Source organism: Variovorax sp. 3319, assembly GCF_031456585.1.
GTDB classification, from domain to species: domain Bacteria; phylum Pseudomonadota; class Gammaproteobacteria; order Burkholderiales; family Burkholderiaceae_C; genus Variovorax; species Variovorax paradoxus_P.
The window spans coordinates 1-54,688 of record NZ_JAVDUZ010000007.1; the positions used below are offsets into that span (position 1 = coordinate 1).

The 54,688-nt window shown below is 65.4% G+C and carries 57 protein-coding genes (1 of these 57 cut by a window edge); 31 read left to right on the plus strand and 26 right to left on the minus strand.

Annotated elements, in window-relative coordinates; translation table 11 throughout:
- The 8 genes from J2X67_RS15055 to J2X67_RS15090 form a co-directional block, all read left to right on the plus strand.
- The coding region (locus tag J2X67_RS15055; RefSeq protein WP_309954099.1) for a dihydrodipicolinate synthase family protein at positions 1-411 on the plus strand (411 nt) is incomplete at its 5' end.
- Between the two features lie 38 nt (positions 412-449).
- Complete coding sequence (locus tag J2X67_RS15060) at positions 450-1,592, plus strand: branched-chain amino acid ABC transporter substrate-binding protein (protein ID WP_309954100.1); 1,143 nt, start codon at positions 450-452, stop codon at positions 1,590-1,592.
- A 13-nt stretch (positions 1,593-1,605) separates the two neighbouring features.
- Positions 1,606-2,541: a 4-hydroxyproline epimerase gene (locus J2X67_RS15065; RefSeq protein ID WP_309954101.1), complete on the plus strand. Its 936-nt coding sequence runs from the start codon at positions 1,606-1,608 to the stop codon at positions 2,539-2,541.
- 11 nt (positions 2,542-2,552) lie between these two features.
- On the plus strand, positions 2,553-3,659 hold the full coding sequence (locus J2X67_RS15070) for an FAD-dependent oxidoreductase (RefSeq protein ID WP_309954102.1): 1,107 nt from the start codon (positions 2,553-2,555) through the stop codon (positions 3,657-3,659).
- Positions 3,656-3,904 carry a (2Fe-2S)-binding protein gene (locus J2X67_RS15075; RefSeq protein WP_309954103.1) on the plus strand — a complete coding sequence of 83 codons (249 nt, stop codon included), beginning with the start codon at positions 3,656-3,658 and terminating at the stop codon, positions 3,902-3,904. Before J2X67_RS15070 ends, J2X67_RS15075 begins: the two co-directional genes overlap by 4 nt.
- Positions 3,901-5,196 (plus strand): FAD/NAD(P)-binding oxidoreductase, encoded by a 1,296-nt coding sequence (locus J2X67_RS15080; protein WP_309954104.1) that lies wholly within the window; start codon positions 3,901-3,903, stop codon positions 5,194-5,196. The genes J2X67_RS15075 and J2X67_RS15080 overlap by 4 nt, the downstream gene beginning before the upstream one ends.
- 29 nt (positions 5,197-5,225) lie before the next feature.
- Entirely contained in the window at positions 5,226-5,894 is a 669-nt protein-coding gene (locus J2X67_RS15085) for a GntR family transcriptional regulator (protein ID WP_309954105.1), read from the plus strand.
- Between the two features lie 72 nt (positions 5,895-5,966).
- A complete protein-coding gene (locus J2X67_RS15090; protein WP_309954106.1) occupies positions 5,967-6,899 on the plus strand; it encodes a fatty acid desaturase family protein in 933 nt (310 codons plus the stop codon).
- Here J2X67_RS15090 and J2X67_RS15095 read toward each other — a convergent pair.
- From J2X67_RS15095 to J2X67_RS15120, 6 genes are all read right to left on the minus strand, one after another.
- Positions 6,896-7,216 carry a hypothetical protein gene (locus J2X67_RS15095; RefSeq protein WP_309954107.1) on the minus strand — a complete coding sequence of 107 codons (321 nt, stop codon included), beginning with the start codon at positions 7,214-7,216 and terminating at the stop codon, positions 6,896-6,898. The genes J2X67_RS15090 and J2X67_RS15095 overlap by 4 nt on opposite strands.
- A gap of 93 nt (positions 7,217-7,309) precedes the next feature.
- Entirely contained in the window at positions 7,310-7,480 is a 171-nt protein-coding gene (locus J2X67_RS15100; RefSeq protein ID WP_164547821.1) for a hypothetical protein, read from the minus strand.
- Positions 7,481-7,579: 99 nt separating this feature from the next.
- A complete protein-coding gene (gene dbpA, locus J2X67_RS15105) occupies positions 7,580-9,022 on the minus strand; it encodes an ATP-dependent RNA helicase DbpA (protein ID WP_309954108.1) in 1,443 nt (480 codons plus the stop codon).
- 82 nt (positions 9,023-9,104) lie between these two features.
- Positions 9,105-9,377, minus strand: coding sequence for a translation initiation factor IF-1 (infA, locus tag J2X67_RS15110; RefSeq protein WP_015867950.1), 273 nt, complete (start codon positions 9,375-9,377; stop codon positions 9,105-9,107).
- 58 nt (positions 9,378-9,435) lie between these two features.
- Positions 9,436-9,702 (minus strand): hypothetical protein, encoded by a 267-nt coding sequence (locus J2X67_RS15115; protein ID WP_309954109.1) that lies wholly within the window; start codon positions 9,700-9,702, stop codon positions 9,436-9,438.
- Between the two features lie 389 nt (positions 9,703-10,091).
- On the minus strand, positions 10,092-11,348 hold the full coding sequence (locus tag J2X67_RS15120; RefSeq protein WP_309954110.1) for an MFS transporter: 1,257 nt from the start codon (positions 11,346-11,348) through the stop codon (positions 10,092-10,094).
- Between the two features lie 83 nt (positions 11,349-11,431).
- Here J2X67_RS15120 and J2X67_RS15125 point away from each other — a divergent pair, with 83 nt between their 5' ends.
- Positions 11,432-12,895: a PLP-dependent aminotransferase family protein gene (locus tag J2X67_RS15125; protein WP_309954111.1), complete on the plus strand. Its 1,464-nt coding sequence runs from the start codon at positions 11,432-11,434 to the stop codon at positions 12,893-12,895.
- 15 nt (positions 12,896-12,910) lie between these two features.
- On the opposite strand, the gene J2X67_RS15130 is transcribed toward J2X67_RS15125, so the two are convergent.
- Positions 12,911-13,966 carry a sugar phosphate isomerase/epimerase gene (locus tag J2X67_RS15130; RefSeq protein WP_309954112.1) on the minus strand — a complete coding sequence of 352 codons (1,056 nt, stop codon included), beginning with the start codon at positions 13,964-13,966 and terminating at the stop codon, positions 12,911-12,913.
- Positions 13,967-14,092: 126 nt separating this feature from the next.
- On the opposite strand from J2X67_RS15130, the gene J2X67_RS15135 reads away from it, so the two are divergent.
- Positions 14,093-14,980 carry a type 1 glutamine amidotransferase gene (locus J2X67_RS15135; RefSeq protein WP_309954113.1) on the plus strand — a complete coding sequence of 296 codons (888 nt, stop codon included), beginning with the start codon at positions 14,093-14,095 and terminating at the stop codon, positions 14,978-14,980.
- 12 nt (positions 14,981-14,992) lie between these two features.
- On the opposite strand, the gene J2X67_RS15140 is transcribed toward J2X67_RS15135, so the two are convergent.
- From J2X67_RS15140 to J2X67_RS15150, 3 genes are all read right to left on the minus strand, one after another.
- The gene (locus J2X67_RS15140) at positions 14,993-15,172 is read right to left on the minus strand and encodes a hypothetical protein (protein WP_309954114.1); all 180 of its coding nucleotides are present in this window, start codon (positions 15,170-15,172) and stop codon (positions 14,993-14,995) included.
- A 96-nt stretch (positions 15,173-15,268) separates the two neighbouring features.
- Complete coding sequence (locus J2X67_RS15145; protein ID WP_309954115.1) at positions 15,269-16,147, minus strand: N-formylglutamate amidohydrolase; 879 nt, start codon at positions 16,145-16,147, stop codon at positions 15,269-15,271.
- Between the two features lie 12 nt (positions 16,148-16,159).
- The gene (locus J2X67_RS15150) at positions 16,160-17,125 is read right to left on the minus strand and encodes a tripartite tricarboxylate transporter substrate binding protein BugE (RefSeq protein WP_309954116.1); all 966 of its coding nucleotides are present in this window, start codon (positions 17,123-17,125) and stop codon (positions 16,160-16,162) included.
- A gap of 112 nt (positions 17,126-17,237) precedes the next feature.
- On the opposite strand from J2X67_RS15150, the gene J2X67_RS15155 reads away from it, so the two are divergent.
- Entirely contained in the window at positions 17,238-18,161 is a 924-nt protein-coding gene (locus tag J2X67_RS15155) for a LysR substrate-binding domain-containing protein (RefSeq protein ID WP_309954117.1), read from the plus strand.
- Between the two features lie 16 nt (positions 18,162-18,177).
- On the opposite strand, the gene J2X67_RS15160 is transcribed toward J2X67_RS15155, so the two are convergent.
- A complete protein-coding gene (locus J2X67_RS15160; RefSeq protein ID WP_309954118.1) occupies positions 18,178-19,173 on the minus strand; it encodes a tripartite tricarboxylate transporter substrate binding protein in 996 nt (331 codons plus the stop codon).
- Complete coding sequence (locus J2X67_RS15165; RefSeq protein WP_309954119.1) at positions 19,170-22,112, minus strand: DNA topoisomerase III; 2,943 nt, start codon at positions 22,110-22,112, stop codon at positions 19,170-19,172. Before J2X67_RS15165 ends, J2X67_RS15160 begins: the two co-directional genes overlap by 4 nt.
- A 183-nt stretch (positions 22,113-22,295) precedes the next feature.
- Here J2X67_RS15165 and J2X67_RS15170 point away from each other — a divergent pair, with 183 nt between their 5' ends.
- The 3 genes from J2X67_RS15170 to J2X67_RS15180 are packed head-to-tail and all read left to right on the plus strand — an operon-like array spanning position 22,296 to position 23,982.
- Positions 22,296-22,937, plus strand: a complete 642-nt coding sequence (locus J2X67_RS15170) for an SET domain-containing protein-lysine N-methyltransferase (protein WP_309954120.1) — start codon at positions 22,296-22,298, stop codon at positions 22,935-22,937.
- 2 nt (positions 22,938-22,939) lie between these two features.
- A complete protein-coding gene (locus J2X67_RS15175; protein WP_309954121.1) occupies positions 22,940-23,764 on the plus strand; it encodes a biotin--[acetyl-CoA-carboxylase] ligase in 825 nt (274 codons plus the stop codon).
- A gap of 8 nt (positions 23,765-23,772) precedes the next feature.
- On the plus strand, positions 23,773-23,982 hold the full coding sequence (locus J2X67_RS15180) for a sporulation protein (RefSeq protein ID WP_309954122.1): 210 nt from the start codon (positions 23,773-23,775) through the stop codon (positions 23,980-23,982).
- A 12-nt stretch (positions 23,983-23,994) separates the two neighbouring features.
- Here J2X67_RS15180 and J2X67_RS15185 read toward each other — a convergent pair whose 3' ends face one another.
- From J2X67_RS15185 to J2X67_RS15195, 3 genes are all read right to left on the minus strand, one after another.
- Positions 23,995-25,440 (minus strand): sensor histidine kinase N-terminal domain-containing protein, encoded by a 1,446-nt coding sequence (locus J2X67_RS15185; RefSeq protein ID WP_309954123.1) that lies wholly within the window; start codon positions 25,438-25,440, stop codon positions 23,995-23,997.
- Between the two features lie 40 nt (positions 25,441-25,480).
- The gene (locus J2X67_RS15190) at positions 25,481-26,155 is read right to left on the minus strand and encodes a response regulator transcription factor (RefSeq protein ID WP_157616436.1); all 675 of its coding nucleotides are present in this window, start codon (positions 26,153-26,155) and stop codon (positions 25,481-25,483) included.
- Positions 26,156-26,221: 66 nt separating this feature from the next.
- Positions 26,222-26,707: a helix-turn-helix domain-containing protein gene (locus J2X67_RS15195; RefSeq protein WP_309954124.1), complete on the minus strand. Its 486-nt coding sequence runs from the start codon at positions 26,705-26,707 to the stop codon at positions 26,222-26,224.
- Positions 26,708-26,853: 146 nt separating this feature from the next.
- On the opposite strand from J2X67_RS15195, the gene recA reads away from it, so the two are divergent.
- The 4 genes from recA (at position 26,854) to J2X67_RS15215 (ending at position 29,747) form a co-directional block, all read left to right on the plus strand.
- A complete protein-coding gene (gene recA, locus J2X67_RS15200) occupies positions 26,854-27,972 on the plus strand; it encodes a recombinase RecA (RefSeq protein WP_309954125.1) in 1,119 nt (372 codons plus the stop codon).
- A gap of 45 nt (positions 27,973-28,017) precedes the next feature.
- Positions 28,018-28,485 carry a recombination regulator RecX gene (gene recX, locus J2X67_RS15205; RefSeq protein WP_309954126.1) on the plus strand — a complete coding sequence of 156 codons (468 nt, stop codon included), beginning with the start codon at positions 28,018-28,020 and terminating at the stop codon, positions 28,483-28,485.
- Entirely contained in the window at positions 28,460-28,897 is a 438-nt protein-coding gene (locus J2X67_RS15210) for an SRPBCC family protein (protein WP_309954127.1), read from the plus strand. Before recX ends, J2X67_RS15210 begins: the two co-directional genes overlap by 26 nt.
- Positions 28,898-29,015: 118 nt before the next feature.
- Positions 29,016-29,747, plus strand: a complete 732-nt coding sequence (locus tag J2X67_RS15215; RefSeq protein ID WP_309954128.1) for a hypothetical protein — start codon at positions 29,016-29,018, stop codon at positions 29,745-29,747.
- Positions 29,748-29,768: 21 nt separating this feature from the next.
- On the opposite strand, the gene argC is transcribed toward J2X67_RS15215, so the two are convergent.
- Entirely contained in the window at positions 29,769-30,692 is a 924-nt protein-coding gene (argC, locus tag J2X67_RS15220; RefSeq protein WP_309954129.1) for an N-acetyl-gamma-glutamyl-phosphate reductase, read from the minus strand.
- Positions 30,693-30,898: 206 nt separating this feature from the next.
- On the opposite strand from argC, the gene sucC reads away from it, so the two are divergent.
- From sucC to J2X67_RS15265, 9 genes are all read left to right on the plus strand, one after another.
- On the plus strand, positions 30,899-32,065 hold the full coding sequence (gene sucC, locus J2X67_RS15225; RefSeq protein WP_309954130.1) for an ADP-forming succinate--CoA ligase subunit beta: 1,167 nt from the start codon (positions 30,899-30,901) through the stop codon (positions 32,063-32,065).
- A 10-nt stretch (positions 32,066-32,075) separates the two neighbouring features.
- Positions 32,076-32,969: a succinate--CoA ligase subunit alpha gene (gene sucD / locus J2X67_RS15230; RefSeq protein ID WP_007828710.1), complete on the plus strand. Its 894-nt coding sequence runs from the start codon at positions 32,076-32,078 to the stop codon at positions 32,967-32,969.
- 98 nt (positions 32,970-33,067) lie between these two features.
- The gene (locus J2X67_RS15235) at positions 33,068-33,754 is read left to right on the plus strand and encodes a TerC family protein (protein WP_309954131.1); all 687 of its coding nucleotides are present in this window, start codon (positions 33,068-33,070) and stop codon (positions 33,752-33,754) included.
- A gap of 25 nt (positions 33,755-33,779) precedes the next feature.
- The gene (locus J2X67_RS15240; RefSeq protein WP_309954132.1) at positions 33,780-34,586 is read left to right on the plus strand and encodes a Stp1/IreP family PP2C-type Ser/Thr phosphatase; all 807 of its coding nucleotides are present in this window, start codon (positions 33,780-33,782) and stop codon (positions 34,584-34,586) included.
- Between the two features lie 70 nt (positions 34,587-34,656).
- The gene (locus J2X67_RS15245) at positions 34,657-35,307 is read left to right on the plus strand and encodes an FHA domain-containing protein (RefSeq protein WP_309954133.1); all 651 of its coding nucleotides are present in this window, start codon (positions 34,657-34,659) and stop codon (positions 35,305-35,307) included.
- A gap of 27 nt (positions 35,308-35,334) precedes the next feature.
- On the plus strand, positions 35,335-37,596 hold the full coding sequence (locus J2X67_RS15250; protein ID WP_309954134.1) for an adenylate/guanylate cyclase domain-containing protein: 2,262 nt from the start codon (positions 35,335-35,337) through the stop codon (positions 37,594-37,596).
- A 29-nt stretch (positions 37,597-37,625) separates the two neighbouring features.
- Positions 37,626-38,429: a 3',5'-cyclic-nucleotide phosphodiesterase gene (locus tag J2X67_RS15255; protein ID WP_309954135.1), complete on the plus strand. Its 804-nt coding sequence runs from the start codon at positions 37,626-37,628 to the stop codon at positions 38,427-38,429.
- Between the two features lie 201 nt (positions 38,430-38,630).
- Positions 38,631-39,146, plus strand: a complete 516-nt coding sequence (locus tag J2X67_RS15260) for a pilin (RefSeq protein WP_309954136.1) — start codon at positions 38,631-38,633, stop codon at positions 39,144-39,146.
- A 124-nt stretch (positions 39,147-39,270) separates the two neighbouring features.
- Positions 39,271-39,966, plus strand: a complete 696-nt coding sequence (locus J2X67_RS15265) for a pilin (protein ID WP_309954137.1) — start codon at positions 39,271-39,273, stop codon at positions 39,964-39,966.
- Positions 39,967-40,288: 322 nt separating this feature from the next.
- Here the strand turns inward: J2X67_RS15265 and J2X67_RS15270 are convergent, their stop codons facing one another.
- The 6 genes from J2X67_RS15270 to J2X67_RS15295 are packed head-to-tail and all read right to left on the minus strand — an operon-like array spanning position 40,289 to position 47,891.
- Complete coding sequence (locus J2X67_RS15270; RefSeq protein WP_309954138.1) at positions 40,289-44,494, minus strand: PilC/PilY family type IV pilus protein; 4,206 nt, start codon at positions 44,492-44,494, stop codon at positions 40,289-40,291.
- Between the two features lie 14 nt (positions 44,495-44,508).
- On the minus strand, positions 44,509-45,153 hold the full coding sequence (locus tag J2X67_RS15275; RefSeq protein ID WP_309954139.1) for a hypothetical protein: 645 nt from the start codon (positions 45,151-45,153) through the stop codon (positions 44,509-44,511).
- Positions 45,150-46,379, minus strand: coding sequence for a PilW family protein (locus J2X67_RS15280; RefSeq protein ID WP_309954140.1), 1,230 nt, complete (start codon positions 46,377-46,379; stop codon positions 45,150-45,152). Before J2X67_RS15280 ends, J2X67_RS15275 begins: the two co-directional genes overlap by 4 nt.
- Positions 46,376-46,783, minus strand: coding sequence for a type IV pilus modification protein PilV (gene pilV, locus J2X67_RS15285; RefSeq protein ID WP_309954141.1), 408 nt, complete (start codon positions 46,781-46,783; stop codon positions 46,376-46,378). Before pilV ends, J2X67_RS15280 begins: the two co-directional genes overlap by 4 nt.
- Positions 46,780-47,385, minus strand: a complete 606-nt coding sequence (locus tag J2X67_RS15290; protein WP_309954433.1) for a GspH/FimT family pseudopilin — start codon at positions 47,383-47,385, stop codon at positions 46,780-46,782. The genes pilV and J2X67_RS15290 overlap by 4 nt, the downstream gene beginning before the upstream one ends.
- Positions 47,385-47,891 carry a type IV pilin protein gene (locus J2X67_RS15295; protein ID WP_309954142.1) on the minus strand — a complete coding sequence of 169 codons (507 nt, stop codon included), beginning with the start codon at positions 47,889-47,891 and terminating at the stop codon, positions 47,385-47,387. Before J2X67_RS15295 ends, J2X67_RS15290 begins: the two co-directional genes overlap by 1 nt.
- A 203-nt stretch (positions 47,892-48,094) precedes the next feature.
- Here J2X67_RS15295 and J2X67_RS15300 point away from each other — a divergent pair, with 203 nt between their 5' ends.
- Positions 48,095-49,777, plus strand: coding sequence for a Wzy polymerase domain-containing protein (locus J2X67_RS15300; protein WP_309954143.1), 1,683 nt, complete (start codon positions 48,095-48,097; stop codon positions 49,775-49,777).
- A 4-nt stretch (positions 49,778-49,781) separates the two neighbouring features.
- Here J2X67_RS15300 and moaC read toward each other — a convergent pair whose 3' ends face one another.
- Entirely contained in the window at positions 49,782-50,264 is a 483-nt protein-coding gene (gene moaC / locus J2X67_RS15305) for a cyclic pyranopterin monophosphate synthase MoaC (protein ID WP_307580509.1), read from the minus strand.
- 54 nt (positions 50,265-50,318) lie between these two features.
- On the opposite strand from moaC, the gene J2X67_RS15310 reads away from it, so the two are divergent.
- Positions 50,319-51,884 (plus strand): M48 family metalloprotease, encoded by a 1,566-nt coding sequence (locus J2X67_RS15310; protein ID WP_309954144.1) that lies wholly within the window; start codon positions 50,319-50,321, stop codon positions 51,882-51,884.
- 42 nt (positions 51,885-51,926) lie between these two features.
- On the opposite strand, the gene J2X67_RS15315 is transcribed toward J2X67_RS15310, so the two are convergent.
- From J2X67_RS15315 to J2X67_RS15325, 3 genes are all read right to left on the minus strand, one after another.
- Positions 51,927-52,280 carry a phage holin family protein gene (locus tag J2X67_RS15315; protein ID WP_281148808.1) on the minus strand — a complete coding sequence of 118 codons (354 nt, stop codon included), beginning with the start codon at positions 52,278-52,280 and terminating at the stop codon, positions 51,927-51,929.
- Between the two features lie 96 nt (positions 52,281-52,376).
- Positions 52,377-52,841 carry a hypothetical protein gene (locus J2X67_RS15320; protein WP_309954145.1) on the minus strand — a complete coding sequence of 155 codons (465 nt, stop codon included), beginning with the start codon at positions 52,839-52,841 and terminating at the stop codon, positions 52,377-52,379.
- Between the two features lie 84 nt (positions 52,842-52,925).
- Positions 52,926-53,669 carry a TerC family protein gene (locus J2X67_RS15325; protein ID WP_309954146.1) on the minus strand — a complete coding sequence of 248 codons (744 nt, stop codon included), beginning with the start codon at positions 53,667-53,669 and terminating at the stop codon, positions 52,926-52,928.
- Positions 53,670-54,133: 464 nt separating this feature from the next.
- Here J2X67_RS15325 and J2X67_RS15330 point away from each other — a divergent pair, with 464 nt between their 5' ends.
- Entirely contained in the window at positions 54,134-54,601 is a 468-nt protein-coding gene (locus J2X67_RS15330) for a DUF3717 domain-containing protein (RefSeq protein WP_309954147.1), read from the plus strand.
- A 13-nt stretch (positions 54,602-54,614) separates the two neighbouring features.
- Positions 54,615-54,688, plus strand: the 5' end (the start) of a protein-coding gene (locus J2X67_RS15335; protein WP_309954148.1) for a putative signal transducing protein. The gene runs 232 nt beyond the window's last position; 74 of the gene's 306 nt are visible here — the first part of the coding sequence; the start codon lies at positions 54,615-54,617; the stop codon falls past the right edge of the window.

Consider the following 54,688-nt stretch of genomic DNA (forward strand, 5'->3'; position numbering starts at 1 on the left):
GACAACATCCGCCGCATCACGGACCTGCGCAACACGGTGGGCGACCGCTACCAGCTGTTCCTGGGGGTGGACGACCTGGCGTACGAGGGGCTGGCTCTGGGCTGCGACGGGTTGCTGGCGGGGGTGGGCTGTGCGTTCCCGCGCGAGACGGTGGCGCTTTATGAGTTGATGAAGGCGGGCAAGTTTGCCGAGGCGCTGAAGCTGTACCAGTGGATGACGCCGATGCTGCACCTGGATGTGTCGACCAAGCTGGTGCAGAACCTGAAGCTGATCGATGCGCTGGTGGGGGTGGGCAGCGAGCACATGCGCCGCCCGCGCCTGCCGCTGGTGGGCGAGGAGCGCGCGGCCGTGGAGGCGATCGTGAAGAAGGCGCTGGCCACCAGGCCTGTGCAGTACCAGTCGGTTATGTAATAACCGCTCTTTTCATTGTTCCCAACCTAGGAAGAAGCATGAAGACAAAAGTAGGCATGGTCCCTTTCATCGGCCTCGTGGGCCTTGCTGCCCTCACCATCGCAGGCCACGCCAGCGCGCAAGAGCAGGTAGTGAAGATCGGCCACAGCGGTCCGCTCTCGGGCCCCAATGCATTCGCGGGCAAGGACAATGAAAACGGTGTGCGCCTTGCCATCGAGGAACTCAACGCGAAGAAGATCACGGCTGGCGGCAAGACGCTGAAGTTCGAACTGGTGTCCGAAGACGACCAGTGCGACGCCAAGAGCGGCGTGAGCGTTGCGCAAAAGCTCGTGGACGACGGCGTCAAATACGTCATGGGGCCGTACTGCTCGGGCGTAGCCATTCCGGCATCGCGCATCTACGCCGACGGGGGCACCATGGTTTCCACCGTGGGCACCAACCCGAAGGTCACGCAGGGCGGCTACAAGAACCTGTACCGCATCATCGCAAGCGACAACCAGATCGGCTCGAGCATGGCCGTGTATGCGGCCAAGGTGCTCAAGGTCACCAAGGTGGGCGTCATCGACGACCGCACCGCTTTCGGCCAGGGCCTTGCGGAAGAGTTCACCAAGGAGGCGAAGAAGCAGGGCCTCACCATCGTCGGCCAGGAGTTCACCACCGACAAGGCCGTGGACTTCACCGCCATCCTCACCAACATGAAGGCCAAGGCGCCCGAAGCCATCTTCTTCGGCGGCTATGCGCCTCAGGCCGCGCCCATGGCGCGCCAGATGAAGCAGCTCGCCGTGCCCGGCAAGCTGCTGGGCGGCGACACGGTGTGCAGCCCGGCCACCGGCAAGCTCGGCGGCGATGCGGTCAACGACCTGGTGTTCTGCGCGCAGGGCGGCTCCATTCTCGAAAAGGCGCAGAGCGGCCCGGCGTTCAAGGCCAAGTTCAAGAAGCGCTTCAATGTCGATGCGGATGCCTATGCGGCTTCTTACTACGACCAGATGATGTTCATCGGCGAATCGATGCAAAAGGCCAACTCCATCGACCCCGACAAGGTGGGCGCCGAGCTGTACAAGACCACCTACAAGGGCGTGGCCGCAACTTACAGCTATGACGACAAGGGCAACATGAAGCAGGCGCCGGTGACGGTGTTCACCTTCAAGAACGCAGCGCCCGTTGCGCTTGCCAGCTATTGAGCCGAAGGAACACATGCAGCGCATCCAGATCGTCGATTCGCACACGGGCGGCGAGCCCACGCGCCTGGTCATCGGCGGGTTCCCCGACCTGGGCACCGGCAGCATGGCCGAGCGCCGCTCGTTGCTGGCCGAGCGGCACGACAACTGGCGCACCGCCACCGTGATCGAGCCGCGCGGCAGCGACGTCGTGGTGGGTGCGCTGCTGTGCGAGCCGGTTTCCAAGGATGCCGCGGCGGGCGTGATCTTCTTCAACAACACCGGCTACCTCGGCATGTGCGGCCACGGCACCATCGGGCTGGTGGCAAGCCTCGCGCACATGGGGCGCATCGGCGTGGGCGAACACCGCATCGAAACGCCGGTGGGCACCGTCACGACCACGCTGCATGACGATGGCTCGGTGAGCGTGCGCAACGTACCGGCGTATCGGCACCTGCATCAAGTAGCCGTGGAGCTGCCGGGCCACGGCACCGTTCGGGGCGACGTCGCCTGGGGCGGCAACTGGTTTTTCCTGGTGAGCGACCACGGCCAGCGCGTGGCCAGCGACAACCTCGCCGCGCTCACCGGCTACACCGAGGCACTTCGCAAGGCGCTCGCGGCGCAGGGCATCACGGGCGCAGAAGGCGCCGAGATCGACCACATCGAACTTTTCGCTGATGACGGGGAGGGCGCTGACAGCCGCAATTTCGTGCTCTGCCCCGGCAACGCCTACGACCGCTCGCCATGCGGCACCGGCACCAGCGCCAAGATCGCCTGCCTTGCGGCCGACGGCAAACTCGCACCGGGCGCAGTGTGGACACAGGCCAGCGTGATCGGCAGCCGCTTCGAAGCCAGCTACGCGGTGGAAGACGGCAAGGTCATTCCAACCTTGCGGGGCCGTGCGCACATCAGCGCCGAAGCCACATTGCTGATCGACGACAACGATCCGTTCGGGTGGGGCATCCGGCTCTGACGCCCCGCTGCATGGACGCGGACGTCATCGTCATCGGGGCCGGCATCGTCGGCGCCGCCTGCGCCCATGCACTGGCGCAGGCGGGCCGGCGGGTGCTGGTGCTCGACGCACACATCGGCGGGGCCACCGGCGCTGGCATGGGGCACCTGGTCGTCATGGACGACAACCCGGCCGAGCTTGCACTGAGCAGCCATTCGACCGCGCAGTGGCGGGCCCTCGCGCCGCGCATGAGTGAAGACTGCGCGTACAGCGCCTGCGGCACCCTCTGGATTGCTGCAAACGAAGAAGAAATGGCCGAGGCTGAACGCAAGCAGCAGAGGTTGCGCGCGCACGGCATCGAAAGCCGTCTGCTGGGCAAGGCCGAGCTGGCGCGTGCCGAGCCTGCGTTGCGCAACGGGCTCGCTGGTGCGCTGCTGGTGCCCGGCGACGGCATCCTGTATGCGCCTAGCGCAGCACGCTGGCTGCTGGGGCAGGGCGGAGATTCCGTGCGTACCGAACATGTGAAGGTCGACGCCATCGAAGACGACGGCACGCTGCGGCTGGCAGATGGCAGCCGCCGCACTGCGTCGCAGATCGTGCTCGCCAATGGCATCGAGGCCACCACGCTGTGCCCTGAGCTGCCTATCCGTCCCAAGAAGGGCCACTTGCTGATTACCGACCGCTATCCGGGCACCGTGCATCACCAGCTCGTCGAGCTCGGCTACGTCACAAGCGCGCATCACAGCGAAGGCGACTCGGTCGCGTTCAACGTGCAGCCGCGGCCTACGGGGCAACTGCTGATCGGCTCCTCACGCCAGTTCGACACCATCGACCCGCCCGTCGAAGCACCCATGCTCGCGCGCATGCTGCAGCGCACGCTCGACTACCTGCCTGGCCTTGCGAACCTCACCGCCGTGCGCTCCTGGACAGGTATGCGCGCCGCCACGCCCGACGGGTTGCCGCTGCTCGGCAAGCATCCATGGCGCGAGAAGCTCTGGCTCGCGGTCGGCCACGAAGGCCTGGGCGTGACCACCGCGCCGGGCAGTGCGCATCTGCTCGCGGCGCTGATGACTGGCCTTGCCCCTGAGTTCGATGCAGCGCCTTACGCGCCGCGCGGCCTGGCGGAGCGGCTCACATGAGCAGCGAAATATCGCTCCGCATCGATGGCGGCGTCGTCCGCGTGAAAGCGGGCAGCTCGGTGGCTGCGGCGCTGCGCGTTGCCGGCGGCATGGGCATTGCGCGAAGCTCCGTCTCAGGCCAAGCGCGCGCCCCGTTCTGCGGCATGGGCGTGTGCCAGGAATGCCGGGTGCGGGTCGATGGACGGCGCATGCTCGCATGCCAGACGGTCTGCGCCGAAGGCATGCAGGTGGAGACCACGGCATGACGGCCATGACGCTGGAGCATTGCGACCTGTTGATCGTCGGCGCGGGCCCGGCGGGCATGGCCGCGGCGGTGGCGGCTGCGCCCAGTGGCGCATCGATCGTCGTGATAGACGACAACCCCGCGCCCGGCGGGCAGATCTGGCGCGATGGCCCTGGCACCACATTGCCACCCGCCGCACGCAAGTGGCGCGAGGCACTCGAGCGCCACGCCAACATCCGCGTTTGCAGCGGCACGCGCGTGGTCGCTGTGCCCGCGCCCAACGAACTGCTGCTCGAAGACGTGGTGCGCGGCTGGCGCGTGCAATGGAAGAAGCTGGTTCTGTGTACCGGCGCACGCGAATTGCTGCTGCCTTTTTCTGGCTGGACATTGCCGGGCGTCACCGGCGCGGGCGGCTTGCAGGCGCTCATCAAGGCGGGCTTGCGCGTGGAGGGCGAACGCATCGTCATCGCGGGCAGCGGGCCTTTGCTGCTCGCGGCTGCGGCCACTGCGCGCGCTGCGGGCGCGAAGGTCGTGCGCATTGCCGAGCAGGCCTCGTTCGCAGCGGTGGCGGGCTTTGCGGTCAATCTGCTGCGTTGGCCTGGCAAGGCTGCCCAGGCTGCGACGCTAGGCAATGCGCGATACCGCACTTCGTCGCGCATCGTCTCCGTTGAAGGCAACGGCCAAGTCGAATCGGTCCGGGTTCGGCAGGGGGAGCGCGATGTTCGAATCGAATGCGAGCGCGTGGCTTGCGGCTTTGGCCTTACGCCCAACACGCAGCTAGGCCAGATGCTCGGCTGCGCTCTCACGCCTGAAGACGGCGGTGCGCGGGCACTCGCGGTCGATGCATGGCAGCGCACCAGCGTGCCAGGCGTCTATGCGGCCGGCGAGTGCACCGGCTTCGGCGGCAGCGAACGTGCCCTTGCGCAGGGCAGCATTGCAGGTCTCGCCGCGGTCAGCAACGAACGCGACGCAAAGCCGCATGTGGCCGATCGCGCCCGCTGGAACGCCTTTGCCGCGCAGTTGCATCGAAGCTTTGCGCTTGCCCCGGACATCCGCCAGATGCCGCAGCCCGACACCCTGGTGTGCCGCTGCGAAGACGTGCCGCTTTCCGCGCTTGCCGGCTGCACCGGCTGGACCGACGCCAAGCTGCATCGCCGCTGCGGCATGGGCGCGTGCCAGGGCCGCGTATGCGGCGATGCGGCGCAGTTCCTCTTCGGCTGGACCCCGCCTGCTCCCCGGCCGCCGCTCTTTCCGGCGCGCATTGCAACCCTGGCAGGCCTTGCGGCCCACGGCAACGATGTGGACCGAAAATGAAACCGAAGCAGCTTCATAAGAAAAAAACCATGGCCACTCCGAAGACCTTGCCCCGCCCCCAGCCCAAGCGACGGGCCGCCGACCTTGCCTACGACGCGATCGAAACGCTGCTTTCCACCATGCAGCTGGAGCCCGGCAGCCAGGTGGTCGAGGCCGACCTGGCCGAGCGCACCGGCCTTGGCCGCACGCCAGTACGAGAGGCGTTGATGCGCATGGTGTCCATCGGCCTCATCGTGCAGCAGCCGCGCCGCGGCCTGCTGGTGTCGACCATCGATCTGGCCGACCATCTCGACGTGATCCAGACCCGCCGTGTGCTCGAGCTGCTGATTGCAGCCTGCTCTGCGCGCCGCGCCACCGCGCTGCAGCGCAAGGAAATCGTGCGCTGCGCTGAGGTGATGGTCGAGGCCGCCCATCGCGGCGACCTGAATGACTACATGAAGGCCGATCGCGCGCTCGATCTCGTCAATCACCAGGCGAGCCACAACGATTCGGCGGTAAAGGCGGTGATCCCGCTCATCGTGCAGTGCCGGCGCTTCTGGTACGCCTACCAGCATGAAGGCGAGATCGTCGAAGGTGCCAATGCGCACCTCGAACTGGCACAGGGCATTGCCACGGGCAATGAGGCCGCGGCCGTGGCGGGTGCCAACCGGCTCATGGACTACCTCGAGCTTTTCGCCCGCAAGATCATCGACAAGTAAGCCGAAGAGCCACGCGGCCAATACCGGGGAACTACGCGTGATCTGCCGGGCCCTGCGGCGCATACTGGCCCGATGGCCGTCGCACCCCGCGCCCAACCCGAAGACTTCTTCACCGCCGAAGAGTGGCGGTCGCTCACCAGCCGTTCGTCATGGAAGGGACTGTGGCTGGTTGCGCATTGCTGGGGCGTGATTGGCGCCGCGATGCTCGTGGGCATCGCCTGGCCGTGGACCGTGCCGTTCATCGTGCCCATCGTCGGCGCGCGGCAGCTGGGGCTTTTTATCCTCATGCACGACGCCGCGCATGCGGGCGTGCACCGCAACCGCAAGGTCAACGACTGGGTCGCATACTGGCTGTGCTCGCATACGCTGCGCGACTATCGGCCGTACCACCTGCAGCACCACCGCTTCGTGCAGCAGACCGAAGACCCGGACTTGGTGTTGTCTGCGCCGTTTCCGATCACGCGCGCATCGATGTGGCGCAAGGTGGTGCGCGACCTGAGCGGGCAGACCTTCTACAAGCAGCGCTTCGGCCATATTGCCGAAGGCCTCCGAAGCCGCGCGCCGGGTGAATCGGCACTCAAGGTGTTCGGGCGCGAGCTCGCGAAGGATCGGCGCTTTTTGCTTGGCAACGGAGTCGGTCTGCTGGCCTTCGCGCTGGCAGGCTACGGGTGGGCATGGCTGCTGATGTGGCTGCTGCCCATGGCCACCTGGCTGCCGCTCGTGAGCCGCGTGCGCAACATTGCCGAGCATGCGCTGGTGGCGCAGAACGAGGCCGACCCGCTGCGCCAGGCGCGCACCACGCACGCCGGATGGCTCGAACGCGCGCTGGTGGCGCCGTATTGGGTCAACTACCACTGCGAGCACCACATGTTCACGGGCCTGCCCTGCTGGAGCTTGCCCCAGGCGCACCAGCTGCTGCGGCAACGTGGCGCCACCGCGCGCATGGAAGTGCAGCCCGGCTACCTGAGCCTGCTGAGGCGTGCGGCCCCGGCGCAGCCTGCCTAGCTGCCGTTTTCTTCAGGCCCGGGGCTTGGCCAGCCCAGCAATTCGGCCAGGCGCTGCACGATCCAGTCGGCCTCCGCGGGCGATACGCCACCTTCGGGCATGGCCAGCCCGGCATGGATGCGCCGGAGGATCTCGCTTTCGACCGGCACCTCGGTGTGGTGCTGGATTTGCGCGTGGCCCACGAGGTGGTTGGCCAGGTCTTCGCAGATCTCGTAGCGCTCGCGCACGACTCCGATGGGCTCCAGCAGGCGCTTGCGCGCGTCGCTGTACACCGCGAAGAACGAGGGCGGAATGAAGATCTGGTTCTCGTCGGACATCGCGCGTGGATCTTGGGCCAGGGCTGCCCCAATGACAAAACGCGCCCGGGGGCGCGTTCGTCGTGGCTCTTGCGAGCCGGCGGGGCTACTGGATCAGCCGCCCTTCTTTGCGCGCTTGCCGGGGTTCTTCTTGCTGCGCGTTGCGGTGCCGCGTTCCAGGCTGACCTTCTGGCCGCCACCGGACTTGGGCAGGGCGTAGCCGGGCAGGGGCGTCGGCTTCGGGGTGGCAACGCGGTCGGCTTCGGTACGAATTTTCTTGGGCATGAAAAGCTCGGGTAAAAAAGTAATGTTCGAGGGCCAATTAGGCCACAGCGGGGATTTTGCCTGCCAGAAGCCGAAGCAACGGGCATGACAGGGTTTCTTTCAGAGTTCGAGCAGGCGCACTTTCACGCTCTTGCCCTTCACGCGGCCGCTGGAGAGCTTGCGCGCAGCCTCGGCCGCAATGCCACGCTCCACGGCCACATAGGTCGAGAACTCGTTGACGTTGATCTTGCCGACTTGGTCCTTGGTGTAGCCGCAGTCGCCGGTGAGCGCGCCCAGCACGTCGCCGGCGCGGATCTTTTCTTTTCGGCCGCCCACGATCTGCAGCGTGGCCATCGGCGGGCGCATCGGCTCGCCCTTGCCGGGCGTGAGTTCGGCCAGGTCGTGCCATTCGGATTCGCGGCCCTGCAACTGCTCGATTTTGCCGACGCTGCCCATCTCATCCATGCTGGCCAGGTTCAGGGCCAGGCCCTCGGCGCCGCCCTGCTGGCCTACGCGGCCGGTGCGGCCGACGCGGTGGATGTGAATTTCGGAGTCGGGCGTCACGTCGACGTTGATCACCGCTTCGAGCTGCGCAATATCGAGCCCGCGCGCGGCCACGTCGGTGGCCACCAATACCGAGCAGCTGCGGTTGGCAAACTGCACCAGCACCTGGTCGCGCTCGCGCTGCTCCAGCTCGCCGAACAGCGCCAGCGCACTGAAGCCCTGCGCCTGCAGCACCTCGACGAGGTCGCGGCACTGCTGCTTGGTGTTGCAGAAGGCCAGCGTGCTCACGGGGCGGAAATGGTCGAGCAGCATGCTCACGGCGTGCAGCCGTTCGCTTTCTTTCACCTGGTACCAGCGCTGGCGGATCTTGCTGCCTTCGTGCTGCGCCTGCACCGTGATCTGCTCGGGGCTCTTCATGAACTGCTGCGCGAGCTTGCCAATGCCTTCGGGGTAGGTGGCCGAAAACAGCAGCGTCTGGCGCTCCTTGGGGCATTGGCGGGCCACCTTCACGATGTCGTCGAAGAAGCCCATGTCGAGCATGCGGTCCGCTTCGTCGAGCACCAGGGTGTTGAGCGCCTCGAGGTTCAGGTTCTCGCGCTCCAGATGGTCCATGATGCGGCCCGGCGTGCCCACCACGATGTGCGCGCCGTGCTCCAGGCTGGCAATTTGCCCGCGCAGCGCAACGCCGCCGCAGAGCGTGACCACCTTGATGTTTTCTTCGGCGCGGGCAAGGCGGCGGATTTCGGTCGTGACCTGGTCGGCCAGCTCGCGCGTGGGGCACAGCACCATCGCCTGGATGGCAAAGCGGCGCGGGTTGAGGTTGGAGAGCAGCGCCAGTGCAAAGGCGGCGGTTTTGCCGCTGCCCGTTTTGGCCTGCGCGATCAGGTCCTTGCCGAGCAATGCAGGCGGCAGCGCGGCGGCCTGGATGGCCGTCATCTGCGTGTAGCCGAGCTGCGTGAGGTTGGCCAGCATCTGGGGCGAGAGCGCCAGCGTGGCAAAGCCGTGGTCGGCCTGGGCCTGGGCTGGGGAGCCGTCGGCTGTGGAATTGGTCGTGGTCATCGTTCGGCAGCCGGACCCGGAAAAACAAAGGCCTTGCCAGCACCCTTTGCGGGGTGCCGCAAGGCCCTTCGTCCGTCGCGGATCAGCGGCGAGGTGCGTTGTTGTTGCCGGAGTTCGTCGGCGGGGGGCCGCGGCGCTCCAGGTGGCGGAAGGTGATACGGCCCTTGGTCAGGTCGTAGGGCGAGAGCTCGAGCGACACCTTGTCACCCGCCAGGATGCGGATGTGGTGCTTGCGCATCTTGCCGCCGCTGTAGGCGATCAGCTGATGGCCGTTGTCGAGCGTCACGCGGTAGCGCGAGTCGGGCAGGACTTCGGTCACTGCGCCGTTCATTTCGATCAGTTCTTCCTTGGGCATGTGTGATTACCTCTGACTCGTTCGATGTGTGTTGGATATGAAGATGGGCGTAATTGTTTCAGCCTGCGCACGAAAGCGCGAGCGGGGCGGTGCTGCGCGGGCTGCTGCTTTCGCGCACCCAGCAAAGGCCCTGGTCGACGGCATAGCGCACCGCGGCGGCATGGCTGGCAAAGCGCGGCGTGAAACGCATCACGCGGTCGTGCATGCCGCTGCCACGGCCGGAGCGGATCGAGACGGAGGCGGCGTACTTGCCGTCGTCCTGGTGGCGAATGAGCGGGGAAACAAGGTACTTGCCCACCGCGATACTGTGTTGAATGATGTCCATGAAGCCTTGGCACCCTGCGCGAAAGTTGTGCGCAAAATGCCGAAAAAATAATTGAAAACGGGCGTGGGCCGGCCAGAACGGCGCGGCGGACGCGCTATTCGCTTCAACAAGAACGAAGGCAGTGGTGGCAATCATGGGCGCCCGGTCTGGCGCTCCAACACACTGTGAAGCCGGCTTGAAAGAAAGAGGCCTGAAAAATCCAAGGGACGTTGCAGGTCAGCCGGCGGAGTGACGAAAAGTGCTTCGTCGTGGTATCGAAACGAACCCGACATTATAGCCCGCAGGGCATGACAGTTGCTTGTCTTAAAAACAACGATTGGGTGAATTGGCTGTCAGGGCCCGTCACGCGGGCACTCAGTGCTACTAAAAATATAGCTGACGGCGGAGATTCAGATGGCCAGCGGTGCAGTTGCGGTCAAAAGGGCGGCTCGCGCACTGCGTGCGGCGTGCCAGATCAGTCCCAATCCCGCGAGCTGGCAGGCCGCGCCAACCCAGCCGATTGCGCCTACGCCCACCCAGTCGATCGCTGCCCCGCCCAATGCCGACCCCGCCGCAATGCCAAGGTAGACCGCCGATGCGTTGAGCGACAGCGTCATCGGTGCGCGTTCCGGTGCAAGTCGAATAAGCCGCACCGCCTGTGCGGGTCCAAACCCCCAGCCCGCAAAGCCCCAGAGCGTCGACAGGCCCACGATCAGCGGCAGGGCGAGGCCGCGCGGCAGCATTTGTGCCGACAGCGAGAGCCCTCCCAGGATCACCACCAGCATCAGCGCAAAGCCCTGCGCCACGCGGTCCGCGCCAAAGCGGTCCGTCGCCCAGCCGCCCGCCGCGGTGCCTAGGGCGGCCGCCACGCCAATGGTGCAGAACACCGCGCCTACTCCTTCAGGCCCGAAGCCCAGCGTGCCGGAAAGGAACAGCGCGATGTACGTGTAGAAGCTGAACCCGCCCGTGGCCCAGAGCACGGTGGTGAGCAACGCCGGCAGCACGCCAGGTTCGCGTGCCACCGCAAAAGACGAAGTACGCGCTGCAGCCGCAGGCACAACCGCCGCGCCGGCCAACGGACGCGGCAATCCCATCGCCAGGCCCACGGCCGCCAGCGTTGCCACCGCTGCAATCAGCAGGTAGGCCATGCGCCAGCCGCCCCAGCCCGAGATCCAGGCGCCCAGCGGCACGCCGAGCGCCACTGCCACGGTGCCGCCGCCTGCCACGATGGCGAGCGCCCGGCCGCGCAGCGCGGGCGAGACCATCGATGCGGCCACCGCGCTCGCGGTCGGCAGGAACACGCCGGCCACCAGCCCCAGCGCGACGCGCGCCAGTGCCAGTTGGGCAAAGCCCTGCGCCATTGCCGCCGCCAGCGCAAGGCCCGAGAAGACAGCAAGGCTGGCGACAAGGAGGAGCCGGCGCCCGAAGCGGGCACATACCGCAGCCATCACCGGCGAGCCGATGGCATAGCTCAGCGCAAACAGCAGCACGAGTTGTCCAGCGCGCGTGGCGCTGACCTGCAGGTCGGTCGCCAACATCGGCAACAGGCCGGCAACCATGAAGCTCTCGGTGCCGATGGCGAACGCGCCGAGTGCGAGCCAAGCCAGGCCCAGGGGAAGGCGTTCCGCAGGTTGCGATGCCGGTGCGTTGATGGAGGCGGTATGCATGGCAGGAACTCCGTCGAGCGTTTCGAGGCATCCAGAATAGGCTTGCGATTGGCTCTTCAAAAGAACCACAATCGGCGAAGTCCATGGAGCCACTTTTCGAACTCGCCATCCGCCTGCCCGGCACCGGCTCGCGTGAACTGCTGCGCGAACTGCACCGGCAACTGCGCGCCGCCATCCTGGATGGCCGGCTGCAGCCCGGCGCGCGCCTGCCCGCCACGCGCACGCTGGCACAGCGCCTGGGCGTGTCGCGCAACACAATGCTTGCGGCCTACGACCTGTTGCTGAGTGAGGGCTACCTGCTGGCGCGCCCCGGCGCCGGTACCTATGTGGCCGACACCGTGGCCGTGCCGCAATCGCGCCGCGGCCGCGCCTTAAAGGGCGGGGCCGTCCGGCGCGATGCACGGCTGGTGCCGCTCGGCGTGCCCGGCGCCGATCTCGCACCCACGCTGCAGCCATCGCCCGCGCGCGACGACTTTCGCGTGGGGCTGCCCGACATCAGCGCTTTTCCGTTCGATATCTGGCGCCGCCTGTCCGACCGCGCCCTGCGTCGCATTGCGCGAGGGCCGGCGGACTACGCCGATCCGCAGGGCCAGTCCGCGCTGCGCGAAGCCATCGCCAGCCACGTGTCGTTCACGCGCGCGGTCGGCTGCACCGCCGAAGACATCGTGGTCACGGCCGGCGCACAGCAGGCATTCGGGTTGCTCGCGCGCATTCTCGTGGTGCCGGGGCGCACGGTGGTCGCCGTGGAGCAGCTCTTCTATCCGTCGCTGCGCGAGGCCATGACTGCGGCGGGCGCGAAGGTGGTTCCCGTGCCGACCGACGCGGAAGGCTTGTGCGTGGACCAACTGCCGCCCGAGGCGCGCGTGATCTGCGTGACGCCTTCGCACCAGTTTCCCACCGGCGTTGCGATGTCGCCCCAGCGGCGCGCGGCGCTGCTGGCCTTCGCGCAGGCGCGCAACGCCGTCGTTATCGAAGACGACTACGACAGCGAATTCCGCTTTGCCGGCCGCCCGCTCGATGCGCTGCAGACGCTCGACCGCGCCGAGTCGGTCTGCTACGTGGGCACTTTCTCCAAGAGCCTCTTTCCCGCGCTGCGGCTCGGCTTTGTGGTGGCACCGCCGTGGGCGCGCGCGGCGCTGGTGCGGGCGCGCGAGCTGGCCGACTGGCACGGTCCGGTGCTCGGGCAGGAGGCGCTTGCCGCGTTCATTGCCGAAGGGCACCTTGCACGCCACATCCGCAAGATGCGCAAGATCTACGGCGCGCGGCGCACAGCGTTGCTCGAGGCGCTGGCGCGGCACGGGGCAGGGCGGCTCGATGCGATTCCCTCGGATGCCGGGCTGCACCTGTCGGCCTGGCTGCGCACCGGCATGCGCGCCGATGCGGTGGTCGAGCGCGCCGCCGCAGCCGGAATCACCCTGCCGCCGCTGTCGCGCTTCGCTTGGGACCCGCTGGCGCCAGGCGTGCCCAACGGTCTGGCGTTCGGCTACGGCCTCATCGGCGAATCGCAGATCGACGGGGCGGTTCGGCGCCTTGTGGATCTGCTCTGAGAGCCCATCAGCGCATCAACCGATTCCGAGCATCCGCTTGTTCGCGGCCACGTCCACCCCGCCGGCAGCGAAGTCGTCGAAGGCCCGCTCGGCCACGCGAATGATGTGGTCGGCAATGAAGGCCGCGCCCTCGCGCGCGCCGTCCTCGGGATGCTTGATGCAGCATTCCCATTCGAGCACCGCCCAGCCCGGAAAGTCGTACTGCGCCATCTTCGAGAAGATGGCGCCGAAGTCGACCTGCCCGTCGCCCAGCGAGCGGAAGCGCCCGGCCCGGTTGATCCAGCTCTGGAAGCCGCCGTACACGCCTTGCTTGCCGGTCGGGTTGAACTCGGCATCCTTCACGTGAAAGATCTTGATGCGCTCGTGATAGTGGTCGATGTACGCCAGGTAATCGAGCTGTTGCAGCATGAAGTGGCTCGGGTCGTACAGCAGGCAGGCGCGCGGATGGTTGTTCACGCGCTCCAAGAACATCTCGTAGCTCACCCCGTCGTGCAGGTCTTCGCCGGGATGGATTTCATAGCCCACGTCCACGCCCGCTGCATCGAACGCGTCGAGGATCGGCCGCCAGCGGCGCGCGAGTTCGTCGAAGGCTTCCTCGATGAGCCCTGGCGGACGCGGCGGCCATGAGTAGAGGTAAGGCCAGGCCAGCGCACCCGAGAAGGTGGCGTGCGCCGTGAGGCCGAGATTGGCCGAGGCCTTGGCCGCGAAGTGCAGTTGCTCCACGGCCCACTGCTGGCGCCGCACCGGGTCGCCACGCACCTCGGGCGCCGCAAAGCCGTCAAAGCCCGCGTCGTAGGCCGGATGCACCGCAACCAGCTGGCCTTGCAGATGGGTCGACAGTTCGGTGATCTCGACGCCGTGCGCGGCGAGCGCGCCCTTTACCTCGTCGCAGTAGGTCTTGCTCTCGGCGGCTTTCTTCAAATCGAACAGGCGCGCGTCCCAGCTCGGTATTTGCACGCCCTTGTAGCCAAGGCCGGCGGCCCAGCCGGCAATGGCGTCGAGCGAGTTGAACGGGGCTTGGTCTCCCGCGAACTGGGCCAGAAAAATGGCCGGGCCCTTGATCGTCTTCATGCTTGTCTTCCTTCTTGGTCGTGGCGGCGTTGAAAGCATACTTGGCGTGTCGTCCGACCCCGTGCGAGAGGCCAAAGCGCCAAAATGGACTTTCCTTTTCGCACAGCACCTGCTGCCAGCATCGCGATGCCACAACCCGTCTCCGCCCGGCTGAAGATCGGCCTGTCTGCCTGCTTTTCCCACGCGGACCCGGCGCGCTCGCTGTTCACCAACAAGACGCTCCAGTACGTCGAGCAGTCGATCGCGCACTGGCTCATGTCGGCCGGCGCCATGGTGGTCATGGTGCCTTGCCCCACGGGCGAAACCGCACGCGGCGACACCAAGCTGTCGCACTACGCCGAATGGCTCGATGGTGTGGTGATGCACGGCGGCGCCGACGTATGGCCCGGCAGCTACGGCGAGGTGCCGCTCAAGGACGCGTGGGTGGGCGACCGCATTCGCGACCTGTACGACCTGGCGCTGGTCGAAGCCTTCGAGCAGGCCGGCAAGCCCATCTTCGGTGTGTGCCGCGGGCTGCAGCTGATCAACGTTGCTTTCGGCGGCACGCTGTACCAGGACATCGAGGCCCAGCACCATCACCCTGAAGCCGTGCGGCACCGCGACCCCGTCACCTACGACCAGAATTTTCACCAGATCGAAATCGTGGACGGCACCCGCTTGTCCAAGCTCTATCCCGAGGTAAAGACTGCGCGGGTCAACAGCATTCACCACCAGGGGGTGAAAGACCTCGCACCGGGTTTCGAGATCGAGGCCTGGAGCCTGCCCGACCGCGTGCCAGAGGCCATCCGGCGGCGCCCCGAGCGCGGCCGCAGCTACATAGCGGCCACGCAGTGGCACCCCGAGTTCCACAAGTACGGCAGCACCGAGACGGTCGACGACACGCCCATCCTGCATGACTTTCTGTGGGCCTGCGCCACTGCGAAGGTGGCGCCCCGCACCACGCCGAATGCAGGGCCCGGGCGCATTCGCGACCGCGCGGCGCGGGTGCTGCGCCAGGCGCTGCTGCGCCGCTGAACCTTCCGGCGGCTAGCGCCGGTCAGACCGGTTGGTGCTGCCGCTGGCGCCGGCATCGATGGTGCCGAACACCGTTACGCCGCTGCCCGACGACGAGGTGGCGCGGTCACCGCCGCTTGCCGACCCGGTACCGGCGCAGCCCGCCAGGGCGCCCACTGCAATGGCAAGAACAGCTGCAATGATTGGCTTCACGCAATCTCCAGGATGTTTGACTTGCAGCCACTATAGGACCGGGAAGGCCCGAGGCTCGCCTGCGGGCTGTAACAACACGCACGCGCGCCAAGGCGTTCAGCCCTTGCGCGGATCGGTGGCCAGCAGCATCTCGACCAGCGACCGCAGGTGCTCCTGCAGCCGCGCCGCACCCGCTTCGTCGAGCGCCAGCGTGGCCTCGTCCATGTAGAGCTTGCGATTGATCTCGACCTGGATGCTGTGCCGGTTTTCAGCCGGCCGGCCGTGGCGGCGAACCAGTTCCACGCCCTTGTAGGGGTGGTTGTAGTCCACGCTGTAGCCGTGGGCGCGCAGATGCTCGCAGATCTTTTGCGAAAGCGCCGGGTCGGCGGTGCTGCCATCGCGGTCGCCAATGACGAAGTCCGCGTGCGCGAGCCCCGGAAAATCCGTGGCATGGCTGCCTGCGATTGCCGGCATGGAATGGCAGTTGATATGAATGCTGTAGCCGTGCCGCACGTGCGCAGCCTCGACCGCCTCGGCCACCGCCGCGTGGTACGGCCGCCAGCAGTTGTCGATGCGCCCGCGCACCTCGTCCACTGCAAGCAGCCGGTCGTAGATGGGCAGGCCTTCGTCGGTGAGCTTCCAGATCAGGCCCTTGCCGAGCCGAACCTTGGAAAGCACGCGCGGGTCGTCCGAAAGCGGCTCGGTCCAGGGGCCATCGAGCAGCGTGGTGTCCAGCTCCGTGGTGTCGCGGTTGGCGTCCAGGTAGCTGCGCGGAAAGTGCGCCTCTATCCAGGCCGCGCCCATGGCGGGCGCAAACGCGTAAAGCTTCTCGACGTGCGTGTCCTCGGCCCGGCGCAGCGTGGCCAGGTCGCACGCAGGCCGGAAGTCCTCGGGGTAGACGGTCCCGCTGTGCGGCGAATCGAGCACCAGCGGCGTGCGCCCGGCAACGCTCGTCACCTGGGCGCGGGTTTGGATCAGTTTCAAGACTGGGTGCATAGGCAAATCAGGTCAGTCCAATCGGATGCGGGCAAACGCGGCAACCTTCTTCATCTTCTCGATCTCGCTGTCGATCTGCTTGGCGAACTCCGCGGGCGTGGTGCCCGAGGCGTAGAGCCCCTGCAGCGCCAGCCGCTCGCGCACCGTGGCGTCCTTCAGTGCGGTGGCCACGGCCTGCTGCATGCGCAGCGCAATGTCGGCCGGCGTGCCGGCGGGCGCCACCAGCCCGAACCACGAGGGATCGTTGTTGGCCGGATAGCCCAGTTCGCGATACGTCGGCACCTCGGGCAACACGTCGAGCCGGCTGCTCCACGACACCGCCAGTGCCTTCAGCTTGCCCGCCTTCACATGCGGCAGCGACGAAGCCACCTGGTCGAAATACACCGGCACTTCGCCCGCGAGCACGTCATTGATGGCCGGGCCCGCACCGCGATAGGGGATGTGCACCATCGAGGTTCCGGTGCTGCTCTTGAAGAGCTCGCCCCACATGTGCCCGATGGTGCCGTTGCCCGGCGATGCGTAAGACACCTTGCCGGGGTTCGCCTTCAGGTACTTCACCAGCTCGGCGAAGCTCTTCACCGGCAGCACCTGCGGGTTGATGACCACGACGCCCGGCGCCTTCACCAGCTCGGTCACCGCGACAAAGCCCTTGATCGGGTCGTAGGGGAGCTTCTGGTAGACGGCCGGATTCACGCCGTGGGTGGAGAGGGTGGCCACGCCGAAGGCAAGGCCGTCCGGCGCCGCGCGGGCCACTTCGGCCATGCCGATGGAGCCGCCGGCCCCAGCGCGGTTGTCGATGACCACGGGCTGCTGGAGGATCTTGGCCAGCGGCTCCGAGAGCACGCGCGCGGTGATGTCGGTGGCGCCGCCGGGCGGGAAGGGCACGATCATGCGGATCGGCTTGCCTTGCTGGGCAAAGGATATTCCTGGAGCGACAGAAACGGCAGCCAGGGCGGAAAGAAGATGACGACGTTGCATGGGGTCTATTCCAATGAGACAGAGGGTAATGAGCAAAAGTTGCTGCGTTACTTAAAGCAAAGGATATACCCGCTAACATTCTGATTTGGAATGTTTTAATGGGCTTCCAGCCATGTCGCTCCGCCGCCTCAACCCGCCCCTGAACCTGCTGCGCGCCTTCTCTACCGTGGTGCGCTTTGGCGGCGTGTCGCGCGCCGCGGAAGCGCTGCACCTGACGCAGGGCGCTGTCAGCAAGCAGGTGCAGGAGCTTGAGCGCTGGATTGGCGTTCCCCTGTTCGAGCGCAGCCGCAAGCGCCTGGCGCTCACGCCAGCGGGCGAGCGCTACGAGAAGTCGGTGCGCGCCGTGCTCGCGCAGCTTGAGGCCGCCACGCTGGAGCTCATTACCAGCGGCGACGGCGGCGGCGCGCTGCACCTGTCCACGCTACCCACCTTCGGCGCCAAGTGGCTGATTCCGCGCCTGCCCGACTTTCAGCGCAGCCATCCGCAGATCACCCTGCATTTCGTGCCCTACACCCACGGCTACGACTTCGAGCGGCCCGAGCTCGACTGCGCCATCCTCTTTGGCGACGGCCACTGGCCCGGGGCTCGCTCGCACTACCTTGCGGGGCAGGACGTGGCGCTCATCGCGCCGCGTGCCGGCCAGGCCGAGGTGGCCATTCGCACGCCGCAAGACGTGGCGCGCTGCACGCTGCTGCGCCACGTGACCGTGCCGCAATCGTGGCTGCAATGGAGCGAGGCGCACGGCGTGCGCGGACTCGATCCGCTGGCCGGCCCGCAGTTCGACCAGTTCCAGACCATGATCCGCGCGGTGATGGTGGGCATGGGCGTGGCCCTGGTGCCACGTTGCCTGGTGCAGGACGAAATTGCCTCCGGCCTCGTGGACGAGCCGCTCCCTGGCGGCGGCTACCGCGGCAACGAGGGCTACTGGTTCTGCTACCCCGAGGGCCGGGGCCAGCTGGCCACGCTCGACCATTTCCGCCGCTGGCTGCTGGCGGAGGTCGATCGCAACGCGGAAACGCCGCCGGCCCTCACCTGACCGGCGCGGCGTTTATCTATTCAGGCTTGGCGCCCGATGCTTTCACTGCGCCGCCCCAGCGCTGGATCTCGCTTGCCACGAATCGGTCGAACTCCGGGCCCGTGGTGGGCGTGGGCTCGGAGCCCCGCTCGCGTATGAAGCGCGCCATTTGCTCGCTCTTCAGGATGTCGGTCACTTCCTGGCTCAAACGCGCCGTGATCTCGGGCGGGGTGCCGCGCGGCGCCATCAGCCCGAGCCAGCCCACGGCTTCGAAGTCTTTCGTTCCCGACACGCCGCTTTCGCGCACGGTGGGCACATCGGGCAGTTGCGAGGTGCGCCTGGCCGATGTCACCGCCAGCGCAATCGCCCGGCCCGACTTGATGTGCGGCAGCGCGGCCGTCACGGAGTCGACCATCAGCGGCACCTGGTTGCCAAGAAAATCCGCCTGTGCCGGGCCGCTGCCGCGGTAGGGAATGTGGGTAATGAAGACGCGCGCCGCCGACTTGAACATTTCGCCCGACAGGTGCTGCGTGCCGCCGATGCCGGCGCTCGCGTAGCTCAGCTTGCCGGGCTCGGCCCTGGCGCGTGCGGCCAGGTCGGCCATGCTGCGAATGCCGCTTTCGGGCGTGGCCAGGAACACCAGCGGCACCGTGGCGATGAGCGAGATGCCCACCAGGTCCTTGCGCGGGTCGAAGCCCGGCTTGGCGTAGAGCGTCTGGTTCACCGCCATCGCGCTTCCGGCCACCACCAGCGTGTAGCCGTCGGCCGGCGAGCGCACCACGAACTCGGTGCCGATGTTGCTGCCGGCGCCGGCCTTGTTGTCGACGATCACCGGCTGGCCCAGCCGCTTGCCGAGCTGCTCGGCAAGTGCGCGCGCGAAGATGTCGGTGGCCTGTCCGGGCGGGAAGGGCACCACCAGCTTCACGGGCCTGTCAGGCCACGCGGCGGCCTGCGCCAGGCCGCACGTGCCGGCAAACAATACCGCGGCACCGGCCACCAGGCCGGCGGCGAAACGCCTGCGCTGCGCCTTCATGGTGCCGACAGGTGTTTGCCCACGATGCCCGCCAGTTCGAACATCGTGACCTGGTCCTTGCCGAACACCGGCTTCAGCTTGGCGTCGGCATTGATCGCGCGCTTGTTGGTCGCGTCCTGCAAGCCGTTGGCCTTGATGTAGTCCCACAGCTTCTTGATGACTTCGGTGCGCGCCACCGGCTCGGCACCGATCACGGCGGCCAGCGAGTCGCTCGGCTTCAGGCCCGCGCCGGGCTTGCGCGGCGCGGCGGCCTTCTTCGCGGCCGGTGCTTTCTTGGCGGCAGGGGCCTTCTTGCCCGCCACCTTCTTGGCTGCGGCCGTCTTGCCCGCGGGGGCCGCCTTGCCGAAGGTCTTGCGCGGCGGGAACTTGCTGCCGCCTTCGCGCGGGGCGAATTCGAAGGTCACCTTGCCTTCTTCGGCGTTCCAGGTCAGGAAGGCCTTGAAGGCGCGGCGGGTGCGCATGCTCACGAACTTGTCGAGCAGGTCGGTCTTGCCGGTGGCAAGCAGCTTCTCCATCTGTGCGCGCTCCACAGGCTGCTGCAGGATGATCTTGCCGGTCTTGAAGGTGCAGCTCGGCGTTGGCTGCGCGTTGGTGGGCACCGATTTTTCGCAGACGTAGTTGCTGCCGTGCTCGAACACCGGCGCGCCGCACATGGGGCAGGGCCCCACGGTGTCCTGCTCGCTGAAGTCGACGATCTCGCCGGTGTCGGCGTTCTTGTCGTCGCCAAAGTCGAACTCGAGCTTCCAGTTCTTCGCTTCGTCGTCGAACTTCAGCACGATCTCCGACGTGAAGGGCCAGCCGGCCTTGGAGCGGAAGCCTTCCAGCGGGCCGATGTGCTTGTCGCGCAGCAGCGCCTCGGCCTCTGCTACTTCGAAGGTGCGGCCAGCCGGCGACTTGCCGAACGAGAAGCCGCAGGGCTCTTGTCCGGCCTTGCCGGTGCAGCTGTAGCGGCGGTAGTTTTCCTTCACCACGCCGCCGCAGTTGGGGCAGGGCGTGGCCAGCGTGGCGTAGTCGCCGGGCACGGTGTCGCGGTCATATTCCTTGGCCTTCTTGACGATGTGCTGCGTCATCTCGGCAATTTCGCGCATGAAGGCATCGCGGCTGAGCGCGCCTTTTTCCATTTGCGCGAGCTTGTATTCCCACTCGCCCGTGAGCTCGGCCTTGGAGAGTTCTTCAACGCCCAGGCCGCGCAGGAGCGTCATCAGCTGGAAGGCCTTGGCTGTGGGAATCAGCTCGCGGCCTTCGCGCAGCATGTACTTTTCGGCGATCAGGCCTTCGATGGTGGCTGCGCGCGTGGCTGGCGTGCCCAGGCCCTTTTCCTGCATGGCCTCGCGCAGTTCGTCGTCGTCGATGGTCTTGCCGGCGCCTTCCATTGCGCCCAGCAGCGTGGCTTCCGAATAGCGCGCCGGTGGCCGGGTCTTCAGCGCCTTCAGGTCGGCCGATTCGGTCTTTACCGTTTCGCCGGGCTTCACCACCACCAGGTTCTTGCCGTCCTTCTCGTCATCGTCGTTGATGGCTTCCTTGCCCCAGATGGCGAGCCAGCCCGGCTTCACCAGCACCTTGCCGTCGCTGCGGAACGGGTACTTCTTGCCACCGGCTTCCACGGTGCTGATGCGCGTGGTCACCTGGAATTCGGCGCTCGGGAAGAACACCGACATGAACCGGCGCACCACGAAGTCGTAGAGCTTCTGCTCGGCGTCCGAAAGTCCGCTGGGCGCCTGCAGCGTTGGAATGATGGCAAAGTGATCCGACACCTTGGCGTTGTCGAAGATGCGCTTGTTGGGCTTCACGTAGCTGCCGTCGACCGCTTGCTGCGCAAAGGGGGCAAGGTGCTTCATGCCGCTTGTGGCAAGCATCTTCATCGTGTCCTTCACCACCGGCAGGTAATCTTCGGGCAGTGCGCGCGAGTCGGTACGCGGGTAGGTCAGGGCCTTGTGGCGTTCGTACAGGCTTTGCGCCAGCGCGAGCGTGGTCTTGGCCGAGAAGCCGAAGCGGCCGTTGGCCTCGCGCTGAAGCGACGTCAGGTCGAACAGCATCGGCGAAGCCTGTGTGGTCGGCTTGCTTTCTTCGGTGACGGTAGCCGGCTTGCCGCGCGCCGCATCGGCAATCTCGCGGGCTTCGCGCTCGCTCCATACGCGGTCGGCGCGAATCTCGGCATCGGTTGCGCCGTCGGGGCCTGCCGGCGGCTTCTTGAAGTTCGCGTCGAACCACTTGCCCGGGTACTGGCCGGCCTCGGCCTGGAATACGCCGTGGATTTCCCAGTAGTCGCGGCTCACGAACTTGCGGATCTTTTCTTCGCGCTCGACCACCACCGAGAGCGTGGGCGTCTGCACGCGGCCCACCGTCGTCAAAAAGAAGCCGCCGTCGCGCGAATTGAAGGCCGTCATGGCCCGGGTGCCGTTGATGCCCACCAGCCAGTCGGCCTCCGAGCGCGAGCGCGCTGCGTCGGCCAGGCCCTGCATCTGCTTTTCGGTGCGCAGCGCGTCGAAGCCGTCGCGAATGGCCTGCGGCGTCATCGACTGCAGCCACAGGCGCTTCACCGGCTTGTTCAGACCGGTCTTGCCGCCTGCGTACTGCTCGATCAGGCGAAAGATCAGCTCACCCTCGCGGCCCGCGTCGCAGGCATTGATGAGTTGCGTCACGTCCTTGCGCTTGGCCTGCTTGACCACGGCGTTCAGGCGCGTCTTGGTCTTGTCGACCGGCTTCAGGTCGAAGTGGGGCGGAATCACCGGCAGGTTCGCGAAGCTCCACTTGCCCCGCTTGACGTCGAACTCCTCGGGCGCCTGGATTTCGACCAGGTGGCCGACAGCGCTGGTCACGACATAGCTTTCGTTCTCGAAATGCTCGTCATGTTTGTCGAACTTGCCGGCCACCGGCGTGAGGGCGCGGACGATGTCCTGTGCCACCGACGGCTTTTCTGCAATTACCAAAGTCTTCATCAACATTCCTAAAAGAGTTCCCAGGCCGGCGCCGAGCCGCCTCAAGGCGACCTGCGGCCCCCTTCGGGGGGCAGCGACGACACGCCGTGCGAGAGCGTGGGGGCCACATACAATCTGCGGCTTCCCGCGTGTGCGCACGCGCACACGCGCATGTGTGCATATTCAACCTAACAGACTTCGGCGATGCCTTCCAAATCCCCACAATTCGCCGGCCGCCGCATTCAGATGCGGCGTTCGGATGTCCACGGCAACGGCGTGTTCGCGGTGGACGACCTGGCCGAAGGCGAGACGCTGATCGAATACAAGGGCGAAGTCATCAGCTGGAAAGAGGCGCTGCGCCGCCATCCGCACGACCCGTCCCAGCCCAACCACACCTTCTACTTCCATATCGACGACGGCCGCGTGATCGACGGCAACGTCAATGGCAACGCTGCGCGCTGGATCAATCATTCGTGCGAGCCGAATTGCGAGGCCGACGAGGTCGACGGGCGCGTTTATATCAAGGCGCTGCGCAATATTGCTGCAGGAGAAGAGCTCAACTACGACTACGGCCTGATCATCGACGAGCCCTACACGCCCAAGCTGCTGGCCGAGTTTCCGTGCTGGTGCGGCTCCGAGAATTGCCGCGGCACGTTGCTGACGCCCAAGGACGAAGACGAAGAAAAGAAAAAGAAGAAAAAAGCGAAGAAAAAGGCTGAAAAGAAAAAAGCCGAAAAACAAGCCGAGAAAAAAGAGGCAAAGAAGGCGGACAAAAAGGCCGAAAAGAAGGCTGAAAAGAAGTCGGAAAAAAAGAAGTCCATGAAGGACGAGGCCGGCAAAGGCTGAGCATGAGCACCACGGCCGCCTGGTTCGAAGAGCGGATTGCCGCTGCAGTGGCGCCGCTGTTGCCCGGCTTCGCGGTCGAGGCGGTGGCCGAGATCGACTCGACCAACACCGAGCTCATGCGCCGCGCGCGCGCCGGTCGCGCCGAGCCGGTGCTCCTGGTGGCCGAGCGCCAGACGGCCGGGCGCGGCCGCCTTGGCCGGCCCTGGCAAAGCGCCCAGCAGGGCGAGCAAGAAAACGCCGCCTCCCTCACCTTCTCGCTGGGCCTGCCGCTTGTGCCGCGCGACTGGTCGGGTCTCTCGCTGGCCGTGGGTGTCGGCGTGGCCGAAAGCCTCGACCCGTCGGGCGATGCGAAGGTGGCGCTCAAGTGGCCCAACGACCTGTGGGTGAACGACCGCAAGCTGGCCGGCATCCTGATCGAAACCGCCACGCCGCACGCGGGCCGTACCGATGCAGCGGCCTCGCCGCGCTACGTGGTGATCGGCATCGGCATCAACATCGGTCCTCGCGAAGCCGAGGGCATGCGCACTCCGCCCGCGTGGCTGCGCGAATGGCGCCCTGACGCCATCGCGCCCCAGGTGCTTGCCGAACTGGCCGCGCCGCTGGTGCGCAGCGTGCAGGCTTTCGAGGCCCAGGGCTTCGCGCCCTTTGCCGAGCGCTTTGCTGCGCGTGATGCGTTGCGCGGGCGCGAGGTGCAGCTGAGCGACGGCAGCTCCGGCACGTGCGAAGGCGTGGCCTGGGGCGGGGAACTGCAGGTGCGCACGGCCGGCGGCTTGCAGATGGTCTCGAGCGACGAAGTCAGCGTGCGTCCTCGCGGCATGGCTTTCTGAGATTCACCATGAAGTTGCGCCTCGTACTGATCCTTCTCATCCTGGCCAACGGCGGCTACTGGCTGTGGTCTCGCGGCGACCTTGCCGGCTTCGGGTTGATGCCGGCCGGCATCACCGAGCGCGAGCCGCAGCGCCTCTCGCGCCAGGTCCACCCCGAATGGCTGCAGATCCGCAAGGACGGCAAGACCGGCAACGGAAACACTACCGCTGCGCCCTGAACGCGCTGTAAATCAAGGCGCTACTTCTTCGCCCTCGAAGCGCACCGTAAAGCGCGCGCCCGGCGGTTGCCGGCCCGGATGCGCGTCTTCGAGCTTGACCTGGGCATGATGCTGGTTGGCAATTTCCCGCACGATCGGCAAGCCAAGTCCCGAGCCGTCGGCCTCGTTGCCCAGCACCCGGTAGAACGGCTCGAACACAAGCTCGCGATCGGATTCCGCAATGCCCGGGCCGTTGTCTTCCACCTGCAGCAGCACCACGTGGCCGAACGGGTCGGCCAGCACGCGCGCGGTAATCACGCCGGGCCGCTCGGGTGTCGACGGGGTGTAGTTGATGGCGTTGTCGACCAGGTTGCGCACCAGCTCCTTCAGCAAGGTGGCGTTGCCTTCGAGCACCACGCCGGGTGCGCCTTCCTCGGCGCCGTCGTAGCCAAGGTCGATGCGCTTCTCGATGGCGCGCGGCACGGCTTCGCGAATCACTTCGATGGTGAGCCGGGCCAGGTCGCAGGGTTGGCGGCCCGTGCCCGCGCCGGTGCTTTCGGCACGGGCGAGCGACAGCAACTGGTTGACGGTGTGGGTCGCACGCACGCTGGCGCGGCCAATCTGCTTGAGCGACTGCTTCAGCTCGTCGGCGTTGGCACCTTCGCGCTGCGCCAGGTCTGCCTGCATGCGCAGGCCCGCAAGCGGCGTCTTGAGCTGGTGCGCCGCATCGGCGAGAAAGCGCTTCTGCGTGTGGATCGAATCGTTGAGCTTGTCGAGCAGTTCATTGACCGAAGACACCAGCGGCACCACTTCGAGCGGCACCGACGATTCGTCGAGCGGGCTCAGGTCGCCGGGGCGCCGCTCGCGGATGCGCGCCTCCACCACCGAGAGCGGCTTGATGCCGCGCACCAGTGCCAGCCAGATCAACAGCACCGCGAGCGGCAGGATCGCGAATTGCGGCAGCAGTACGCCCTTGATGATCTCGATGGCCAGCACAGATTGCTTCTCGCGCGTCTCGGCCACCTGCAGCAGCGCGGGGGCCGATTCGTCGCCGCCATCGGCCAGCCAGAGCGACGCCACGCGCACCGGCTTGCCGCGCATCTCGCCGTTGCGAAGCGTGACCACGCCCGTGACCGGGGGCTCGTCGGTGTTTGGGTGAGGCACGTCGGCCTCTCCGCTCAGGAGCTTGCCGTGGCTGTCGAGCACCTGGTAGTAGACACGGTCGGCGTCGTCGGCCCGCAAGATCTCGCGCGCCGGCTGCGGCAGCACAAACTCCGTCTGGCCCTGCTGCACGGTGACCAGGCGTGCCAGCGTCTGCACGTTGTATTCGAGCGCGCGGTCGAACGGCGCATTGGCAATGCCCTGTGCCACCAGCCACGTGACGCCGATGCTCACCGGCACCAGCAGCAGCAGCGGCGTGAGCATCCAGTCGAGGATCTCGCCGAACAGTGAGCGCTGCGCGCGCTGGAACAGTTTCAAGGCTTACGGCCTCCGAAGCCCTCGGGCGAGCCCCCGGCGGTCATTGCTGGATTTTTTCGAGGCAATAGCCCAGGCCGCGAACGGTGGCAATGCGCACCGGCCCCTTCTCGATCTTCTTGCGCAGGCGATGGATGTACACCTCGATGGCGTTCAGGCTCACTTCTTCGCCCCACTCGCACAGGCGCTCCACCAGCTGGTCCTTGCTGACCAGGCGGCCGGCGCGCTGCAGCAGCACCTCGAGCAGGCCGAGTTCGCGCGCCGAAAGCTCGACCATCTTGCCGTCGATGGTTGCCACCCGGCCGGCCTGGTCGTACACCAGCGGGCCATGCCGGATGGTGTTGCTGGTTGCGCCCATGCCGCGGCGCGTGAGCGCCCGCACACGCGCTTCGAGCTCTTGCAGGCTGAAGGGCTTGGCCATGTAGTCGTCGGCACCGTGGTCCAGGCCCTTCACGCGTTCTTCCACGCTGTCGGCCGCGGTAAGCACCAGCACGGGCAGTTGTGAACCGCGCGCGCGCAGGCGTTTGAGAATCTCGATGCCGTGCAGATTGGGCAGCCCGAGATCGAGAATCAGCAGGTCGAACTCGCTGTGCGTCATGAGTGCGGTGTCGGCCTGCGAACCATTGGCCACGTGGTCGACCGCCGCGCCCGAAGTGCGCAGGCTGCGCAGCAGGGCATCGGCCAGCACCTGGTCGTCTTCGGCAATCAGAATCCGCATGAGCCACCTCCGGCCGGTTCGGGCGCGCACTGGCGCCGTTCACATTTGTCTCTCTCCCGGCCGAGTCTAGCCCGCTGTGTACGCTTCCAGACCGATGGTTACCACGGTGGCGACGTCGTTGCCGACGCTGGCGCGGAACTCGCGCTCGGCCTGTGTGACCGCGCCGCGAAAAGCGTCGAGCCATGCCAGCCCGTCGGCTGTGAAAAGCACGCGCCGCGCACGCGCATCGAGCGGGTCGGGCCCGCGTGTGACCAGCCCCCAGGCTTCGCATTGGTCCACCAGTGCGCCCATCGCCTGCTTGGTCATGCCGGCGCGCTCGGCCAGTTCGGTCAGGCGCGAACCTTCGCGTGCCAGGTGCCGCGTGATGTGGATGTGCGCAGCGCTTACCTGTGCGCGGGCGGCCAGGTTCGACAGCGCCAGCGGCACATCGACGTCGTGCGCCATCAGCTCGAGCACGCGCTCGTCGAAGCGGCGCATCGCGTGGCCCAGCAAGCGGCCCAGATGGGTTTGCCGCCAAGCATCGGGATCGGTCGGAAAAGCACTTTCAGCCATTGCGCAAATGGTAAAGCAAACTGACTAAAAAGTGGGTTTACTCAAACCAATGAGCCCCTACACTACTGTTCAAGCATCCAGCCTGTAATTAAAAGCAGATGGATGGCAGTCACACACAAATCGTTGATTTTCAAGGAGATTTCCACATGGACGCAGTCGTCAAGGGCTCAAGCATCTCGGTCGCCAACAGTGAAAAGGCCAAGGCCCTGCAAGCCGCGCTGGCACAAATCGAAAAGCAGTTCGGCAAGGGCACGATCATGCGGCTCGGCGAAGGCGAGGCGCTCGAAGACATCCAGGTGGTCTCCACCGGCTCGCTCGGCCTGGACATCGCGCTGGGCGTCGGCGGCCTGCCGCGCGGCCGCGTCATCGAAATCTACGGCCCTGAATCGTCGGGCAAGACCACGCTCACGCTGCAGGTCATCGCCGCCATGCAAAAGCAGGCCGGCACCTGCGCTTTCGTCGACGCCGAGCATGCGCTCGACGTGCAATACGCCCAGAAGCTCGGCGTGAACCTGTCCGACCTGCTGATCAGCCAGCCCGACACCGGCGAGCAGGCGCTCGAAATCGTCGATTCGCTGGTTCGCTCGGGTGCCGTCGACCTGATCGTGGTCGACTCGGTGGCCGCGCTCACGCCCAAGGCCGAAATCGAAGGCGAAATGGGCGACTCGCTGCCCGGCCTGCAGGCCCGCCTGATGAGCCAGGCGCTGCGCAAGCTCACCGCGACCATCAAGAAGACCAATTGCATGGTCATCTTCATCAACCAGATCCGCATGAAGATCGGCGTGATGTTCGGCTCGCCCGAAACCACCACCGGCGGCAATGCGCTGAAGTTCTACGCCTCGGTGCGCCTGGACATCCGCCGCATCGGCACCATCAAGAAGGGCGACGAGGCCATCGGCAACGAAACCAAGGTGAAGGTGGTGAAGAACAAGGTCTCGCCCCCGTTCAAGACGGCCGAGTTCGACATTTTGTTCGGCGAAGGCATCAGCCGCGAAGGCGAAATCATCGACATGGGCGTAAACGCCAAGATCCTCGACAAGTCGGGCGCCTGGTACGCCTATAACGGCGAAAAAATCGGCCAGGGCCGCGACAACGCACGTGAGTTCCTGCGCGAGAACCCCGAGTTGTCGCGCGAAATCGAAAACAAGGTGCGCGAGTCGCTGGGTATCCCGCTGCTCGCAGCCGATGCAGACGCCCCCGCGGCCGAAAAGGCCGAGAAGCCTGCAAAGGCAGCCAAGGCCGAGAAGGCTGACAAGGGCGAGTAAGCGAGCACGGCGGCTCCTGTGGGGCCGCGCGAGCGAACAGCAGGCATGGCCTTCGGTGCCCCCTCCCTCAAAGGCCGCGCGTTGCGGCTCCTGAGCCAGCGCGAACATTCGCGTGCGGAGCTGGAGCGCAAGCTGGCCAAGCATGAAGAAGAGCCCGGCACGCTGGCGCGCGCGCTCGATGAACTTGCCGCCAAGGACTTCATCAGCGAGCCGCGCGTGGTGGCATCGGTGCTGAACCAGCGCGCCGCCCGCTCGGGCGCATTGCGGGTGCGGCAGGAACTGCAGGCCAAGGGCATTGCGCCCGAAGCCATTGCAGAGGCCGTAGCCAGCCTCCAAGACACCGAGGTAGAGCGCGCCACCGCGTTGTGGCGCCGCCGTTTCGACGCACCGCCCGCCGACGCGAAGGAGCGCGCCAGGCAAATGCGCTTTCTGATGGCGCGCGGCTTCTCGGGCGCGGTGGTGGCCAAGGTACTCAGGAGCAATTTCGATGGCGACAACGAACCAGGCGAATGAAGATGCTGCCGCAATGCAGTCCCGTGTCGTTACGCAGCGCGTGGCCTGCGACTGGCGCCGCGCCTATGCGCTAGCCTCAGACCCGGCCCGGTTGCCCGACTGGGCGAGCGGCCTGGCCAAGAGTGCACTGGTGCCGCACGGCGATCATTGGGTGGCCACCACGCCGGATGGCGAAGCCCGCCTTCGCTTCGTGCCCGCCAACGATCTTGGTGTGCTCGACCATTGGGTAGCCCCCGAAGGCGTGTCCGAAATCTATCTGCCGTTTCGCGTGATCGGCGTGGCGTCCGGCATTTGCGAGTTCCAGTTCACACTGCTGCGCCAGCCGCACATGGACGATGCGGCCTTCGAGCGCGACGCTGCCTGGATTGCACGCGACTTGCAGTCGCTGCGGCGCTTGCTCGAAGCGGACTGAGCCGCGGGCTGCCCGGCCTCGCCCCGGGGGTGCGGGCTTGGGGTTCGTCCAATGGCATGATCGGCGCGGCCGGTCCCACTCGTGGGCCGCCTTCACAAAACTTCGGAGGAGGAACCCCATGTCTTCAGGATCTGCAGACCAGCCGTCGCTCGTGCGCACAGGCGCCAAGGCCGGCGCCGCTTTCATCGGATCGGTGGTCAAGGGCGGCTTGCTCTCGCTCGTTCTCGGCGGTGGCGCCTTCTTCTATTACCTGAGCCAGCTGCAGGGTCCCGGCAACACGGCGGCGCGTGCGGGCGGCGCCGGTGCCGTGCTCGCGTTGGTCACGTCGCCTCCTCTGCTGGTTGCGGTGCTGCTGCTTCTCTTTGTGGCCGTCTACATGATGCTCGGTGTGCAGCAGGGCCGCGCCAAGGCAATGCAGCACCTGGTGGCCGCGCGCGGCGAGGCTGTGTCCCAGCGGCTGGGCGGCGCAATCGCAGGCCGCATCGAGGCGATGCCACGCACGCACGGCACGCTGCAAAGTGCGGCCGACTGGCTGTCGGTCGATGCCCTGAGCAAGCAGCTTGCGCCGGTGCTGGGTGAGGGCAAGGCGGTACGCGCGGTGGTCGGCTTTGTGCTTAACCGTCTGCCGCTGAGCGACATGCTCGCCGAATGGCAGCAAGGCCGTGCAGCGCATGGAGAGCCGACGGCTGGAGAAGAAGGAGCGGCGCAGGACCCCGCCCTGCGCGCACTGCTTACGCGCCGCATCAACGAAACACTGCAGGAAATGGCCGAGCCATCGAGCAAGCCGCTCTACATTGCGCTGGGCGCGCACGCGGTCTTGCTGGGGGTCGGCCTGTGGCTCGTCAGGTGAGCTGAGAACGACGGCTGGCGCTCAGAGCGCCAGCATCAGTTTCAGGTTCTGCACGGCAGCGCCGCTGGCGCCCTTGCCCAGGTTGTCCAGACGCGCAATCACCACCGCATGGCGGTGGTCTTCGTTCGGGAACACGCGAATCTCGAGCTCGTTGGTGTCGTTGAGCGCCAGCGCGTCGAGCTTGCCGTTGTCGGTGGGTGGCAGCACTTTCACGAACTGCTCGGGCGTGTTGCTCTTGGCGTAATGCGCGGCAATGGCATCGTGCAGGTCGCCCGCCTTCGGCTTGCCGGGCAGCAGGTCGAGGTGCAGAGGCAACTGCACGAGCATGCCCTGCTTGAAATTGCCCACCGAAGGAATGAAGACGGGCCGGCGGGTGAGGCCGGTGTACTTCATGATTTCAGGGATGTGCTTGTGCTTGAGGCCGAGCGCGTAGGTTTCGAAAAGCGGCGCCTTGCCGCCCTCGTACTCCTCGATCATGGCCCGTCCGCCGCCCGAGTAGCCGCTGACCGAAGGCAGCGAAACCGGAAAGTCCGCCGGCAGCAGGCCCGCATCGACCAGCGGGCGCACGATGGCGATGGCGCCCGTGGCATAGCAGCCCGGGTTGCCGACACGGTCGGCCGCGGCGACGGCCTGCCAGTGGCCTTCCACCAGTTCAGGAAAACCGAATACCCAGCCGGGCGCCACGCGGTGCGCGGTGGAGGCGTCGATGATCTTCGGCTTTTTGCCCGGCAGCTGGTCGATGAGCGCGACCGACTCTCGTGCGGCGTCGTCGTGCAGGCAGAGCACCACCAAGTCGACGCCGGCCATCAGCTCGCGCTTGGCGTTCACGTCTTTTCGCAGCTCGGGCGCAATGCTCACGAGCTCGATTTGCGGCATCGTCTGGAGCCGCTCGCGAATTTGCAAGCCGGTGGTACCGGCTTCGCCGTCGATGAAAACCTTGGCCATATCGGAGTATCCGTGGGGTCGCTAGAAGAAAGTACGTATTGACCGCAAGGTCACGTCGAGTATTGGTGCGCCGCACCATGATACAGTCCGCGGTTGTTCGCCGCCCCCAACCGTCAGGTTGCCGTCGCCCGCGAACAACAGAGCCAAAGACGCCTCAGACCCCAGATCTCCCGTTCTCAACTTCCTCCTTCCGAGAGACATCCCTCATGAAGATTCACGAGTACCAAGGCAAGGAAATTCTTGCCAAGTTCGGCGTGCCGGTGCCGCGCGGCATTCCGGCATATACGGTCCAGGAGGCGGTCGAGGCCGCCCAGAAACTTGGAGGCCCGGTCTGGGTCGTCAAGGCCCAGATTCACGCGGGTGGCCGCGGCAAGGGCGGCGGCGTCAAGGTCGCCAAGTCCATCGAGGACGTCAAGAAGCTCGCCGGCGAAATTCTCGGCATGCAGCTCAAGACCCACCAGACCGGCCCTGAAGGCCAGAAGGTGCGCCGCCTCTACATCGAAGATGGCGCCGATATCAACAAGGAATACTACGTCTCGGCCGTGACCGACCGCGCAACGCAGAAGATCGCGTTCATCGCCTCGAGCGAAGGCGGCATGGACATCGAGGAAGTGGCCCACTCCACGCCCGAGAAGATCATCACGGTGTACGCCGACCCCAAGGAAGGCCTGACCGACGCGCAAGCCAAGCAAATTGCCGACGGCATCGGCATGCCGGCCGATTCGACCGCGCAAACGGTCGACATCCTGAAGAAGCTCTACACCTGCTACATGGAGACGGACGCCTCGCTGGTCGAGATCAACCCGCTCAACCGTGACAGCAAGGGCAACGTCATGGCGCTGGACGCCAAGTTCAACTTCGACAGCAACGCACTGTTCCGCCACCCCGAGATCGTGGCCCTGCGCGACCTGGACGAAGAAGACGCAGCCGAAGTCGAAGCCTCCAAGTTCGACCTGGCCTACATCTCGCTCGACGGCAACATCGGCTGCCTGGTGAACGGTGCCGGCCTGGCCATGGCCACCATGGACACCATCAAGCTGTTCGGCGGCGAGCCGGCCAACTTTTTGGACGTGGGCGGCGGCGCCACCCCCGAGAAGGTCACCGAAGCCTTCAAGATCATGCTGAAGAACAAGAATGTCGAGGCCATCCTCGTCAATATCTTCGGCGGCATCATGAAGTGCGACACCATTGCCACCGGCGTGATCGCAGCCTGCAAGGCCGTGAACCTGCAAGTGCCGCTGGTCGTGCGCATGAAGGGCACCAACGAAGTCGAAGGCAAGAAGCTGCTGGCCGAATCGGGCCTGCCGATCATCAGCGCCGACACCATGGCGGAAGCGGCCCAGAAGGTCGTGGCAGCAGTCAAGAAGGCCTAAGGAACAAGTCATGTCGATCTACATCAACAAAGACACCAAAGTCATCACGCAAGGCATTACCGGCAAGACCGGTCAGTTCCACACTGAAAAGTGCCAGGAATACGCGAACGGCAAGAACGCCTTCGTGGCTGGCGTGAACCCCAAGAAGGCCGGCGAGTCGATCTTCAACATCCCGATCTTCGGCTCGGTGAAGGAAGCCGCTTCGCAAACCGGCGCCACCGTGTCGGTGATCTACGTGCCGCCGGCAGGCGCGGCCGCCGCCATCTGGGAAGCCGTCGAAGCCGACCTGGACCTGGCGATCTGCATCACCGAAGGCATTCCGGTTAGGGACATGCTCGAAGTGCGCAACAAGATGAAGGCCAAGGAAGCGGCCGGCGGCAAGAAGACCTTGCTGCTGGGCCCGAACTGCCCCGGCCTGATCACGCCCGACGAAATCAAGATCGGCATCATGCCCGGCCACATTCACCGCAAGGGCCGCATCGGCGTGGTCTCGCGCTCGGGCACGCTCACGTATGAAGCCGTGGCGCAGCTCACCGAAATCGGCCTCGGCCAGTCGTCGGCAGTCGGCATTGGCGGCGACCCGATCAACGGCCTGAAGCACATCGACGTGATGAAGGCTTTCAACGACGATCCGGACACCGATGCGGTCATCATGATCGGCGAAATCGGCGGCCCCGACGAAGCCGACGCGGCCCGCTGGTGCAAGGAACATATGAAGAAGCCCGTGGTCGGCTTCATCGCCGGTGTTACCGCTCCTCCCGGCAAGCGCATGGGACACGCCGGTGCGCTGATCTCGGGCGGTGCCGACACGGCCGATGCCAAGCTCGCCATCATGGAAGAGTGCGGCTTTACCGTGACGCGCAACTTCTCCGAACTGGCAAAGCTGCTCAAGGCACAGCTCTAAACCGCAGCAGATCCCTCTCTGCGCGCCACGCAAAAAGAAAAAAGCGCCCGCAAACCCTGCGGGCGCTTTTTTCACTACAACACAGTGGAAAAAGAGACATGGAACTCCTTCAAAGCACCGATTTCTGGATCGGCCTGATCAAGATTGTCTGGATCAACATCATTCTTTCGGGTGACAACGCGGTGGTGATTGCCATGGCCGCGCGCTCCCTGCCGCCCGCGCAGCAGCAAAAAGCCGTGCTGTTCGGCTCGGGCGCAGCCGTGGTGCTGCGCATCGCGCTGACGGTGGTCGCGGCCAAGCTGCTGGCGCTGCCGTATCTGCAGATCGTCGGCGGCCTGCTTTTGCTGTGGATCGGCCTGCAACTGCTTGGCGAAGAAGAAGAGGATGACGGCGAGGCCAAGGAATACGGCAGCATGCTGGCGGCCGTGCGCACCATCTTGCTGGCAGACCTGGTCATGAGCCTGGACAACGTCATTGCCGTGGCCGCCGCCGCGCAGGGCAGCATGGTGCTGCTGGTGCTTGGCCTTGCAATCAGCATTCCGCTGGTCATTTTTGGCAGTACGCTCATGATCAAGCTCATGGAACGTTTTCCGATCATCGTCATGCTGGGTGCCGCCCTGATCGGCTGGGTCGGCGGTGAAACCATCGCAAGCGACGTGTCGCTGCACGGTGTGCTCGCGGCCAACCCCTGGCTGCACTATGCGGCCGCGGCCGCCGGTGCGGTTTTTGTCGTGGCTGCTGGCCGCCTGCTGCAAAAGCGCGCCCGCGCCTCGGCCGGGCACTGACGCCGCGCGCCCCCGCTTGTACAAAATGGTGAGCGTCGGCGCGTCCCTCTTCTCCAATCGGCCCCCGCTGTCCTGGGAGTTCGCCGCGCTCACCGATGTCGGGCGCGCGCGTGCCCACAACGAGGACGATCTCCATATCGATCCGGCCCTGGGCCTTGCCGTGCTGGCCGACGGCATGGGGGGCTACAAGGGTGGCGAAGTGGCCAGCGCCATGGCCGTGTCGCTGGTGCATGCCAGCTTTGCCCGTTGGTTTGCGCAAGCCGGGCCCCAGGCGCCCGCACGGGTGATCCGGCGCGCCCTGCAGGCTGCCACCGACGAGGCGAACTCAGCCATTCTCGAAGCCGGTATTGCGAATGAAGAGCTGCAAGGCATGGGAACGACCCTCGTGCTGGCGGCCTTCCGGCCCCAGCGCGTGCTGGTCGGCCATATCGGCGATTCGCGCTGCTACAGGCTTCGCAACAACAAGCTCGAGCAACTCACACGTGACCATTCGCTGCGCCAGCAACAGCTCGACGCCGGCGCAATTACTGCTGAAGAGGCGCTGCATTCGCCGCATCGCAACCTGGTGACCCGGGCTGTGGGCGTAGAGGCACAGGTTGTGCTCGAAATGCACGAGCACACCGCACGGCCCGACGACCTGTATATGCTGTGCTCCGACGGGCTCAGTGAGATGATCTCGGATGCGCAGCTTTTCACGCTTTTGAACCACGATGTCGGGCTCCAGCAGAAAGTATCACTTTTGGTTGCAATTGCAAACGACAATGGCGGACGGGATAACATTTCGGTTGTCCTGGCAAAAGCGCGCGTCGAAGATGCGCCTTCTGCCGCCTAGCCCCAGGCCCGAGCGACTGCCCGTCGTTGCGCCTGCCACCAACCAATTTCTGTAAATCGGGGAGTCGGCAATGCCGAAAATGATCATTTCGGTCGATGGCGTTGTCATCGAGCAAGTGGCGCTCGCCAAAGACCGGACCACGCTGGGACGGCGCGCCTACAACGACATCGTGATCGACAACCTGGCGGTCAGCGGCGAGCATGCCGTGCTGCACATGCGCGGCGGCGAGGTCGAGATCGAAGACCTCAACAGCACCAACGGCACCTACGTCAACGCGGTAGTCGTCCAGAAGCAGGTGCTCAAGGACAACGACGTCATCGAGCTGGGTGGCTGCCGCATTCACTTTCGCGCCCGCAACAGCCAGGGGCTCGGCGCCGGGTCGGCGTATGACCTGGCGGGCGATTATTCTTCTCCCATTCCCTTGTCGTCTGCGCCCACCGAGGCCGGTGCGCTGGTCGAGCTTGGGGTGCCGGTGCTGCGGGACCTTTCAGACGCGAGCGGCGGGCAAGACCTGCCGCTGCAGAAGGTGGTTACCACCGTCGGCAAGCCCGGCGTTGCCGTGGCCGTCGTCACACGCCGCCGGCAGGGCTACGTGGCGGCCAGCGTCATGGGCGAAGTCAGGCTCAATGGGGCTCCGCTCGGCGCGGACGCAGTCGGCTTGCAGGAAAGCGACGTGCTGGAACTCGGCGGCGCCACGCGCATGCAGTTCGTCCGGGTCTGATCTCAAGGCCCGCGTAGCGCCCATGCCATGAATGCGCTCCGGCGGCATTGGCCACGCATCGTCATTACCCTGCTGCCGGTCTTGCTGGCGCTGGCGCATGCCACGGGGGCCTGGCGCCTGGGCGTGCTCGATCATCTCGACAACCTGATCTACGACACGCGCTTGCGGGCCACCATGCCGGCTACGCTCGATCCGCGTATCGTCATCGTGGACGTCGACGATGCCAGCCTTGCGCGGCAAGGGCAATGGCCGTGGGCACGCGACAAGCTGGCCCGGCTCACCGCGGAACTCACCGGACGCCAGCAGGCGGCAGTCCTGGGGTTCGACGTGATGTTCGTCGAGCCCGACCGGAGCTCCGGCCTCGACAAGCTGCGCCAGATAGCGCACGGCCCGCTGCGCGACATGCCCGGCCTTGCGGGTGAAATAGAACGCCTCGCTCCAACGCTCGATAACGACGCCATCTTTGCCAGGGGCATGGAAGGCCAGCCCGTCGCACTTGGCTACTACTTCACGCGAACCGAAAAGCCAGGTGCCAAGGGGCAACTGCCGGCCACGCCTTTGTTGGCCCCCGAGGCCTTTCCGGCGAACCGCGGTTACGCCACGGAATGGAACGGCTTTGGCGCCAACCTCCCGGTGTTGGCAGCGGCCGCGCCGGCATCGGGTTTTCTCAACACGCTGGTCACTTCAACCGGCCAGGGTGTCATTCGCACCGTACCGCTCATTGCCCGTTATGAGGGAGAACACGGCCGGCCGGGCTATTACGAATCGCTGGGGCTCGCCGTCTACAGGCTTGCCAATGGCACGCCTCCCGTGCTGCCGGCTTTTGCACAGGGCGGCTCCGTGCCGCGGCTCCAATCGCTCATCGTGGGCGGACTGCGGGTGCCTGTCGATCAAACCGCCAGCATGCAGGTGCCGTTTCGCGGGCCGGGCGGCGCAAACGGGGGCTCGTTCCGCTACGTGTCGGCCACCGACGTACTCGAAGGCCGCCTGGCGCCGGGCGAGCTAAAGGGCCGAGTCGTGCTCGTGGGCGCCACCGCGCCGGGATTGCAAGACCTGCGTTCCACTCCTGTAGGCGCTGCGTTCCCTGGCGTCGAAGTGCACGCCAACATCGTTTCGGCCATGCTCGACCGCCGCCTGCTCGCCGTTCCCGACTATGCGCCCGGCTACGAGGTGCTGAGCGTGGTGATCGCGGGCCTTGTACTGGCGCTGGGCCTGACGCTGCTTGCAGCATCGCGTGCCGTCGTGCTGGGCATCGTCACCGTTGCCGTGCTGGTCGGCGTCAATGCCTGGCTTTACCAAAACCATAGCCTTGTGCTTCCGCTGGCTTCGGCGCTGGCCATGGTGGCGCTCGCTTTTGTCTTCAACATGGGTTGGGGCTACTTCATCGAGACCCGCGCGCGGCGTGGACTGGCGCGGCTTTTCGGCACCTACGTGCCGCCCGAACTGGTCGACGAAATGCTCGTTACCCCGGGCCGCTACAGCATGCGCGCCGAGAGCAAGAACATGACCGTGATGTTCTGCGACATGCGCAACTTCACCCGTCTTTCAGAGCAGATGACCCCGGCCGAGCTGCAGGCGTTTCTCAACGCGCTGTTCACCCGGCTCACCAGTGTGATCAGCGCGCACCGCGGCACAGTGGACAAATACATGGGCGACTGCGTCATGGCCTTTTGGGGCGCACCAATCGATACCCCCGACCACGCCACGCTTGCCGTGCGCGCCGCGCTCGAAATGGCTGAAGCCGTTCGCGACGTCAACAAAGTCCATGGTGCCGAGGGGCGTCCGCAGATCAGCGTGGGCATCGGCATCAACAGCGGCGTAATGAGCGTTGGCGACATGGGTTCCGCTGCGCGGCGCAGCTATACCGTCGTGGGCGATGCCGTCAATCTCGCGTCCCGGCTCGAAGGCCTGAGCTCGCACTACGGCGTGGAAATCGTCGCCAGCGGAGCCACCCGCGAACTCGCCCCAGGCATCCTGTGGCAAGAGCTAGACAGCGTGCTTGTCAAAGGCAAGGCCCAGGCCATCACCGTATTTACTCCGCTCGGCCCCGACACCGCGGGCCAGACCGCTGCCGCACAGCAGCAAGCCGAGCAACTGCACCGGTGGGCCGGGGTGCTTTCTGCCTACCGCCGCCAGGATTGGGCTGCGGGCCGAAACCTTCTTGATCCTCTGCTTGCCGCAGATGCCAAAAAAGTCCTTTACCAGCTCTACGCCCAGCGATTAGCCTCCATGGCATTGCGCCCTTACGACCCTGAATGGCACGGCGCAACCCGCTTCGAAACCAAATGACGACAGGCACAAGCAAGGGGTCTTTCACAATGCAGGTTCGCGTGCTGGGTTGCTCGGGCGCCATTGCCAAGGACTGCCGGACCACATCGTTCTTGGTCGATACCGACCTCCTCGTGGATGCGGGCACCGGGGTGGGCGATCTCACGCTAGACGAAATGGCGGGCATCGACGACGTAGTGCTTACCCACTGCCACCTCGACCATATTGCCGCGCTCCCCCTCATGCTCGACGCCGTTGGCGCCCGCCGCACGCGGCCCGTGCGCGTACACGCCCTGCGGTCGACCATCGAAGCGCTGCGCGCCCACGTGTTCAACAACGTCATCTGGCCGGATTTCGAGACCATTCCCAGCCCGCAGGCTCCTTTCGTGAGTTTTCACGACATTGCCGTCGGCCAGGTCCTGCAGCTTGGCAGCGCCGTCCCCAAGCGCGTCGAAGTGCTACCTGCCGTGCACACGGTGCCTGCGTGCGGTTTCGCTGTGTGCAGGGCCGAGGGTGGCGCAAACTGGGTTTTTACTGGCGACACCGAGCGCAACGCGCCGTTCTGGGACCGCGTCAATGCGCTGGACGTGGCCATGCTCTTCATCGAGACCGCCTTCAGCAGCCGCGAGCAGGCTCTGGCCGAACGCAGCCTGCACCTGTCGCCGCAGGTGCTGGCCGACGAGCTGGCGCATATCGATCCGGGCAAGCATTACCCGATCTACATCACTCACACCAAGCCGGCGGAAACGGAGGAAATCATGAGCCAGATTCAGCTGCTCGCCGGGCATCAGGTGGCGGGGTTGGCACAGCGGGATATCCGGTGGCTGAAGGCGGATGGAGTGCTTACTCTTTGAACTGCTGGAAGAGCTGGCATGACAAATTTGTCACGCTTCGCAGCCTTTGTAAACGGTTTCTGTCACGTGATGTAACTTGTGTACGTTCGAAGTGACGAGTTTCGTCGGCTAGTGGCACGAAACGGGGTGGCACGGATGCTGCGGTAGGTACTGCGCTCCGGGCTTGGTTCCCGGGCTCAACCAACCAACCTGGAGTTTTGAATGAACCGTCGTTCTATCGCACGCAATGTGCAAAAGGGTTTCACCCTTATCGAACTGATGATCGTTGTGGCGATCATCGGTATCTTGGCTGCTATTGCCATCCCGCAATATCAAACCTACGTTGCCAAGTCTCAGGTGACCCGGGTCGTTGGTGAAGTTGGCGCGCTGAAGACCAGCGTTGAGACCTGTATCCTTGACGGCAAGTTGACCGTCGGCGTTGCCGACGCGACGAACCCGAACAACTGCGACCCGCAAGCCACCGGTTCGAACCTGCTGACCGGCGCCATGCAAGGCAACGGCACGCTCCCCAGCGGTACGGGTGTGCCCCAGGTAAAGTCGCCGCTGACCGGCACGGGCAGCGACACCATCACTGGCGAGTTCGCTGGCAATGCAGCAGCGGCGCTCGCGGGCAAGAAGGTTCAATGGACTCGCGACGCGAACGGCAGCTGGTCGTGCAAGTCGAACGTCGATCAGAAGTACGCTCCGCCCGCATGCCCGGTCGGTACGATCATCTAAGCGATTGGTGATCACACACGAAGCCGCCTTCGGGCGGCTTTTTTGCGTCTGGCAACGCTCAGTTAAGTACTAGATTTGCTGGCTAGCTGCTTAGTGGAACTCCTAAGCAGCAAAGCATCTTGGCATGCAACTCCTTTTGCTTGCTGTCCAAGTACGCATCTTGCGGAAAAAAATAGAGATCGCAGTTAGAACTGCCGTGCAGTTAACTTGGACGATTCAAGGTGCTGATGCGACGAGCGTTTGTGCGCGAAGATTTCATAAACGATTGCATGCAGCGTTGGGTGGCACGCGAACTGCAACTGATTCTCCCAACCAAGGAGAAAGTATGAAGAAGGCTCAAAAAAGATATCAAGGCTTCACGTTGATCGAATTGATGATCGTGGTGGCCGTGGTCGGTGTGCTGGCAAGTATCGCATTGCCCCAATATCAAGCTTATATTTCGCGCGCGCAAGTAACTCGTGTGATGTCGGAGGTTGGCGCCTTGAAAACAGCTGTCGAGACTTGCGTTGTGGAAGGGCGCACAAGCATAGGAGCCGGCAACATGCAATGCGACCCCGGAGCCACGGGCTCTTCTCTCATGACCGTGCCCGCAGCGAATGGCGCCGCTCCTACGTTAGGAGCCCTTCCTGCCGGCACTGGTGTGCCAGCTGTGACTTTTCCCGCCGCTGGCGATCAGACAGCCGTGGTGACGGCCACTTTCGGTAACTCGGCCGCTGCGGTGCTCGCGGGTCAAACGTTGACCTGGCAGCGCGGTACCACGGGAAATTGGACATGCCTCAGCAGTGTTCCCGCCCCGTTCAAATCCCCGCAGTGCTCGTAAATCGAATTCGCTCGAACTGACTAACTCGCCTATGAGCATCCGGTGCAGTGAGGATTTACTTGGATGCCACGGAACTGCCAGCCATGACGCTTCAGCTTAACTGAAAGCGCATATTTGGCGTCGGCAGAAATAGCTGCCTAGCTCAAATCGATCGCTAGCAGGCCGCGCATCATTTTTCCCGTTCTATGACGCCATGTCGGCGCAGATAAGACCGCAAGCTAGAACATTTAGGATCCATAAAAAAGCGCTGCACAGAACTACTCTGGCAGCGCTTTTCAGCAATGGGTCTGGCGCCGCAGGACGCCTCACCTAGTCAGTTAGATCAATCCGCCGTAGGCACTTCCCGCCAGTTCAACAGCCGCAGCGAGGTACCAGGCGGCGGCGTAAACCCGATCTTGTCCAGGTTCCCGCGCACGTCTCCCGAGATCAAGCGCACCTTGCCATCCACGCCCACAAACTTGAGGTCGGTGATCGCAGTGGTGGACTGCACGAATGCAGCGCCGCTGGCCAGGGCCGTGCGGCCGCTGTTGTAGTCGATCGCGTAGATCCGGCTCTGGCCCGAGGGGCTGCAGGCATCGCCGCTGGTCAGCAGCGATGAGAACGCCACGATGCCGTTGAAGGCGGTCGGGCTGGCCAGCATGCGAAGGCCGATGCTGCCCTCCGAGCCCAGGTCGATGTACCAGCCGCGCGAATCCGTGGGAACGACGGTGCCGCTCACGAGATTGGTAACAGCGGTAAGGCCGCTGCGTGTCACGGGCATGGTGTTGTCGGCCGGCTTGAAGGCGGTATCCGTTCCGTCGATCACGGCATAGAAGCTCTGGGTCGCGGCGGAGTTGATGTCGCTCGCATCGAGCAACCGGCCGGTACCGACCATCACGTAGCGCTTGCGTGTCGTGGGCTGGATCTGCACCAACGGCCGCGAGGTGATCGGTTGGGCAGCCGGGGTGGTAGCACCGTCGGTGAAGAGGGCAATCTTGGCTGGTGCAGGGTAGTCCGCGGTCGTACCTGCGGCTGCGGTCACGTCGAAGCGCCACAGCTGCCCGTTCAGATCGCCCACGTAGATTGCGTCCGCCGTGCCGTCGGTCAGGTCGGGAATGAAGGCGGTGGCATGGGTCAAGCCGTTGGCCGTCGCGCCGGTGCTTATCTTCTGCAGGAGCGCGCCCGTTCTCGGGTGCACGAAGTAGAGGTAGCCGTTGCGGTCGGTGTTGTCACCGTGATAGCCCGAGGTCAGCACCACCACCCAGCCGTAGCGCTTGGTCTTGAGGACCAGCGGCGCGCCGTAGCTGAAACCCATGTCTGCATCGGTGAACTCCCACAGCACCTTGCTCGCCAGCACGGTTTCGTCGGTGATCGCCGCGGGATCGGTCACGTCGAGGGCGTAGAAGCTCTTGCCCCCCTTGCCAAGACCTCCGACCAGCAGCGAGCGCCAGTTGGAGCCGGTGGCCGCAAAGCTCCCGCCGGCGCGGTCGAAGTCGACGTCTACCACCTCGGGTGTGGCATCGACGTAGTACTTGTGCAGGTAGTTCGGGTTGCCCAGCTGGGCCAGGCCGTCCGTGGCCGGCGTGGGGGGACTGCTGGGGCCGTTGAAGAGGGCGCTCGGTATGTAGGCGAACTGTTCGCGGCCGGCATCGGTGCCGGTGAGCTCGCCGCGGAAGGCATGCAGCATGCCGTCGTTCGCAGCCGCATAGACCATCGTCGGGCGCGAAGCCCTGGCTGTCTTGAAGGCGGCGTAGCCGCGGTTCACCGCGTCGGAGTACGCCGATGCGGGCGGGCCCACGGGCTTGACCTTCGAGTTGACGATGTCTCCCAGCAGCTTGCTGCGAAGACGGTAGGGCTTGGTTGCATCGGTGGCCGACTTTTCCTGGCTCCGGTCGCCGCGCAGGTAGTTCAGGTAGTTGGCGCTGTCGTCGCCGGTAACGTAGAGCGTGTCGAGCGCGGCGGCTTGGCCGCCCGTGCCGGTGGTGAGATTGCCGATGCGGAAGGCCACGCCGGCCGTGCCGTTCCAGGTGGCAATGCGCCGGTCTGTATTCCAGCCGGTGCCCGCGAACTGCGTCGCGAGCGTGGTGGTGCTGTTCCACGCCGCAGTGAGCGTGGGGGTGCCGTCGGTTGCAAAGCTGATGCTGCTCGCGCTCACTACGCCGGTCCAGTCCTGCGCATCGTATTGCGATGCATACGAAGCCGAGCCGGTTGCCGAAACCTCGAGGGCCGAGAGCGAGAACGACGTGGTGTATGCCTGGATGGCGTTCACGATGCGCTCGAAGGCTTGCGTCAGGCCTCTCACCAGCGTGTCGGGCTGGCCGGCGGCAAAGTAGTTGTCGGGCCGCGGCTGCGTCAGGTTGGCGGCACGTGTGTCGGTCAGCGTCTCGCCGTTCGTCGACCACCAGTCCAGCGGAATGGTGCCGGCGAAGGTGTAGGGGTCGAAGTTGGCCGGCAGCTTCTTGGTGTCTAGTCCGCCGAACTTGGCGGCAAGGTAGAACTGGTTGTTGTATTGGAAAGGTTGCTCCAGCACGTCCACCCAGTAGGTGCTGACTGTCTGCTTGCCGATGGTGTTGGCCTGTCCAGCCACGTCAGGGCGGATGTCCTTGGTGTTGGAGTCGAACGCAAGGCCGGCGATGTAGGCGGAGTTGTTGCGACCGCTGTAATCGTTGGAGTTGCCCAGATTGCCCAGGCCCTGAAGTGCGCCCACGCGATTGGTGGCTGTCACCGCATTCACGGTGTTGTCGTTCGCCACCTCGGGCTGCATGGCCGGCTCGCGGGTGCGGTAGGTGGTGTTGCCGGCAACGTTCTTGTCGACGTGGGTGTAAATGTCGCCGATGCCCAGCACGAAGTTGCGCTGGCACGAATACTGGATGGGGTCACCCCAATTGGTGATCACCGGGAAGCCGTCGACCCAGCCGGTCTTCGTCGCGGCGCCAGCCGCGCCCATCGAGCTCCAGGCATCCACGTTGCCCAGGTTCTTGTAGTACCGGATGACCGCGTAGTACAGCTCGCTCACCGGGTCGTAGCTCTTGTAGTCCCCCGGAAGAATCTGGCCGAACTTGTTCAGGTAGTTCATCACGCCGCTGTCCGAGATGGTCACCCCGGTTGCCGTGCCGGTCGCGGTGGCATCCGCGGCGTCGGGGTTGCGGATGAACGTGCCGTCGGTTTCGCTCCACTCCTTGTTCGCGTTGGTCGCGGGCGCCTGGCCGGGGGTGGGCGCGGTCGGGCCGACAAACTTCTGGCGCGCGCGCAGCACGCCGCCGTCTCGCTGGTCGCTGCTGTCGTTCAGGTAGCCGAAGGCGCTGAAGCGCATCTTGTCGGCGTATTTCTGAATCAGGCCTTCGGGCTTGTAGTTGGAACCGTAGGCCTTGCAGTTGGCTTCGAGTCCGCCGGCAGCGGCAGAAGGGTCGCACACCTTCACGCGCATGGTGTAGTCGCTGTCGACCGGCCCTGCGTCCGAGAATGGGACGAAGGCGTTGTTCGACGTGGGCGTGCGCCAGAGGAACTGCATCACGGCGCCGCCACCCTTTTCGTAGTACTCGATCTGCACGCTGAATGTCTGGCCTGCGGTGAGCGTGATGGTCTCGGAGTCGTCGGTGGCCGAGCCGTGGTCGGTCCAGTTGTTGATCCGCCGGTTGCCGTTCGTGAAGTTCTGGCCGCCGTTGCCGTTTGCATTGACCCAGAGCCGCACGCCGTCGTCGCTGATGGTGCGGAACACGTAGTCGCCGGCTACGGGGGCCGTGTAGGTACCGACGAAACGCGCCGAGAAGTTGTCGGCGTTGACGCCATTCACGGGAGCGGCGGTGCCCCAGTCGTGGTTGGCGGTGTCCGCGGCGACAGTGGCAATCACCGTGCCGTTGAGATTGACGTTGTTGAAGTACTGCGCCGTCATCGTGCGGCCGGCGCCGCCGCCGTTGGCGGTCACGCGCATCTTGAAGCCGCGATTGGTGATGCTCGTTCCCAGCGCCGTGGCGTTATTGAACGGCGTCGCACCGGCAATGGCTGCTACGGGGAGTGTGCGATCCGGAAAGAGGCCCCGATCACCGTGCCAGGCCTTCTCGAGAATGGTGGTGGTGGCGGTATCGACCACACGCCGGCCACCGGTCATTGCCCAGCGGAACGGGTCGATGGTGGCGGTGGACGCCCAGTTCAGGAAGTTGCCGCTCCACTTGTCGTCGTTGGCGCCCGTGCAGGTGCGATTGGTGGCGGCGCCGGCCGGGTAGAAGTAGCTGGAATCGCCCTTGTCGGTGGTGCTGACGCCGTTGGCCGTGGTATCGACCTGGTACAGGTAGCATTTAGCCGGATCGAAGTAGCCCAGGTAGTTGGTGTTGCTGGAGTAGTTGCCGACGTGGGCCGTGCGCGAAGCCGTGGGCCATTCCACCGATAACGCCAACGCCAGGTTGCCTGGCACTTCGGAGGTCGAGAACACGGGCTGGTTGGCCAGCGGCACCGCAGACGCTACCAGTGCACTGCCCAGCGCCAGGCTGAAACCGGTGGCAATGCCCGCGTAGCGCAGTGCGCGAACGAACGAATGAGTTCTTTTTTTCATGATTCGCCTGTGCCTTATTCGGGCTTGGAGAAGGAGGCTTGCAGGAACACCTGCGTATCGCGCGGACCGTCGACGCGAACCGAGACGCGGTAGATGGGCGGGCTTGGAATGGATGGGCCGGGCGTGGCCAGCTGGCTCTGGTCGCCACCCAGCGTTTCGGTACTCGACGGGGTGTAGACGCAGCCGCTCTTCCCGATGGCCGCGAAGGTGCCCGTGGCATTGCACATGCGGTCGATCACGTAATACACCGTGGAGCCGCCGCTGCCGGCGATGGGCGTGGCGGTGGGCGTGAAGGTGTTGCCCAGCACGTCGGGGCCGCTCAGATTGGTCTTCTTCAGCAGCGCCTGCGGAATGCCCTGGGCGTTGGTGGCCAGCTGGACCGCGCTGTAGTTCGCCGCCGCCACGTTGTTTGAAGTCGCGCCAGCGGCGGCAAGCGCGCCGCTGGCCTGGAATTCCCGCATGGCCTTTGCGACGGCAAGTTCGCCCTGGTTGACCAGGTCGCGCTTGAAGGCGAGATTGCCTGCTCCAACGAGTGATGTGTCCATCGACCGCATGACCGCCACGCCGCCGGCGAGCAGCACGACCAGGATGATCAGGCAGAACAGCAGAACCACGCCGCGCTCGCGCGCCGGTCCGTGCATTTTGGAAAGTGTCTTCATGGGAAAGGCAGCAACAGCATGTTGCGAAGCGGGATGGTGGTGTCGATGACGCGGTGGCGGTATCTCCGGTCGTCGGTCGCAATGGTGAGCGTGCGACGGCGATCCGCCGGCAGGTCGCTGAAGACGGTCAGGTTGCCTGCCATGACGGGTTCCTTCTCCAGAAGGCTGCTTTTCATGACCAGCGCAACTCGTGCCGCCACAATGTGGCGCATGGTGTCGGGTGCAAGCATCAGCGTGCCAATTGCATAGCCGCTGGCTGCGGGATCGATCCATGTGTCGACGACACCGTTGCTGTCCGTGTCGACGCCATACACCGCGTACATGGCAACGACACCGTCGGCCAGCGCCTGCATGGCCGAAGCGTCAGTGCCCTCGTCGCCCCCCGTGCCGGCTGCCCGCAGCAAGTCGTAGGCGACCAGCGTGCGATTGGCGTTGACGCCGACAAGCTGGAACTGAAGGTTGTTGGCGTTCACGTTGCCCAGCGGGGTGTAGAGCGACGAGCCGTCCGCTGCGAGCGTGGCAAGCGACGTGGTGGCGCCGGTCGAGGTGAAGTAGCGGCCCCCCATTCCCAGCACTTCGTTGCCCGCAGCCGTCAGATCCGCGTTCGTCGAGTTCACCTGTTCGAGCAGGCAATCGGCCGTGCCTTCCTTGCTGACCAGGCCGATGTCGCCGTTGCGCAGGCCGATGGTGTTGTCCAGCCGCAGATTGCTGTTGCCGGGAAAGCCGGAGCGGATGCGGCGCGGCACATCGCCCGCCGCCGCGTTGCCGCCCATGACCACGAGGGTGTCCGAAGCGCCAGCGGTTGCGCCCTTGGCAATCAGGAAGGGCGCGAGCCGCAGATTGCCCGCCGCGGTGGCCCCCGAGCCGCCGAGCAGCGTATCGAACGGTGCCGGAAACGCGGATGTGGTCCGCGGCAATATCGTCGTGGCCGTGCCGCCGATGAGACGCGAGGCGCTCAACCGGCAGCCGAACACCCCGCGCATGCCGGTCTGCGCAAAGCCGGAGCCGGCGCTTCGAAGCAGGCGATCGATCATGTAGGCGGCATACGAGCCGCTCTGGTTCATGTCGTTGGTCGTCGTGGTGCTGCGCTTGTGCGCCTCGCCGACGGTGACGGCGCTGGTTACGGCGAGCACCACGACCAGGCCGATGACCATGGCCACCAGCAGTTCGATCAAGGTCAGGCCGCGCTGCGCGGCGCGTGAAAAGGGCTTGGAGCGGACGTTCATGGCGGGGGTGGCAGCGTGACGCGCGTGGTGAGGCGGCTGGGCTCATCGGTTGCGCGTTGGGGGGGGCGCCAAGTGATGACGATGTCGGCGGAGTTGGTCGTGGCGTCCGAGGTGATCGTGACATTGCCACTGGGCAAGCCCCCGGCTTGCGGATTACTCGCTCGGGTGGTCCAGGCCGCGGCGTCGATCACGACCGTGCGAGTGGTCCACATGGTGGCAGCGATGTCGTTGGCGATCAGCGCGGCGCGATTGCGGTCTTCGGCATCGATCGACAGGTTGATCGCGCGCGCCTGAAGACCGATCAGGCCGAGCACGCCCAGCGAAAAGAGCAGCACTGAGACCAGGACTTCGAGCAGCGCAACGCCGGCTTGGCCGCGACGAGAAGAGTTGGCGAGGCGTTTCATGGTGCAGCGGGGCAGCCGTCTGGTTGGCTGGCTGAGAGGGTTCTGGCTGGATCGCACAGGCGCAGCTGGCCACCCAAGGCGACGGTGACTCGCAGGGGGCGGTCGCCCTCGACCACATCACTCATCTGGATGTCGTATGAGTAGCCGGCTGCCGGCGGCGCGTCGCACACGGCGCCGGTCACGCCCGGCGAAGTGTTCGGCACAAGGCGCCCGAGCGAGTTGAAGCAGATCGACTTCGGCCCGGTGACCGTGACGTTGGTGCCGACGTCTCGAAGAATGCCGGCCTGGACGAACTCGCTGACTTCGCCGTCGGTCATCAGCGTGACGGTGTTGACGGCCCAGTTGCTGCCATTGGCAACGGCCGTATAAGTGCTGCTCGTGGGCTTGTCGTTCGTCAGCGAGAACACGATCTGCCGGTTGCGGCGGGTCGCTTCCGTCTGAGCGAGGCGCAGACCGTTCTGCAGCGAATCGCTCACCGTGCGGATCTTGTTGTTTCGCACCCACCCGATCATCGACGGCGTAGCCAGGGCGGCAAGGATCGCCATGATCGCAACTGTGACGATCAGCTCGACCAGGGTGAAGCCCCGTTGGCCTCGCTGCATCAGCACGCCTGCCCCTTTTTCACGATCCAGGAGGAGGTGCAGGGGCTGGTCCAGCCCGACCAACCCGAGGGCATTCCAGCCGTGGCGCGCACGTTAGATTCGGTGATTGTGTAGACGGCTCCGGTGGCGGGGCCACTTCCAGCTGCCCTGAGCGTGTAGGTCGTGTCGGTGGGCGCGCCGGGCGCGGGACAAGTCACAACGAAATTGCCGAAGGTGCGCTTGTTGACCGGAACACTAGCGTCACACGGCGGTACCAGGGACGACGATGGCACGGCTGCGTAGGTCCGGTTGTCCTGAAAATAGCGTTCCATATCAGCACGCATGGTCGACAGGGCATTGGTGCCGTCCACCACATAGCCGCGCCGCACGTAGTCCTGGTAGCTCGGGATCGCAATCGCCGCCAGCACACCGATGATCACAACGGTGATCATGATTTCGATCAGCGTAAAGCCGCGTGAACCGCGTCGATCTCTCAGGGGTTGACGCAGAACCGAATGTTGTTTCATTGACACCTTTCGCGCCCGGCCACACCTCCAGAAGGCGCCGGGCAACAGTTGCAGACAGTTGTCAAAGAATGTCTCCAATTGTGTTTTTTTGCAAAACCGCTCGTCTGCGGTTGGTAGCCATTCGTCGGCTCCCAGTCGGCACAATCGGCGGAATGACTTCTCGTGCAGCGCCCCTCGAGGTGGCCGCCCTTCCATCGACAGCCGTGGGCGCCGTGCGGGCTGGGCTGATCGCATTCCCTTTTCTCTGCCCGCTGGTAGCCGGCCCCTCCGTCCAGGCTTGGCAGCTGTTCGCCACGTGGATTTGTGTTGCCGCACTGCTTCTCGTGATACCTCCGGCCGCCCCGGCGAGGGGCATCTGGCTTTGGCTGGCGGCGGGCATCGCCGCAGTCGTGGTTTCCTCGCACGGCTCGCCCGCCCTATGGCTTCCCGTCGTCGCCGTGCTAAGCGCCATGGCCGTCGCAGCGTGTGTGGGCACTGGCATCGCTCGGGGCGGGCCACCCGCCGCGTCGGTGCTGGCGAACGGCGTCCTCGCAGCCGGCCTCATCAGCGCCGTCCTCGGCCTGCTCCAGTACTACGGCCTTGCCGAACCCCTAGTCCCCTGGACCACCACCCCCGCGCTGGGTCAGGCATACGGCAACCTGCGCCAACGCAACCAGTTCGCCACGCTGATCAGCATGGCGCTTGTCGCGGCGCTATGGATTCACGCCACGCAGCCGTCGACCCGCATTAGGCGTTGGCTGCTGTCAGCCGCTTTGCTGCTATTGGTGGCCGCGGCGGAGTCAACGTCGCGCACTGGCTTGCTTCAGCTGCTATCGATCGTCGGTGTGGCGACTCTGATCGCCTGGCGGGAGCGTCGCAGCAAGCCTGAAAAAGCAGTAGGGAGCGGGCCCCCTTACACCTTGCCGCCGCCGCTCCTGCTGCTCGCGATGATCCCGATCTATTTCGCCATCGCCTGGATCCTGCCCCAGCTCACCGCCAGCGAGGTCGAGGGCATGATGCGCCGGCTGCAGGAAGGCGCGCCGGGCGATCACACGCGGCTGATTCTTTGGCGCAACGTGCTCACGTTGATTGCCGAGCATCCCTGGACAGGGTGGGGATGGGGCGAACTGGCCTTTGCGCACTACAGCACGCTTTATTCAGGGCCGCGGTTTCCAGAGATTCTGGACAACGCGCACAACTTGCCGCTGCACCTGGCTGTGGAACTGGGCATTCCAGCGTCGGTACTGATCTGCGGCAGTTTCATCTGGATGGTGCTGGCAGCGCGACCTTGGCGCGAGCGCGATCCGGCGCGCCTCATGGCCTGGGGCATGCTGGGCGCGATCGTGCTGCACAGCTTGCTGGAATATCCGCTCTGGTACGGGCCCTTCCAGCTGGTGTTCGGGCTGTGCCTTGGAATGCTGTGGCCCGCGAGGCGCGCGCCTGCGTGGCTTGCTTCGCAGCGGCAGCATCTCAAGGTCAAGTGGCTCAACGCCGCCGTCTTGTCCGCGGTAGCGGCCTCTGTGCTGGCAGCGGTGGTTGGCTACGCCACGTGGGACTACATCCGCATAAGCCAGATCTACCTGCCGCGCGACGAGCGTTTGCCGGCCTATGAAGACGACACCCTGGCCAAGGCCAAGGGGTCGTGGCTTTTTGCGAGGCAGGTGGGGTTTGCCGAGCTGACGCTCACGCGGGTCACGGCCGCCAATGCTGCCGAGATGCATTTGCTGGCCGAGCGCACGATGCATTTTTCGCCCGAGCCTCGCGTGATCGTCAAGCTGATCGAAAGCGCCGAGCTGACGGGCCGAGACCAGGAGGCCTGGGAGCAGGCGGAGCGCTTTCGCATTGCCTTTCCGGAGGAATACGAACGCTGGCTGAAGGGGCTGCCGGTCGACAGGCGAGCGCCCTAGCGAGCTAGCCGGCGACGTAGCTCCCCGACTTTCCGCCGTGCTTCTCCAGCACATGCACGTCGGTGATCCGCATGCCGCGGTCGACCGCCTTGCACATGTCGTAGATGGTGAGCAGCGCCACCTGCACGGCGGTCAGTGCTTCCATTTCGACGCCTGTCGGCCCTACGGTTTCAACGGTAGCGGTGCACACCACCTGAGGCGCGTTGCCCTTTTCGGCCAGCGCAAACGCCAGCGCCACGCGTGTGAGGGCCAGCGGGTGGCACAGCGGAATGAGGTCGCTGGTCTTCTTGGCGGCCTGGATGCCCGCGATGCGAGCGATGCCGAGCACGTCGCCCTTCTTTGCGGTGCCCGATTCGATCAGCGCCAGTGTCGCGGGCTGCATCTCGATGCGGCCGGTGGCCACGGCAACGCGGTGAGTGGCAGGCTTGGCCGCAACGTCGACCATATGGGCTTGGCCCTGGGCATCGAAATGGGTGAGGGAGCTCATGTGTGAACGTTCGGTGTGGAGGTGCATCATACGAGCCCGAGCCATGGACGAGGAATGCCGCGCTTGACTCCTTCTGCCAAGAAAAAAGTTTATGCCACGCCCGCTTTGCGGTCGCTGTGCGCTACCGTTTTAATAGCGTGCCAGGTGCTGCTGCCGGTGCCCGCCCGAGCGCAGCTGCAAGTGCTGCCGGGCCTGGGCGACGGCGGCGAAATGACGGCCAGCGCCGAGCGACAGCTGGGCGACCAGATTGCGCGCGAGCTCTATCGCGACACCGACTACATCGACGATCCGGTGGTCGGAGCTTACGTACAGGAGATCTGGCGGCGCCTCATGACAGCCGCACGCGAGCGCGGCGAGCTCACGCCCGAGCTCGACGAGCGGTTCGCCTGGGTCGTTCTGCTCGGCCGCGACCGCAACATCAACGCCTTCGCGCTGCCGGGCGGCTACCTTGGCCTGAACATGGGGCTGATTGCCACAGTCGGCAGCCGCGACGAACTGGCCACTGTTCTCGGGCACGAGCTGTCGCACGTCACGCAGCGCCACATCTCGCGCATCATGAGCCGCCAGGGCAAGCAGATGCCGCTCATGCTCGCGGGGCTCATTCTCGGCATGATCGCCGCCGGCAAGAGCCGCAATGCCGACGCGGGCCAGGCGGTGATCATGGGCAGCCAGGCGCTCTTCATGCAGAACCAGCTGAGTTTTTCGCGCGACATGGAGCGCGAGGCCGACCGTGTCGGTTTCGGCGTGATGACCCAGGCGGGCTTTGCGCCGCAGGGCGCGGCGACGATGTTCGAGAAGCTGCAGTACGCCTCACGCCTCAACGACAACGGCTCGTATCCTTACTTGCGCAGCCATCCGCTCACGTCCGAGCGCATCTCCGACATGCAGGGGCGGTTCCAGTTCCGTATGGACGCTGCCCCGGCCATGCCGCTTGTCATGGACCACGCGATGATCGCCGCGCGCGCCCGGGTGCTCACGCGGCCGGGCGTCGATGTGCTGCGGCTCTGGGTCGATGCTGCGTCGAGCGGCGAGTTCGCCAGGAGCAGCCCGGCCCAGCAGGCAGGCACGCTCTACGCGGCTGCCCTGTCGGCCAAGGAGCTGCGCGATTTCAGGTCGGCGCGCGCGCTGGCCGAGCGGCTGACCGCACGAACCGCCGAAGACGCACCCGCCGCCAAGCTGGCGCGGTGGCTCAATGCCGAAATCGAGCTTGCCGGCGGCGGTGCTCCCAAGGCCGCAGCCCTGCTCGACGTCAAATCCCGCGAAAGACCCGAGATGCTGCTTGCGGCAGAGGCTGCCGTGGCAACCCGCCAACCCGCGCCCATGGTGCCGGTGCTGCGCGACTGGGTGGCCGCCAACCCGCGCGACGCAACCGCGTGGCGGGCGCTGGCCAATCTTTACGGCGCGCAGAACGACACGCTGCGTGCCGTGCGGGCCGATGCCGAAGCGAACGTGGCCATCCTCGACTACCCCGCTGCTCGCGACCGCTTCAAGGCCGCGCAAGAACTGGTGCGCAAGCCGGGCGCGCTCATCGATCACTACGAGGCGTCGATCATCGACACCCGCGCGCGGGCCGTGGAGGCGCTGGTGAAGCGGCAGGCCGAAGAGCCGCCGTTGAGGTGAGATCAGGAAAGGCGGCTGAGGCGAGCGTGCCGGCGTTTGTTCTCAGCGCTTCGAAAGAAGCCCGCCCAGCGCCGCTTCGATGACCAGGCCCAGCAGCGAGTAGATCAGCGAGCCGATCAGCGCCGCCAGGAAACCGCTGACCTGAAAGCCCGCGAGCAGGCCCGATGCAGCCCAGAACAGCAGCGCATTGATCACGAACAGGAAGAGCCCCAGCGTGACGATGGTCACCGGCAGCGTCAGCACCACGAGCACTGGCCTCACGATCATGTTGAGCAGGCCGATGACCGCGGCGGCAATCAGCGCGGAGCCGAAGCTGTTGACCTGGACACCGCTGTAAAGGTAGGCGACCGCCAGCAACGCGACAGCGCTGAGCAGCCATTTGATGATGATGCGCATGCGCCGCAGGATACCCCAGCAGTCATAAAACGACGAGCCCCGGGGCGTTGCCGCACCGGGGCTCGTCAGGGGAGCGCTGAAGCGCAGGCTGCGCGGCTACTCCGCGAGTTCGTTCGCAAGCACCAGCAGCGCACCCATACCCATTACTGCGCCGGGAAAAGCCCAGCCCGATTGGCGCGGCGGCGTCTGTTCGGGCGTGACCGGTTCAAGGTCGACACCGATCTTCGGCCGGCGCGCATCGACCACGTGCGTGGCCGAATGCTCGCGCTTGAGCTGCTGCGTCAGTTCGGCCAGCGGGCCCTTGGCAAGCACCGCCGTCACCTGCCCGCCGTTGCGCTCGAGCATGGGAAGCAACTGAGCCTGCACCTTGCTGAACCACTTGGCGCGCCAGTTTTCGCGTGCGCTGTGGCTCACCCATTTGCTGATGCGGTGCGTCATGCGCGGAGCGCAAGCCACCAGAACCCAATGGCGCGCCACGACGGTGCCGGCATCCGGCGCGAGTTCTGCGAACTGTTCGGCGGCATAACCGGCGTCGTCGACATAGAGAATGATCTTTTCCATGAGGCGCTCCTTCAAGTAGTTAGAGTGGCAGAGGCTGTTCCATAGAGGAAGAGCATTTTTCCCGATGGCTGCTTGCGCAGCCGCTCAGCTCGTGGTTGCGGCCTGTTCGGCCGCCTTCGGGCGGCGCATTGCCACCAGCTTGCCGATGACCAGCACCAAGAGCGCACCGGCGATACCGGCTGCGTACCTGATCGTGTCGCTCTGCGGCACCTTCGGCACCCACGTCCATGCCGCGGTGTTCGACAGCGCCGGGTCGGACACCGCCATGGTGCCGGCAATCCAGCCCAGCAGCATGCCGCCGATCGTGATGATGACCGGGAAGCGGTCCATCAGCTTGATGACCAGCTGGCTGCCCCAGACGATGATCGGGATGCTCACCAGGAGGCCGAAGATCACGAGCGGCATCTGGTGGCCCTGGCCGGCACCCTGGGCGGCGCCTGCAATGGCAATCACGTTGTCCACGCTCATGACCAGGTCGGCCACGATCACGGTCTTGACGGCGGCCCACAGCTTGTCGCTGCCCTGGATGTTGCCGTGCGCGTCGTCATGGTCGGGTGCCAGCAGCTTGACGCCGATCCACACCAGCAGCGCGGCGCCGACCAGCTTGAGGAACGGAATGGCAAGAAGCGTGAGCGCGAAGAAGATCAGGATCACGCGCAATATGATGGCGCCGGCCGTGCCCCAAAGAATGCCTTTGGTACGTTGAGCAGGCGGCAGCTTGCGGCAAGCCAAGGCGATGACGACGGCGTTGTCGCCACCGAGCAGGATGTCGATCATGATGATCTGACCGACCGCGACCCAGAATTCCGGGGCCATGAACTGTTCCATAGATTCCTCTTGTCTTCACGCGCCATTCGACTGCCTGGCGCATCCGTTCGTTTCGATTCATCCCGCACTGGAATGTTCGAAGCGATGACGAAGACCGGGGTGAAGACCGGAGATTCAGGAACGCTTCGACCAAACCTGCGCAGGTTCAAATCGAAGGTCTTGCTCGACAAAGCGCGCCCACGGGCACGCGTTGCCCGACAGGCCGGAAGTGTTGTGCTTCGTATTGACGACCTGTCGATTTCCGCCGTTGGATGGCGGTCGGGAGCTACTCCCCTTCGTAGGCGGGATTAGAGCATCGAGGCCCTTGTTCTGGCAACCCGAAAGTTTTAGGTATTTAAAAGGAAGGCTTCCGAAAGCCTTTCCGGTGCTCGCACTGTTGCTATTTATTTGGGAGCACCTATAACCTTCAGCGTCGATGGGGCATTGCCGGACTATGATCGCCGCTCGCTGTTTTTTCCTCTCCCATGGCCGCCATTCACATCACAGACATCGAGGCCGCCATCAATCATTGGCGCGAGAAGAGTCCCTCGCCCGACGGCATTACCCTCGCACCCGAATTGCGCGCGCTTGCCGAGGTCTACGCGCTCATGGTGTTTCACCATGAAGACGAGGTCGACGAGAAAGGCTTCCCTGAAAAAGCCTGGGCCGCCTGGCTCGACTGGTATCACAGCACGCCCGATACCCCCTGCATTGCTATTTGCTCCACCAGCCAGGGCGACGACCAGTGCAAGGGCTGCGGCCGCAGCTTCGACGAAGTGCAGCATTGGCCCGCCATGTCGCCGGCCGAAAAACGCGTGACGTGGCGCCGCATCACCATGGAAGATTCGGCCTGGCGCTTCAATAAATACGCCGAGCGCGCGCGCGAAGCCGAGCCGCCGCAGTGGCCGGACGAAGATCCCGCCGAGCCTCTTGGCCTCGACGACACGCCCTGACATAGGCCGCCGCATGCGCCGCCTCGCCCAAGCGCCGAACCTTGCGATTGCAGCCTTGTGGGTTCACGCCTTGCGCGAGGAAGGCGT

Bases quoted from the DNA above. Each gene is read 5' to 3' on its own strand.
- J2X67_RS15060 (WP_309954100.1), top strand. From the start codon at position 450: ATGAAGACAAAAGTAGGCATGGTCCCTTTCATCGGCCTCGTGGGCCTT.
- J2X67_RS15065 (WP_309954101.1), top strand. From the start codon at position 1,606: ATGCAGCGCATCCAGATCGTCGATTCGCACACGGGCGGCGAGCCCACG.
- J2X67_RS15070 (WP_309954102.1), top strand. From the start codon at position 2,553: ATGGACGCGGACGTCATCGTCATCGGGGCCGGCATCGTCGGCGCCGCC.
- J2X67_RS15075 (WP_309954103.1), top strand. From the start codon at position 3,656: ATGAGCAGCGAAATATCGCTCCGCATCGATGGCGGCGTCGTCCGCGTG.
- J2X67_RS15080 (WP_309954104.1), top strand. From the start codon at position 3,901: ATGACGGCCATGACGCTGGAGCATTGCGACCTGTTGATCGTCGGCGCG.
- J2X67_RS15085 (WP_309954105.1), top strand. From the start codon at position 5,226: ATGGCCACTCCGAAGACCTTGCCCCGCCCCCAGCCCAAGCGACGGGCC.
- J2X67_RS15090 (WP_309954106.1), top strand. From the start codon at position 5,967: ATGGCCGTCGCACCCCGCGCCCAACCCGAAGACTTCTTCACCGCCGAA.
- J2X67_RS15095 (WP_309954107.1), bottom strand. From the start codon at position 7,216: ATGTCCGACGAGAACCAGATCTTCATTCCGCCCTCGTTCTTCGCGGTG.
- J2X67_RS15100 (WP_164547821.1), bottom strand. From the start codon at position 7,480: ATGCCCAAGAAAATTCGTACCGAAGCCGACCGCGTTGCCACCCCGAAG.
- dbpA (WP_309954108.1), bottom strand. From the start codon at position 9,022: ATGACCACGACCAATTCCACAGCCGACGGCTCCCCAGCCCAGGCCCAG.
- infA (WP_015867950.1), bottom strand. From the start codon at position 9,377: ATGCCCAAGGAAGAACTGATCGAAATGAACGGCGCAGTGACCGAAGTC.
- J2X67_RS15115 (WP_309954109.1), bottom strand. From the start codon at position 9,702: ATGGACATCATTCAACACAGTATCGCGGTGGGCAAGTACCTTGTTTCC.
- J2X67_RS15120 (WP_309954110.1), bottom strand. From the start codon at position 11,348: ATGCATACCGCCTCCATCAACGCACCGGCATCGCAACCTGCGGAACGC.
- J2X67_RS15125 (WP_309954111.1), top strand. From the start codon at position 11,432: ATGGAGCCACTTTTCGAACTCGCCATCCGCCTGCCCGGCACCGGCTCG.
- J2X67_RS15130 (WP_309954112.1), bottom strand. From the start codon at position 13,966: ATGAAGACGATCAAGGGCCCGGCCATTTTTCTGGCCCAGTTCGCGGGA.
- J2X67_RS15135 (WP_309954113.1), top strand. From the start codon at position 14,093: ATGCCACAACCCGTCTCCGCCCGGCTGAAGATCGGCCTGTCTGCCTGC.
- J2X67_RS15145 (WP_309954115.1), bottom strand. From the start codon at position 16,147: ATGCACCCAGTCTTGAAACTGATCCAAACCCGCGCCCAGGTGACGAGC.
- J2X67_RS15150 (WP_309954116.1), bottom strand. From the start codon at position 17,125: ATGCAACGTCGTCATCTTCTTTCCGCCCTGGCTGCCGTTTCTGTCGCT.
- J2X67_RS15155 (WP_309954117.1), top strand. From the start codon at position 17,238: ATGTCGCTCCGCCGCCTCAACCCGCCCCTGAACCTGCTGCGCGCCTTC.
- J2X67_RS15160 (WP_309954118.1), bottom strand. From the start codon at position 19,173: ATGAAGGCGCAGCGCAGGCGTTTCGCCGCCGGCCTGGTGGCCGGTGCC.
- J2X67_RS15165 (WP_309954119.1), bottom strand. From the start codon at position 22,112: ATGAAGACTTTGGTAATTGCAGAAAAGCCGTCGGTGGCACAGGACATC.
- J2X67_RS15170 (WP_309954120.1), top strand. From the start codon at position 22,296: ATGCCTTCCAAATCCCCACAATTCGCCGGCCGCCGCATTCAGATGCGG.
- J2X67_RS15175 (WP_309954121.1), top strand. From the start codon at position 22,940: ATGAGCACCACGGCCGCCTGGTTCGAAGAGCGGATTGCCGCTGCAGTG.
- J2X67_RS15180 (WP_309954122.1), top strand. From the start codon at position 23,773: ATGAAGTTGCGCCTCGTACTGATCCTTCTCATCCTGGCCAACGGCGGC.
- J2X67_RS15190 (WP_157616436.1), bottom strand. From the start codon at position 26,155: ATGCGGATTCTGATTGCCGAAGACGACCAGGTGCTGGCCGATGCCCTG.
- J2X67_RS15195 (WP_309954124.1), bottom strand. From the start codon at position 26,707: ATGGCTGAAAGTGCTTTTCCGACCGATCCCGATGCTTGGCGGCAAACC.
- recA (WP_309954125.1), top strand. From the start codon at position 26,854: ATGGACGCAGTCGTCAAGGGCTCAAGCATCTCGGTCGCCAACAGTGAA.
- recX (WP_309954126.1), top strand. From the start codon at position 28,018: ATGGCCTTCGGTGCCCCCTCCCTCAAAGGCCGCGCGTTGCGGCTCCTG.
- J2X67_RS15210 (WP_309954127.1), top strand. From the start codon at position 28,460: ATGGCGACAACGAACCAGGCGAATGAAGATGCTGCCGCAATGCAGTCC.
- J2X67_RS15215 (WP_309954128.1), top strand. From the start codon at position 29,016: ATGTCTTCAGGATCTGCAGACCAGCCGTCGCTCGTGCGCACAGGCGCC.
- argC (WP_309954129.1), bottom strand. From the start codon at position 30,692: ATGGCCAAGGTTTTCATCGACGGCGAAGCCGGTACCACCGGCTTGCAA.
- sucC (WP_309954130.1), top strand. From the start codon at position 30,899: ATGAAGATTCACGAGTACCAAGGCAAGGAAATTCTTGCCAAGTTCGGC.
- sucD (WP_007828710.1), top strand. From the start codon at position 32,076: ATGTCGATCTACATCAACAAAGACACCAAAGTCATCACGCAAGGCATT.
- J2X67_RS15235 (WP_309954131.1), top strand. From the start codon at position 33,068: ATGGAACTCCTTCAAAGCACCGATTTCTGGATCGGCCTGATCAAGATT.
- J2X67_RS15240 (WP_309954132.1), top strand. From the start codon at position 33,780: ATGGTGAGCGTCGGCGCGTCCCTCTTCTCCAATCGGCCCCCGCTGTCC.
- J2X67_RS15245 (WP_309954133.1), top strand. From the start codon at position 34,657: ATGCCGAAAATGATCATTTCGGTCGATGGCGTTGTCATCGAGCAAGTG.
- J2X67_RS15250 (WP_309954134.1), top strand. From the start codon at position 35,335: ATGAATGCGCTCCGGCGGCATTGGCCACGCATCGTCATTACCCTGCTG.
- J2X67_RS15255 (WP_309954135.1), top strand. From the start codon at position 37,626: ATGCAGGTTCGCGTGCTGGGTTGCTCGGGCGCCATTGCCAAGGACTGC.
- J2X67_RS15260 (WP_309954136.1), top strand. From the start codon at position 38,631: ATGAACCGTCGTTCTATCGCACGCAATGTGCAAAAGGGTTTCACCCTT.
- J2X67_RS15265 (WP_309954137.1), top strand. From the start codon at position 39,271: ATGCAACTCCTTTTGCTTGCTGTCCAAGTACGCATCTTGCGGAAAAAA.
- J2X67_RS15270 (WP_309954138.1), bottom strand. From the start codon at position 44,494: ATGAAAAAAAGAACTCATTCGTTCGTTCGCGCACTGCGCTACGCGGGC.
- J2X67_RS15275 (WP_309954139.1), bottom strand. From the start codon at position 45,153: ATGAAGACACTTTCCAAAATGCACGGACCGGCGCGCGAGCGCGGCGTG.
- J2X67_RS15280 (WP_309954140.1), bottom strand. From the start codon at position 46,379: ATGAACGTCCGCTCCAAGCCCTTTTCACGCGCCGCGCAGCGCGGCCTG.
- pilV (WP_309954141.1), bottom strand. From the start codon at position 46,783: ATGAAACGCCTCGCCAACTCTTCTCGTCGCGGCCAAGCCGGCGTTGCG.
- J2X67_RS15290 (WP_309954433.1), bottom strand. From the start codon at position 47,385: ATGCAGCGAGGCCAACGGGGCTTCACCCTGGTCGAGCTGATCGTCACA.
- J2X67_RS15295 (WP_309954142.1), bottom strand. From the start codon at position 47,891: ATGAAACAACATTCGGTTCTGCGTCAACCCCTGAGAGATCGACGCGGT.
- moaC (WP_307580509.1), bottom strand. From the start codon at position 50,264: ATGAGCTCCCTCACCCATTTCGATGCCCAGGGCCAAGCCCATATGGTC.
- J2X67_RS15310 (WP_309954144.1), top strand. From the start codon at position 50,319: ATGCCGCGCTTGACTCCTTCTGCCAAGAAAAAAGTTTATGCCACGCCC.
- J2X67_RS15315 (WP_281148808.1), bottom strand. From the start codon at position 52,280: ATGCGCATCATCATCAAATGGCTGCTCAGCGCTGTCGCGTTGCTGGCG.
- J2X67_RS15320 (WP_309954145.1), bottom strand. From the start codon at position 52,841: ATGGAAAAGATCATTCTCTATGTCGACGACGCCGGTTATGCCGCCGAA.
- J2X67_RS15325 (WP_309954146.1), bottom strand. From the start codon at position 53,669: ATGGAACAGTTCATGGCCCCGGAATTCTGGGTCGCGGTCGGTCAGATC.
- J2X67_RS15330 (WP_309954147.1), top strand. From the start codon at position 54,134: ATGGCCGCCATTCACATCACAGACATCGAGGCCGCCATCAATCATTGG.